Annotated in this window: 49 protein-coding genes and 1 pseudogene (1 of these 50 running past the window's edge); 25 read left to right on the top strand and 25 right to left on the bottom strand. The window is 69.8% G+C overall.

Annotation, left to right across the window (positions count from 1 at the left end; genetic code table 11):
• Positions 1-825, bottom strand: the 5' portion of a protein-coding gene (locus ACPEH2_RS09905; RefSeq protein WP_217531271.1) for an ROK family glucokinase. It extends 111 nt beyond the left edge of the window; only the first 825 of its 936 coding nucleotides appear in the window; it begins with the start codon at positions 823-825; its stop codon lies off the left edge, out of view.
• A 144-nt stretch (positions 826-969) separates the two neighbouring features.
• Between ACPEH2_RS09905 and ACPEH2_RS09900 the strand changes: the two genes are divergently transcribed.
• On the top strand, positions 970-2,805 hold the full coding sequence (locus tag ACPEH2_RS09900; RefSeq protein WP_359919209.1) for an AMP-dependent synthetase/ligase: 1,836 nt from the start codon (positions 970-972) through the stop codon (positions 2,803-2,805).
• A gap of 60 nt (positions 2,806-2,865) precedes the next feature.
• Here ACPEH2_RS09900 and ACPEH2_RS09895 read toward each other — a convergent pair whose 3' ends face one another.
• Genes ACPEH2_RS09895 through ACPEH2_RS09885 form a run of 3 tightly spaced genes read right to left on the bottom strand, consistent with a single transcriptional unit; the run spans position 2,866 to position 8,230 of the window.
• Positions 2,866-3,354, bottom strand: a complete 489-nt coding sequence (locus ACPEH2_RS09895; protein ID WP_217531269.1) for a peptide deformylase — start codon at positions 3,352-3,354, stop codon at positions 2,866-2,868.
• The gene (locus ACPEH2_RS09890) at positions 3,354-4,769 is read right to left on the bottom strand and encodes a MinD/ParA family ATP-binding protein (protein ID WP_217531336.1); all 1,416 of its coding nucleotides are present in this window, start codon (positions 4,767-4,769) and stop codon (positions 3,354-3,356) included. Before ACPEH2_RS09890 ends, ACPEH2_RS09895 begins: the two co-directional genes overlap by 1 nt.
• 53 nt (positions 4,770-4,822) lie before the next feature.
• Positions 4,823-8,230 carry a pyruvate carboxylase gene (locus tag ACPEH2_RS09885; RefSeq protein ID WP_359919207.1) on the bottom strand — a complete coding sequence of 1,136 codons (3,408 nt, stop codon included), beginning with the start codon at positions 8,228-8,230 and terminating at the stop codon, positions 4,823-4,825.
• Between the two features lie 96 nt (positions 8,231-8,326).
• Here ACPEH2_RS09885 and ACPEH2_RS09880 point away from each other — a divergent pair, with 96 nt between their 5' ends.
• A complete protein-coding gene (locus tag ACPEH2_RS09880) occupies positions 8,327-9,139 on the top strand; it encodes a ParA family protein (protein WP_064002359.1) in 813 nt (270 codons plus the stop codon).
• A gap of 58 nt (positions 9,140-9,197) precedes the next feature.
• Here the strand turns inward: ACPEH2_RS09880 and ACPEH2_RS09875 are convergent, their stop codons facing one another.
• The 3 genes from ACPEH2_RS09875 to ACPEH2_RS09865 all read right to left on the bottom strand — a co-directional run bounded on the left by ACPEH2_RS09875 (position 9,198) and on the right by ACPEH2_RS09865 (position 11,006).
• Complete coding sequence (locus ACPEH2_RS09875) at positions 9,198-9,743, bottom strand: MerR family transcriptional regulator (protein WP_064002360.1); 546 nt, start codon at positions 9,741-9,743, stop codon at positions 9,198-9,200.
• Positions 9,744-9,840: 97 nt separating this feature from the next.
• Positions 9,841-10,473, bottom strand: coding sequence for a MerR family transcriptional regulator (locus ACPEH2_RS09870; protein ID WP_064002361.1), 633 nt, complete (start codon positions 10,471-10,473; stop codon positions 9,841-9,843).
• Positions 10,474-10,517: 44 nt separating this feature from the next.
• Positions 10,518-11,006, bottom strand: coding sequence for an FHA domain-containing protein (locus tag ACPEH2_RS09865; protein ID WP_217531335.1), 489 nt, complete (start codon positions 11,004-11,006; stop codon positions 10,518-10,520).
• A gap of 139 nt (positions 11,007-11,145) precedes the next feature.
• Here ACPEH2_RS09865 and ACPEH2_RS09860 point away from each other — a divergent pair, with 139 nt between their 5' ends.
• Both ACPEH2_RS09860 and lpdA read left to right on the top strand, forming a co-directional pair.
• Complete coding sequence (locus tag ACPEH2_RS09860) at positions 11,146-11,721, top strand: copper resistance CopC family protein (protein WP_359919204.1); 576 nt, start codon at positions 11,146-11,148, stop codon at positions 11,719-11,721.
• 29 nt (positions 11,722-11,750) lie between these two features.
• Positions 11,751-13,151, top strand: a complete 1,401-nt coding sequence (lpdA, locus tag ACPEH2_RS09855; RefSeq protein WP_359919202.1) for a dihydrolipoyl dehydrogenase — start codon at positions 11,751-11,753, stop codon at positions 13,149-13,151.
• A 111-nt stretch (positions 13,152-13,262) separates the two neighbouring features.
• Here lpdA and ACPEH2_RS09850 read toward each other — a convergent pair whose 3' ends face one another.
• From ACPEH2_RS09850 to ACPEH2_RS09815, 8 genes are all read right to left on the bottom strand, one after another.
• The gene (locus ACPEH2_RS09850) at positions 13,263-13,892 is read right to left on the bottom strand and encodes a CYTH domain-containing protein (RefSeq protein WP_359919200.1); all 630 of its coding nucleotides are present in this window, start codon (positions 13,890-13,892) and stop codon (positions 13,263-13,265) included.
• Complete coding sequence (locus ACPEH2_RS09845) at positions 13,882-14,124, bottom strand: response regulator (RefSeq protein WP_359919198.1); 243 nt, start codon at positions 14,122-14,124, stop codon at positions 13,882-13,884. Before ACPEH2_RS09845 ends, ACPEH2_RS09850 begins: the two co-directional genes overlap by 11 nt.
• Positions 14,125-14,212: 88 nt before the next feature.
• A complete protein-coding gene (locus tag ACPEH2_RS09840; RefSeq protein WP_359919197.1) occupies positions 14,213-16,696 on the bottom strand; it encodes a glycogen/starch/alpha-glucan phosphorylase in 2,484 nt (827 codons plus the stop codon).
• An 81-nt stretch (positions 16,697-16,777) separates the two neighbouring features.
• The gene (locus ACPEH2_RS09835) at positions 16,778-17,794 is read right to left on the bottom strand and encodes a YihY/virulence factor BrkB family protein (RefSeq protein WP_217531264.1); all 1,017 of its coding nucleotides are present in this window, start codon (positions 17,792-17,794) and stop codon (positions 16,778-16,780) included.
• 82 nt (positions 17,795-17,876) lie between these two features.
• Positions 17,877-18,392 (bottom strand): prepilin peptidase, encoded by a 516-nt coding sequence (locus ACPEH2_RS09830; protein WP_217531333.1) that lies wholly within the window; start codon positions 18,390-18,392, stop codon positions 17,877-17,879.
• Between the two features lie 9 nt (positions 18,393-18,401).
• Positions 18,402-18,698, bottom strand: a complete 297-nt coding sequence (locus ACPEH2_RS09825; RefSeq protein WP_359919195.1) for a DUF1905 domain-containing protein — start codon at positions 18,696-18,698, stop codon at positions 18,402-18,404.
• 54 nt (positions 18,699-18,752) lie between these two features.
• Positions 18,753-19,739 carry an aldo/keto reductase gene (locus tag ACPEH2_RS09820; protein ID WP_359919193.1) on the bottom strand — a complete coding sequence of 329 codons (987 nt, stop codon included), beginning with the start codon at positions 19,737-19,739 and terminating at the stop codon, positions 18,753-18,755.
• A gap of 10 nt (positions 19,740-19,749) precedes the next feature.
• Positions 19,750-20,712, bottom strand: a complete 963-nt coding sequence (locus ACPEH2_RS09815) for a LysR family transcriptional regulator (protein WP_423718659.1) — start codon at positions 20,710-20,712, stop codon at positions 19,750-19,752.
• Positions 20,713-20,792: 80 nt separating this feature from the next.
• On the opposite strand from ACPEH2_RS09815, the gene ACPEH2_RS09810 reads away from it, so the two are divergent.
• A complete protein-coding gene (locus ACPEH2_RS09810) occupies positions 20,793-21,833 on the top strand; it encodes an aminotransferase class V-fold PLP-dependent enzyme (RefSeq protein ID WP_359919190.1) in 1,041 nt (346 codons plus the stop codon).
• 6 nt (positions 21,834-21,839) lie between these two features.
• On the opposite strand, the gene ACPEH2_RS09805 is transcribed toward ACPEH2_RS09810, so the two are convergent.
• Both ACPEH2_RS09805 and ACPEH2_RS09800 read right to left on the bottom strand, forming a co-directional pair.
• Positions 21,840-23,507 (bottom strand): cation:proton antiporter, encoded by a 1,668-nt coding sequence (locus tag ACPEH2_RS09805; protein ID WP_423718637.1) that lies wholly within the window; start codon positions 23,505-23,507, stop codon positions 21,840-21,842.
• 36 nt (positions 23,508-23,543) lie between these two features.
• Positions 23,544-23,876 (bottom strand): hypothetical protein, encoded by a 333-nt coding sequence (locus ACPEH2_RS09800; RefSeq protein WP_231872737.1) that lies wholly within the window; start codon positions 23,874-23,876, stop codon positions 23,544-23,546.
• Positions 23,877-24,070: 194 nt separating this feature from the next.
• On the opposite strand from ACPEH2_RS09800, the gene ACPEH2_RS09795 reads away from it, so the two are divergent.
• Positions 24,071-25,093 (top strand): NADPH:quinone reductase, encoded by a 1,023-nt coding sequence (locus tag ACPEH2_RS09795; protein ID WP_423718636.1) that lies wholly within the window; start codon positions 24,071-24,073, stop codon positions 25,091-25,093.
• 30 nt (positions 25,094-25,123) lie between these two features.
• Here ACPEH2_RS09795 and ACPEH2_RS09790 read toward each other — a convergent pair whose 3' ends face one another.
• The 4 genes from ACPEH2_RS09790 to ACPEH2_RS09775 form a co-directional block, all read right to left on the bottom strand.
• Positions 25,124-26,377, bottom strand: coding sequence for an MFS transporter (locus tag ACPEH2_RS09790; RefSeq protein ID WP_423718635.1), 1,254 nt, complete (start codon positions 26,375-26,377; stop codon positions 25,124-25,126).
• Positions 26,378-26,538: 161 nt separating this feature from the next.
• Entirely contained in the window at positions 26,539-27,186 is a 648-nt protein-coding gene (locus ACPEH2_RS09785) for a TetR/AcrR family transcriptional regulator (RefSeq protein WP_359919182.1), read from the bottom strand.
• Between the two features lie 19 nt (positions 27,187-27,205).
• The gene (locus ACPEH2_RS09780) at positions 27,206-29,392 is read right to left on the bottom strand and encodes a YhgE/Pip domain-containing protein (RefSeq protein ID WP_359919180.1); all 2,187 of its coding nucleotides are present in this window, start codon (positions 29,390-29,392) and stop codon (positions 27,206-27,208) included.
• Positions 29,389-32,289 (bottom strand): YhgE/Pip family protein, encoded by a 2,901-nt coding sequence (locus tag ACPEH2_RS09775; protein ID WP_423718634.1) that lies wholly within the window; start codon positions 32,287-32,289, stop codon positions 29,389-29,391. The genes ACPEH2_RS09780 and ACPEH2_RS09775 overlap by 4 nt, the downstream gene beginning before the upstream one ends.
• 120 nt (positions 32,290-32,409) lie before the next feature.
• On the opposite strand from ACPEH2_RS09775, the gene ACPEH2_RS09770 reads away from it, so the two are divergent.
• A complete protein-coding gene (locus ACPEH2_RS09770; protein WP_359919177.1) occupies positions 32,410-33,114 on the top strand; it encodes a TetR/AcrR family transcriptional regulator in 705 nt (234 codons plus the stop codon).
• On the top strand, positions 33,111-33,968 hold the full coding sequence (locus tag ACPEH2_RS09765; RefSeq protein ID WP_253034354.1) for a 3-hydroxyacyl-CoA dehydrogenase: 858 nt from the start codon (positions 33,111-33,113) through the stop codon (positions 33,966-33,968). Before ACPEH2_RS09770 ends, ACPEH2_RS09765 begins: the two co-directional genes overlap by 4 nt.
• 103 nt (positions 33,969-34,071) lie before the next feature.
• Here the strand turns inward: ACPEH2_RS09765 and ACPEH2_RS09760 are convergent.
• The 3 genes and pseudogenes from ACPEH2_RS09760 to ACPEH2_RS09750 all read right to left on the bottom strand — a co-directional run.
• Positions 34,072-34,277: pseudogene (locus ACPEH2_RS09760) on the bottom strand (transposase); the annotation flags it as partial.
• Positions 34,278-34,793: 516 nt separating this feature from the next.
• Positions 34,794-35,537 (bottom strand): substrate-binding domain-containing protein, encoded by a 744-nt coding sequence (locus ACPEH2_RS09755; protein WP_423718633.1) that lies wholly within the window; start codon positions 35,535-35,537, stop codon positions 34,794-34,796.
• A gap of 90 nt (positions 35,538-35,627) precedes the next feature.
• Entirely contained in the window at positions 35,628-36,149 is a 522-nt protein-coding gene (locus tag ACPEH2_RS09750; protein ID WP_359919173.1) for an ATP-binding protein, read from the bottom strand.
• 95 nt (positions 36,150-36,244) lie between these two features.
• Here ACPEH2_RS09750 and ACPEH2_RS09745 point away from each other — a divergent pair, with 95 nt between their 5' ends.
• The 17 genes from ACPEH2_RS09745 to ACPEH2_RS09665 all read left to right on the top strand — a co-directional run bounded on the left by ACPEH2_RS09745 (position 36,245) and on the right by ACPEH2_RS09665 (position 56,855).
• Positions 36,245-36,529: a metal-sensitive transcriptional regulator gene (locus tag ACPEH2_RS09745; RefSeq protein WP_033107649.1), complete on the top strand. Its 285-nt coding sequence runs from the start codon at positions 36,245-36,247 to the stop codon at positions 36,527-36,529.
• A gap of 46 nt (positions 36,530-36,575) precedes the next feature.
• Positions 36,576-36,929, top strand: coding sequence for a heavy-metal-associated domain-containing protein (locus tag ACPEH2_RS09740; RefSeq protein ID WP_021010665.1), 354 nt, complete (start codon positions 36,576-36,578; stop codon positions 36,927-36,929).
• Positions 36,926-39,205: a heavy metal translocating P-type ATPase gene (locus tag ACPEH2_RS09735; RefSeq protein ID WP_423718632.1), complete on the top strand. Its 2,280-nt coding sequence runs from the start codon at positions 36,926-36,928 to the stop codon at positions 39,203-39,205. The genes ACPEH2_RS09740 and ACPEH2_RS09735 overlap by 4 nt, the downstream gene beginning before the upstream one ends.
• Before the next feature lie 21 nt (positions 39,206-39,226).
• Positions 39,227-39,487: a YHS domain-containing protein gene (locus tag ACPEH2_RS09730; RefSeq protein WP_042378564.1), complete on the top strand. Its 261-nt coding sequence runs from the start codon at positions 39,227-39,229 to the stop codon at positions 39,485-39,487.
• Positions 39,488-39,516: 29 nt separating this feature from the next.
• A complete protein-coding gene (locus ACPEH2_RS09725; RefSeq protein ID WP_042378563.1) occupies positions 39,517-40,098 on the top strand; it encodes a hypothetical protein in 582 nt (193 codons plus the stop codon).
• Between the two features lie 154 nt (positions 40,099-40,252).
• Positions 40,253-40,744 carry a DUF6153 family protein gene (locus ACPEH2_RS09720; RefSeq protein ID WP_359919169.1) on the top strand — a complete coding sequence of 164 codons (492 nt, stop codon included), beginning with the start codon at positions 40,253-40,255 and terminating at the stop codon, positions 40,742-40,744.
• Positions 40,745-40,849: 105 nt separating this feature from the next.
• Positions 40,850-41,476, top strand: coding sequence for a DUF305 domain-containing protein (locus ACPEH2_RS09715; RefSeq protein ID WP_359919167.1), 627 nt, complete (start codon positions 40,850-40,852; stop codon positions 41,474-41,476).
• Positions 41,477-41,684: 208 nt separating this feature from the next.
• Positions 41,685-42,542, top strand: coding sequence for a F510_1955 family glycosylhydrolase (locus tag ACPEH2_RS09710; RefSeq protein WP_359919166.1), 858 nt, complete (start codon positions 41,685-41,687; stop codon positions 42,540-42,542).
• A gap of 58 nt (positions 42,543-42,600) precedes the next feature.
• On the top strand, positions 42,601-45,054 hold the full coding sequence (locus ACPEH2_RS09705; protein ID WP_359919165.1) for a phosphoketolase family protein: 2,454 nt from the start codon (positions 42,601-42,603) through the stop codon (positions 45,052-45,054).
• Complete coding sequence (locus tag ACPEH2_RS09700) at positions 45,051-47,645, top strand: heavy metal translocating P-type ATPase (protein WP_359919163.1); 2,595 nt, start codon at positions 45,051-45,053, stop codon at positions 47,643-47,645. The genes ACPEH2_RS09705 and ACPEH2_RS09700 overlap by 4 nt, the downstream gene beginning before the upstream one ends.
• A gap of 19 nt (positions 47,646-47,664) precedes the next feature.
• Positions 47,665-50,871, top strand: a complete 3,207-nt coding sequence (locus ACPEH2_RS09695; protein WP_359919162.1) for an HAD-IA family hydrolase — start codon at positions 47,665-47,667, stop codon at positions 50,869-50,871.
• Positions 50,871-52,517, top strand: coding sequence for an ABC1 kinase family protein (locus ACPEH2_RS09690; protein WP_359919160.1), 1,647 nt, complete (start codon positions 50,871-50,873; stop codon positions 52,515-52,517). Before ACPEH2_RS09695 ends, ACPEH2_RS09690 begins: the two co-directional genes overlap by 1 nt.
• Positions 52,518-52,555: 38 nt before the next feature.
• Complete coding sequence (locus ACPEH2_RS09685; protein ID WP_359919158.1) at positions 52,556-53,614, top strand: type II glyceraldehyde-3-phosphate dehydrogenase; 1,059 nt, start codon at positions 52,556-52,558, stop codon at positions 53,612-53,614.
• Positions 53,604-53,888, top strand: coding sequence for a DUF2933 domain-containing protein (locus ACPEH2_RS09680; protein WP_359919156.1), 285 nt, complete (start codon positions 53,604-53,606; stop codon positions 53,886-53,888). Before ACPEH2_RS09685 ends, ACPEH2_RS09680 begins: the two co-directional genes overlap by 11 nt.
• Entirely contained in the window at positions 53,885-54,904 is a 1,020-nt protein-coding gene (locus tag ACPEH2_RS09675; RefSeq protein WP_359919154.1) for a DMT family transporter, read from the top strand. Before ACPEH2_RS09680 ends, ACPEH2_RS09675 begins: the two co-directional genes overlap by 4 nt.
• Positions 54,901-56,424 (top strand): multicopper oxidase family protein, encoded by a 1,524-nt coding sequence (locus ACPEH2_RS09670; protein ID WP_052362817.1) that lies wholly within the window; start codon positions 54,901-54,903, stop codon positions 56,422-56,424. Before ACPEH2_RS09675 ends, ACPEH2_RS09670 begins: the two co-directional genes overlap by 4 nt.
• A gap of 167 nt (positions 56,425-56,591) precedes the next feature.
• On the top strand, positions 56,592-56,855 hold the full coding sequence (locus ACPEH2_RS09665) for an AraC family ligand binding domain-containing protein (RefSeq protein ID WP_359919152.1): 264 nt from the start codon (positions 56,592-56,594) through the stop codon (positions 56,853-56,855).
• Between the two features lie 170 nt (positions 56,856-57,025).
• Here ACPEH2_RS09665 and ACPEH2_RS09660 read toward each other — a convergent pair whose 3' ends face one another.
• Entirely contained in the window at positions 57,026-57,340 is a 315-nt protein-coding gene (locus ACPEH2_RS09660; protein WP_359919150.1) for a transposase, read from the bottom strand.
• Positions 57,341-57,671: the final 331 nt, after the last annotated feature.

Raw genomic sequence — 57,671 nt, 5'->3', positions numbered from 1 at the left:
CGCGTATGCCTCGCGCACCGGGTGGAGGAGCCGCTCCCCCAGGTCGGCGACACCGCCGCCGATGACGAACAGGGCCGGGTCGAGGACGGCCTGGAAGCCGCCGCACGCCTCACCGAGGGCCGTCGCGACGCGGTGAACCGCCTCGAGGGCGCCGGCGTCGCCGTCCGCGATGAGTCGCTCCATGGCCGCTGCCGGCACGATCCCGTCGGCGGTCCGCGCGGCGGCGAGGCCCGCGCCGAGAGCGCCGGATGCCGCGATGTCCGCCGCTTCGCGCTGCAGGGCGCGCCCGGAGGCGTACTGCTCGAGGCATCCGTTCTGACCGCAGCCGCAGGGGCGGCCGCCGCGCTCGAAGCGGATGTGGCCGAGCTCGCCGCCGATACCGTTGCCGCCGACGAGCAGCTCGCCGTCGATGATCGCGGCGCCGCCCACGCCCGTGCCCAGGGTGATCATCACCATGTCGCGGACGTCCCGACCGGCACCGAAGCGGAACTCGCCCCACCCGGCCGCGTTGGCATCGTTCTCGAGGGTGACGGGACGTCCGATGCGTCGCTCCAGCTCGTCGCGGAGCGGCTCGTCGGTCCAGTCGATGTTGGGGGCGTGCAGGATGACGGACCGGCTCGCATCGATGAAGCCGGCCGCGGCCACGCCCACGGCGTGCACCACCCGGTCGGTGACGAGGTCGTCCACCATGGCGGCGACGGCGTCCGCCAGCGCGTGGGGATCGGCGGGGGTGGGGACACGGCGCCGGTCGACGATCGTGCCGTCCGGGTCGACGATGCCTCCGGCGATCTTGGTCCCACCGATGTCGATGCCGACGTTAAGCACACCACTCCCCTCCGCGCGTGCGGGCGCACGGCATCCGTGAGTCTAACGGGGCGCGACGGGCCGCCGCGGCCGTGGGATCGAGGATCACGATGGCCTAGACTCGGTCGCACCTGACGCCACCCGGTACCGAAGGAGTTGCCGCCCATGAGCGCCGTACAATTCGACGTCCCCGCCGTTGTGCCCGCCGACCCGACCGCGAACACCTCGGACATCCTCGTCCAGCGGGTGAAAGCGACGCCGTCGCTGGCCCTGTTCGCCGTCCCGGACGGGGACGGATGGCGAGACGTCACCGCAGCGGAGTTCCACCGCGAAGTGATCGCGCTCGCGAAGGGATTCGCGGCCAGCGGCATCCAGCCCGGCGACAAGGTCGCCTTCCTCGCACGGACGACCTACGACTGGACCCTCGTCGACTTCGCGCTCTTCTTCGCAGGAGCCGTCATGGTGCCGGTCTATGAGACCAGCTCCGCGTCGCAGATCAACTGGATCCTCACCGACTCGGGCGCCGTGGCCATGGTGGTCGAGAACGCGACCCACGCCGAGCGTGTCGCCGAGATCCGCTCGGAGGTCCCGCTCGTGCGTGAGGTGTGGACGATGGGCACCGGGGACCTCGACAGCCTGCGCGCACGGGGCACCGAGATCACCGACGACGAGATCGAGCGCCGCCGTTCGCTGGCCAACGCCGACGACATCGCGACCCTCATCTACACGTCGGGGTCGACCGGCCGGCCCAAGGGCTGCGTCCTCACCCACAAGAACTTCGTCGAGCTCTCCCGCAACTCCGCCAAGGCGCTCCACGAGGTCGTCGAGCAGCCCGGGGCCGCGACCCTCCTCTTCCTCCCCCTCGCGCACGTGTTCGCACGGTTCATCTCGATCCTCAACATCCACGCCGGGGTGAAGACGGGCCACGAGCCCGACACGACGAAGCTGCTCGCCGGACTCGGCTCGTTCAAGCCGACGTACCTGCTCGCGGTGCCGCGCGTGTTCGAGAAGGTCTACAACTCGGCCGAGCAGAAGGCGGAGGCCGGCGGCAAGGGCAAGATCTTCCGGGCCGCGGCGGCCGTCGCCGTCGAGCACTCCCGCCGCCTGCAGGACGGCGAGAAGATCCCGCTCGGGATGAAGATCAAGTTCGCGCTCTTCGACCGCCTCGTCTACAGCAAGCTGCGCACCGCGATGGGCGGGCGTGTGACGCACGCCGTCTCGGGATCGGCGCCGCTCGGGCCGCGCCTCGGTCACTTCTTCCACAGCCTCGGCGTGCAGATCCTCGAAGGCTACGGGCTCACCGAGACCACCGCGCCGGCGACCGTGAACCTCGCCACGAAGTCCAAGATCGGCACGGTGGGCCCCGCGCTCCCCGGCGTCGGCGTCCGGCTGGGCGAGGACGGCGAGATCGAGGTCCGCGGCATCAACGTCTTCAAGGAGTACTGGCGCAACCCCGAGGCGACCGCGGAGGCCTTCCACGACGGCTGGTTCCGCACGGGCGACATCGGGACCTTCGACTCCGAGGGCTACCTCACCATCACGGGGCGCAAGAAGGAGATCATCGTGACGGCCGGGGGTAAGAACGTCGCCCCCGCCGTCCTCGAGGACCCCATCCGCGCGAACCCCATCGTCGGGCAGGTGGTCGTCGTGGGCGACCAGAAGCCGTTCATCGGCGCCCTCGTCACGCTCGACCGCGAGATGCTGCCGACCTGGATGTCCAACAACGGACTCGCCGCCGACATGCCCATGTCGCAGGTGATCACGCACCCGAAGGTGCTCGCCGAGGTGCAGTCCGCGGTGGACCGGGCCAACAAGGCGGTCTCGCGCGCGGAGTCGATCCGCAAGTTCGTGATCCTCGACACCGAGTGGACCGAGGCATCCGGTCACCTGACGCCGAAGATGAGCATCAAGCGGAACGTGATCCTCTCGGACTTCGCCGGCGACATCGAGGAGCTGTACCAGGCGAACGTGTCCACCACGAACATCTCCCTCGGGAACTGACCCGCACCCCCTCACACGACGAAGGGCCCCGGCGATCCGGGGCCCTTCGTCATGTGCGCGTCAGAACCAGTCGGACTCGCGCACTTCGCGCATCGCCTGGCGCCGGACGTCCTTCGGCAGGCGGTCGAGGTACAGCATCCCGTCGAGGTGGTCGCATTCGTGCTGCAGCGCCTGTGCGAGCAGCCCCTCCCCCTCGATGACGAGCTCATCACCGTGCAGGTCGATGCCGGTGACTCGCGCCCAGGGGTGACGGAGGGCGTCGTGCCAGAGACCGGGGACCGAGAGGCATCCCTCCCCCGTCGGCACCGGATCGCCCGCGACCTCGAGGGTGGGGTTCAGGATGTACCCGATGACGCCGTCGACGTTGTAGCTGAAGGCGCGGACGCCGACACCGATCTGCGGCGCCGCGACGCCGGCACGACCCGGTTCGGCGACGGAGTCGACCAAGTCCGACACCAGGCTGACGACGCCCTCGTCGATGTCCTCGATGAGGGCGCACACCGACCGCAGGACGGGGTCGCCGAACAGGCGGATGGGACGGACCGCCATCAGCGCACCGTTCCCGCCGCGCGCAGCCCCTCGACGACGACGGCCGCCAGCTCGCGGGCGGCGAGGCGCGTCGCGCCGGCCAGCTCGCGGAACGAGATCGGACCGCCGGTCGCGATGTGCGCGTCGTACGGAATGGTCACGACCGCGCGCACGCGGCTGCGGAAGTGGGATTCGAGCTCGCTCGGCTTGATGAGGCTCGCCCCCGGCCGGGAGGTGTTGAGCACGACCACGGCGTTGCGGGCGAGCTCGCCGTACCCATTCGTCTCGAGCCACGACAGCGTCTCGGAGGCCAGCTTGGCCTCGTCGACGCTGCGTCCGGCGACGATGAGGATCTGGTCGGCGAGCTCGAGGGTCGCGTCCATGACGGAGTGCACGATGCCGGTGCCGCTGTCGGTGAGGACGATCGAGTAGTAGTGGGCGGCGATGGCGGCGACGTCGTGGTAATCGCGGTCGCTGAACGCCTCGGACAGGTGCGGGTCGGCATCGGAGGCCAGGATGTCGAGGCGCGTCTCGTCCCGCGCGACGATCCCGGAGAGGTCGTTGAACCCGGTCACGTCGGCGCGCGCACGGACGAGGTCGCGCACAGTCTTGCCGCTCGTGCGCTCGATCCGCTCGGCGAGGGTGCCGCGGTCGGGGTTCGCGTCGACGGCGATGATGCGGTCCTCGCGCGCGTCGGCGAGGGCCATCCCGAGCAGAGTGGTGACACTCGTCTTCCCGACGCCGCCCTTGCGCGAGAGCACGGGCACGAACTTCGCTCCGCCGGTGAGCGGCGCGGTGATGCGGCGGTCGAGCTCCTTGCGTGCGCGGACCTTCGGGCTCTCCGCGAGGAGGACCCGACGGAAGCTCGCGGTGTAGACGAGACGCTGCCAGGCGCCTTCGGGCTCGGGCGCGGCGACGCGGGACCGGTCGATGAGCCGATCGGCGGTGAGCAGGTCCGGGCTCTCGCGGTCGGCCGAGAGCTGGTCGAGGCGGCGGGACTGCAGGGGTTCCTCGTCGACGCGGACCCCGCGCACACGCTCGAGGGCGTGCTTGTCGGCTCCCGCGGGATGGTGGATCGCACGCCGGGTCACCCCCGTCACCGGAGGGACCGTCGCCGGGACGACCTCCGCGTCGACGATGTCGCCCTGGGTGTCGGCTGTCGGCGCAGGAGTCTCGTCCTCGCTCCGGGATGCGGAGACGACGGATGCCTCGTCGTGGCCGTCGTCCGAGGTCCGCTCGGCCTCGTCATTCCCGACCGGGGCGATGTCGTCGTCGTCGACGTAGTCGTCGTCATCGTCCGCGAGCGCCGGGAGCGTCAGGTCGATCTGGGCCGTCGTCCCGTCGACGATGCCGATGCCGGTCGTCTCGAGGTTGTCGGTGCGCTCGAGCACACCGTTGTCGACGTCCTCGGACATCTCGTTGTCGCGCTCACGCATCACGGGGGTCACTCCTGGTGGATCTGGGGCCTCGGAAAGCCCGACGAACCAGGTTAGTCCGCGGGACGGACGACGAGCAAAAGGTCACCCGCCTCCACCTGCGCGGTGGGGGCGATCACGATGCGCTCGACGACCCCGTCGATGGGGGCGGTGATGGCCGCCTCCATCTTCATCGCCTCGATGGATGCCACGGGCTCCCCCGCGCGCACCTTCGCGCCCTCGTCGGCCTTCACGGTGACGACACCCGAGAACGGTGCGGCGACCTGACCCGGCTTCGACGTGTCGGCCTTCTCGGCCTGGCGGGCCTCGACGGCGACCGCGCGATCGCGGACGGTGACCGGGCGCAGCTGACCGTTCAGGGTCGCCATGACCGTCCGCATCCCCTTGTCGTCGACTTCGCCGATCGCCTCGAGACCGACGTAGAGCTGCACGCCCCGCTCGATCTCGACCACGTGCTCCTGGCCCGGCTTCATCCCGTACAGGTAGTCGATGGTGTCGAGGACGCTGAGGTCGCCGAACGTGTCACGGACCTCGTGGAACGCCTTCGTCGGAGCGGGGAAGAGCAGCCGGTTGAGCTTCTCGCGTCGCGTCGCCGAGTCCGCGTCGAGAGCCGCGGCATCCTCTGCGGAGATGTCGGTCACGCCCACCTTCACGGAGCGTCCCGCGAGCACCTTCGACCGGAAGGGCTCCGGCCAGCCGCCGGGCAGGTCGCCGAGCTCGCCGGCCATGAAGCCGACGACCGAGTCCGGCACGTCGTACTTCTCCGGGTTCGCTTCGAAGTCAGCCGGGTCGGCCTTCACGGCCGCGAGGTGCAGGGCGAGGTCGCCCACGACCTTCGACGACGGCGTGACCTTCGGGACACGGCCGAGGATCCGGTTGGCCGCGGCGTACATGTCCTCGATGAGCTCGAAGTCCTCCGACAGCCCGAGGGCGATCGCCTGCTGACGCAGGTTCGAGAGCTGGCCGCCGGGGATCTCGTGGTGGTAGACGCGCCCGGTGGGGCCGGGCAGCCCCGACTCGAACGGTGCGTAGAGGTTGCGGACCGCCTCCCAGTACGGCTCCAGGTCCGAGACCGCCTGCAGGTCGAGTCCGGTGTCGCGCTCCGTGTCCGCCAGGGCGGCGACCAGCGCCGACAGCGAGGGCTGGCTCGTCGTGCCCGACATCGGCGCGGCGGCGGCGTCGACGGCATCCGCTCCGGCCGCACTGGCCGCGAGGAGGGTCGCCAGCTGACCGCCGGCCGTGTCGTGGGTGTGCACATGGACCGGCAGGTCGAAGCGCTCCCGCAGGGCCGACACGAGCCGCGCCGCGGCAGCCGGACGCAGCAGCCCCGCCATGTCTTTGATCGCGAGGATGTGGGCGCCGGCGTCCACGACCTGCTCCGCGAGCCGCAGGTAGTAGTCGAGCGTGTACAGGTCCTCGGCGGGGTCGAGGAGGTTGCCGGTGTAGCAGATCGCCGCCTCGGCGACGGCGGTGTCGGTGGCGAGGACCGCCTCGATCGCGGGCCGCATCTGACTGACGTCGTTGAGCGCGTCGAAGATGCGGAAGATGTCGACACCGGATGCCGCGGCCTCCGCGACGAACGCATCCGTGACCTTCGTCGGGTACGGCGTGTAGCCGACAGTGTTGCGACCGCGCAGGAGCATCTGGATCGCGACGTTCGGCAGGGCGGAGCGGAGGGCGTCGAGACGCTCCCACGGGTCCTCGCCGAGGAAGCGGAGGGCGACGTCGTAGGTCGCACCTCCCCACGCCTCGACCGACAGCAGCTGCGGAGTGAGCCGGGCGACGTGCGGGGCGACGCGGACGAGGTCCTTCGTGCGCACCCGGGTCGCGAGCAGGGACTGGTGCGCGTCGCGGAAGGTCGTCTCCGTGACGGCGAGTCCGTCCTGCGCGCGGAGCGCCTCGGCGAAGCCCTTCGGGCCGAGCTCGAGCAGACGCTGCCGCGACCCGGGGGCAGGGGCTGCATTCAGGTCGACGACCGGCAGCTTCGCGGCGGGGTCGGTGTGGACCGGGCTGTCGCCGTTCGGGCGGTTGACCGTCACGTCCGCGAGCCAGGACACGATCTTGGAGCCACGGTCCTTCGACTCACGACCCTGCACGAGCTCGGGCCGCTCGTCGATGAACGCCGTGCTCAGGTCGCCGGCGGCGAAGGCCGGGTCGTCGAGCACCCGCTGCAGGAACGGGATGTTCGTCGACACACCGCGGATGCGGAACTCCGCCAGCGCGCGACGGGAGCGGACGACCGCGGCCTCGAAGTCGCGCCCCCGGCACGTCAGCTTGGCCAGCATGGAGTCGAAGTGCGGGCTGATCTGCGAGCCGGCCGCGGTCGTCCCGCCGTCCAGACGGATGCCGGCACCGCCCGGCGAGCGGTAGGTCGTGATCTTGCCGGTGTCGGGGCGGAAGCCGTGCGCGGGATCCTCCGTCGTGATGCGGCACTGCAGGGCGGCGCCGCGCAGGTGGATCTGCTCCTGGCGCAGGCCCAGGTCCTCGAGGGTCGCGCCCGCGGCGATGCGCATCTGCGACTGCACGAGGTCGACGTCGGTGACCTCTTCGGTGACGGTGTGCTCGACCTGGATGCGGGGGTTCATCTCGATGAAGACGACCTCGCCCGCGCGGGGACCGGCGGTCTCGAGGAGGAACTCGACGGTTCCCGCGTTCACGTACGAGATGGACTTCGCGAACGCGACGGCGTACGCGTAGAGGTCGCGGCGGATCTCGTCCGAGAGGCCCGGCGCGGGTGCGATCTCGACCACCTTCTGGTGGCGACGCTGCACCGAGCAGTCGCGCTCGAACAGGTGGACCGTGTTCCCCGCCGCATCCGCGAGGATCTGCACCTCGACGTGACGCGGCCGCTGCACGGCCTGCTCGAGGAAGACACGCGGATCCCCGAATGCGCTGCCCGCCTCGCGCATCGCCTCCGACAGCGCGGGCGGGAGGGCGTCGGGGTGCTCGACCCGCCGCATCCCGCGACCGCCGCCGCCGGCGACGGCCTTCACGAAGATCGGGAAACCGATGTCGGATGCCTGCGCGACCAGGGCGTCGATGTCGTCCGACGCCTCCGTCGAACGCAGCACCGGCACACCCGCGGCGATCGCGTGCTGCTTGGCGGTGACCTTGTTGCCGGCCATCTCGAGCACCGTCGACGACGGACCGATGAAGGCGATCCCATGGGCGGCGGCCTTCGCGGAGAGCTCGGGATTCTCGGACAGGAATCCGTAGCCCGGGTAGATCGCATCGGCGCCGCTCTCGAGCGCGACGCGGATGATCTCGTCGACGTCGAGGTACGCGCGGACGGGGTGGCCCACCTCGCCGATCTGGTACGCCTCGTCGGCTTTCAGCCGGTGCAGCGAGTAGCGGTCTTCATACGGGAAGACGGCGACCGTCCGCGCCCCGAGCTCATACGCGGCGCGGAATGCGCGGATGGCGATCTCTCCGCGATTGGCGACCAGAATCTTGCGAAACATGCTCTTCACCTCACTGGGTGCGGGGCCACTCCGTCGGGGCCGCCGAGGTACGGGCTGAGTACCCTCACAGCCTAGGGGACGGTAACGTAGTCGCTTGTGCACGTACTCTCCGTCAGCTCCCTCAAAGGTGGCGTCGGCAAGACGACCGTGACCCTGGGCCTCGCCTCCGCGGCGTTCGCGCGCGGGGTGCGGACCCTTGTCGTCGACCTGGACCCGCAGTCCGACGTGTCGACGGGCATGGACATCCAGGTGGCGGGTCGGCTCAACGTCGCCGACGTCCTCGCCAACCCCAAAGAGAAGGTGGTCCGTCAGGCCATCACCTCGAGCGGCTGGGCGAAGGTGCACCCCGGCACGATCGACGTCATGATCGGCAGCCCCTCTGCGATCAACTTCGACGGTCCGCACCCGAGCGTCCGCGACGTGTGGAAGCTCGAGGAGGCCCTCGCCACCATCGAGGCCGACTACGACCTGGTGCTCATCGACTGCGCGCCATCGCTGAACGCCCTCACGCGCACCGCGTGGGCGGCATCCGACCGCGTCGTCGTCGTGACCGAGCCGGGCCTCTTCTCCGTCGCGGCAGCGGACCGTGCGCTCCGTGCGATCGAGGAGATCCGCCGCGGCCTGTCCCCCCGCCTGCAGCCCCTCGGCATCGTCGTCAACCGCGTCCGCCCGCAGTCCATCGAGCACCAGTTCCGCATCAAGGAACTGCGCGACATGTTCGGGCCGCTCGTGCTGACCCCCCAGCTCCCCGAGCGCACTTCCCTGCAGCAGGCGCAGGGTGCGGCTAAGCCGCTGCACATCTGGCCCGGCGACTCCGCGCAGGAGCTCGCCGCCGACTTCGATTCGCTGCTCGACCGGATCGTCCGCACGGGTCGCATCCCCGTCTCGGGCGCCGCCTCCCCCGCCTGACCGTCCGGCACCCGGGCGCGCGAGAGCATCCTCCGCGCGTACGGGGATGCGGCGTGCGTCAGGCGGAGCGCGCGGCCCGACGGGCGGCCAGCTCGTCGACCTGTTCCGGCTGCTGGGCCTCGAAGTCGACCAGGGTGGTCTCGACCTCGCGGAGGACCTTGCCGACGGCGATGCCGAAGACACCCTGCCCGCGGCTGACGAGGTCGATGACCTCGTCGTTGGAGGTGCAGAGGTACACCGATGCGCCGTCGCTCATGAGGGTCGTCCCCGCAAGATCGCGGATACCCGCCGCGCGCAGCTGATCGACGGCGATGCGGATCTGCTGGAGCGAGATCCCCGTGTCGAGGAGCCGCTTCACGAGCTTCAGAACGAGGATGTCGCGGAACCCGTAGAGCCGCTGCGATCCCGAACCGCTCGCGCCGCGGACCGTGGGCTCGACGAGCTCGGTACGGGCCCAGTAGTCGAGCTGCCGGTAGGTGATGCCGGCAGCGCGTGCCGCCTGGGCTCCGCGGTAACCGACTTCATCGTCCATCTCGGGGAGGCCGTCGGTGAACAGGAGTTCGGTCGAGAACTTCTGCTCGCCCAGCGCATCGTGCGCGGTCATCGGGGCCTCCTGCGGGTGATCGGTGATTCCACGCTAGAGGACCGAGGTGCCTCCGGCAACGACATCCGACTCGTCGCGTCCGGCGTGTCGCGGACGGTCACGGGGTCAGACGATCGAGCGCTGCGGCGACGAACACCTGTCGGATCTCTTCGAGTCGACGGGCCAGTTCGGGCGCGATCTCGTTGGCCTTCGCTCGGGAACCGGCATCCGCGCGGCGCAGCAGCGGGGCGATGGCGCTCTCGATGAGCGACACCTCGCGCTCGGCGCTCTGCCGGATGGTGCGGATGTGGCGGGGCTGGATCCCGTGCGCGTCGAGCGCGACGAGGGAACGGAGCACGCCGAGCGCACGCTCGTCGAACGAGTCGGAGGGCGCGATGAGACCAGCGGACACCGCTTCGTTCAGCAGCGTCGCCGAGGCGCCGGCTGTGCTGAGGAGCTCGTCACGACGGTAGCGACGCGAGGTCTGGACGATGGATGCCGGCGGGACGGGCGCCACGTCGTCGCCGTGTTCCTCGAGGTACTCCCGGATCCGCGCCAACGGGATGCCGAAATCACGCTGCATGCTGAGGGCCGTGCGCAGCCGCTCCACGTCGGCGGCGGAGAACTTGCGGTACCCGGACTCGGTGCGGACGGGCGTGACGATCCCCTGCACCTCGAGGAAGCGGAGCTTGCTCGCGGTGAGGGCGGGGAACTCCGGGCTCAAACGGGCGAGGACCTGGCCGATGCTCAAGGACCCCGAGGACGCAGCTCGTCCCCGGGTGGCGGCGGCCGGGCTCACGCGCCGATCGCCCGCTCTGCCGGAGCGACGAAGAAGTTGAGGCGGAATTTGCCGACGCGCACCTCGGCCCCGTCGGTGAGGGTCGCGCGGTCGACACGCTCGCCGTTGACGTAGGTGCCGTTGAGCGAGCGCTGGTCGATCAACTCGAACGTGGCGCCCGTGCGCGTGATCTCCGCGTGACGCCGGGAGACGGTCACATCGTCGAAGAAGATGTCGGCCTCGGGGTGGCGACCCACGGTCGTCACGTCGGTGTCGAGCAGGTACCGCGCACCCGCGGTCGGCCCTGACCGGACGATGAGGAGCGCGGCACGCGCCGGGAGGGCGTTGATCGCCTCGACCTCGGCGGCCGTCAACTCGGCGCCGAAGGGCACGAAGGAGAGGTCCGAGTCGTGCCCGAACGTCTGCGTCGAATCCACAAGACGCGGGTGCGCCGACGTCTCGGCACCCCGATGGATGTCGCCGTCCGGTCGCTGATTCTCGTCCACGATGTCCTCCTTCTCCCACAGTAACCGATCGCTCCCGCTCACGGTGGCCGGGTCCACGCCGAGGCGACATGGTATCGGGCCCGTGGCGTGGACGACAGGGCCGCGGAGCGGCGGCGTGCGTTCGGTTAGCGTCGCCACCATGTCGACGTCCACGAACCCCCGCATGCGCCGTCGCGGTGGCGCGATCGCCGCCGCAGCGGTCGCTGCCGCGCTGCTGCTCGCTCCCGCCTCCCCCGCCGCGGCCCACGACGAGTTGCTCAGCTCCGATCCGGCCGCCGACGCCGTCCTCGGAACCACCCCGGAGGAGATCTCGCTGACGTTCAGTGCGACACCCTCGACGGAGCCTGGTGCGACGGTCGTGGCGGTCTACGACGAATCGTGCCGTTCGCTCGCCGCCGGGGACCCCGAGGTCGCGGACAACGTCGTCACCCAGGCGGTCGACGGACCGGTCGAGGGGGCGGTCCTCGTCCAGTGGCGGATCGTCTCGAGCGACGGGCATCCTCTCTCGGATCAGTTCACGTTCTCGGTGGGTGAGGACGGGAAGGTCGCGGCGGTCGAGGAGTGCGGCGAATCGGCCGGCGAGCAGGCGGAAGGGTCGTCGGACGGGTTCAACGCGGTCCCCTACGCGGTGGGCGGAGGCATCATCTTCCTCGCCGTCGGCGTCGTGATCGCGGTCGCGATCGTCCGCGGTCGACGGGGCGAGACGAAGGAGTGAGGCCACCGGCAGCGGACTAGGCTGGACGCATGCCTCACTACGACGTCGTCATCCTCGGTGCCGGCCCCGGCGGCTATGTCGCGGCCGTCCGCTCCGCACAGCTCGGACTGTCCACCGCCATCATCGAAGAGAAGTACTGGGGCGGTGTCTGCCTCAACGTCGGGTGCATCCCCTCCAAGGCGCTCCTGAAGAACGCGGACCTCGCGCACACCTTCACCCACAAGGCCGACCTCTTCGGCATCAGCGGTGACGTGAACTTCGACTTCGGCACCGCATGGGACCGCAGCCGCAAGGTCGCCGAGACCCACGTCAAGGGCATCCACTTCCTCATGAAGAAGAACAAGGTGACCGAGTACCAGGGTCGCGGCTCGTTCATCGACGCGAAGTCCATCGAGGTCACGAAGGAGGACGGCTCGAAGGAGACCGTCACGGCCGACAACGTGATCATCTCGACCGGCTCGACCGTGCGTCTGCTGCCGGGTGTCACCCTCAGCGAGAACGTCGTCACCTACGAAGAGCAGATCCTCACGCGCGACCTGCCGAACTCGATCGTCATCGTCGGTGCCGGCGCGATCGGCATGGAGTTCGCCTTCGTGATGAGCAACTACGGCGTCAAGGTCACGATCATCGAGTTCCTCGACCGCGCTCTCCCCAACGAGGACGTCGAGGTCTCGAAGGAGATCCAGCGGCAGTACAAGAAGTACGGCATCGAGATCCTCACCTCGACCAAGGTCGAGTCCGTCGTCGACTCGGGCGACAAGGTCACCGTGTCCTACTCGGCCAACGCCGACGGCGCGAAGGGGCAGATCGAGGCGGACAAGGTCCTCATGTCGATCGGATTCGCCCCGCGCGTCGAGGGCTTCGGACTCGAGAACACCGGTGTCAAGCTCACCGACCGCGGTGCCATCGAGATCGACGACTACATGCGCACGAACGTCGACGGCGTCTACGCCATCGGCGACGTGACCGCCAAGCTGCAGCTCGCGCACGTCGCCGAGGCGCAGGGCGTCGTCGCCGCCGAGACGATCGGCAAGGCGGAGACGCAGACGCTCGGGGACTACCGCAACATGCCGCGTGCGACGTTCTGCTCACCGCAGGTGGCCTCGTTCGGCCTCACGGAGCAGCAGGCGCGCGACGCCGGCTACGACGTCAAGGTCGCGAAGTTCCCCTTCTCGGCCAACGGCAAGGCCAACGGCCTGGGCGAGCCGGTCGGGTTCGTGAAGCTGATCGCGGATGCCGAGCACCTCGAACTGCTCGGTGGCCACCTCATCGGCCCCGACGTGTCGGAGCTCCTGCCCGAGCTGACGCTCGCGCAGAAGTGGGACCTCACCGCCCTCGAGGCCGCGCGGAACGTGCACACGCACCCGACGCTGTCGGAGGGCCTGCAGGAGGCCTTCCACGGCCTCGCCGGCCACATGATCAACCTCTGATCAGGCAGGGAAGACCTATCGGAACGAATGGGTCTTCAGTAACCTGACGATCACGACTGACGCCGCCCCGAACGAAGCCGGGGGCGGCGTCAGCGCGTTGTGGCCTGGGGGTCAGAGACCGAGGGCGCGCTCGAGCTTGGAGCCCGACCCCGACACCTCTCCCCCGACGGCGCGGACGAGCTCGTCCGCCGCGGCGAAGAGCGCATCGCGGGCCGCGGCATCCGTCGGTGCGGCCGGACCGAGCTCGAGCTCCCACTCGCGCCAGGACGTCTCGACACCCCGGCGGACGTCGGTGGCGGTGACCCTGTCGTCGACGAACTCCGCGAGCAGATTGCCCTCCGCATCGAGGAGCGCATACGCGGTGCGGGCGTTGCGGATGCGCGCGAGCGGCGCGAACGGGGGCGACGCGACGGGGGCGAGGACATCCTCGATCGCCGCGGGCACCACGATGGCATCGGAGCCCCCGGCATCCAGCGGCCAGCGCGACTCCGCCTTGCCTTCCGGCGTCACGCGCTTGATGTGCCAGCCCTCGTCGGGTCCGCCGCTGCGGCGCCGGAGCGCGACGCGCGCCCGTCCCAGCGCGCCGTCGGCGGTGTCGAGGTAGTGCGCGTCGAGCTCTCGCGGTTCGGGTGCGCCGACAGCGGCGACGCCGGGAAGCCGAGCCCAATCGGGCAGCGGCGTCCCGGCGTCGACGTCGTACGTGCGCTCGATCTCGAGCGAGTGCTCCGGCTCAGTCGTCAAGGGTCGAACGGTCGTCGCGCTCGTCGGCGGACGGATCGATGTCGTCCTGCGCGGCGACGAAGTGGAAGTCGGCGGACGTGGGTCCGTCTCCCTCCCCGGTGTTCTCGTCGGCACCCGCGCGCTCGTAGGTGATCTGCGTCTCGCTGTAGGGCAGGATCAGCCGATCCGTGTCATCCTCGAGCGGGATGACCTGGCCGTCGAGCGGGCCGCCGTGAAGTCGTGCGATTGCCATGATGTACCTCCGACACCGACTCTAACCCGGCGCCCCGCCAGCTCCGCCGCGACTTGTCAGCCGGTCGCCGCGGTGCTATCCGCGGCCGTCAGACGAGGGGCGGCGTGTGCCAGATGCGGTCGATGTAGTCGCGCATGGACCGGTCGGAGGAGAAGAACCCGCAGCGCGCCACGTTGAGGATCGCGGCGCGGGTCCAGGCATCCTGATCGGCGTAGAGCGCATCGACGCGCTTCTGCGCCGCGATGTAGTCCGTGTAGTCCGCGAGCGCCATGAACGGGTCGTGGTGGATCAGGTTCGACACCACCGGCTCGAACACCGATCCGTCTCCGCCCGAGAACGCGCCCGAGGAGACGAGGTCCAGCGCCCGCGAGAGGTTCTCGTCGGCGCGCACGAAGTCGATGGGGTGGTACCCGCGCGTCTGCAGGTCGGCGACCTCGGGCTCGGACATCCCGAACAGGAAGAAGTTCTCGTCGCCCACGAGCTCGCGGATCTCGACGTTCGCGCCGTCGTCGGTGCCGATGGTCAGCGCACCGTTGAGGGCGAACTTCATGTTGCCCGTGCCGGAGGCCTCCTTGCCGGCGAGCGAGATCTGCTCGGAGAGGTCCGCCGCCGGGACGACCCGCTCGGCGAGGGTGACGTTGTAGTTGGGCGGGAACAGGACCGCGAGGCGCCCCTCGACCCGCGGGTCGGAGTTGACGACGCTGCCGACGGCGTTGATGAGGTGGATGATGCGCTTGGCCATCGCGTAGCCGGGCGCGGCCTTGGCGCCGAACACGAAGGTGCGGGGGGTGACCTGGTCGGGTGTGACGCGGCCCGAGGCAATGGCGTCGTACTCCGTGATGATGTGGAGGAGCTTGAGCGTCTGGCGCTTGTACTCGTGCAGGCGCTTCACCATGACGTCGAGCAGATGGTCGTCGGCCACGGTGAACCCGTCGCGGTCGGCGAGGGTGCGGGCGAGCACGCGCTTGTTGGACGCCTTCACCGCGCGGAACGCGGCGTGGAAGGCGGTGTCGTCGGCGTAGTCCTCGAGCTCGCGCAGCCGGTCGAGGTCGGTGAGCCAGCCCGGTCCGATCGTGTCGGTGATGAGGCGCGACAGTCCGGGGTTGGCGAGACGGATGAACCGGCGCGGCGTGACCCCGTTCGTGACGTTCGTGAACTTGCCGGGGAAGAAGTCGTCGAAGTCCGGCAGCACCTTCTCGCGCAGCAGCTGCGAGTGCAGCTCGGCGACACCGTTGACCTTGGAGCCGGCGACCGTGGCGAGGTAGGCCATCCGCACCGCACCGTCGGGCGAGATGATCGACATCCGCCGGATCCGCTCCCCGTCGTCGCCGAAGCGCTCGCGGACCTCGTCGAGGAACTCGTCGTTGATCCGGTAGATGATCTCGAGGTGGCGCGGCAGGAGCCTGCCGAGCAGGTCTGCGGGCCACACCTCGAGCGCCTCGGGCAGCAGGGTGTGGCACGTGTAGGCGAAGCACTGCCGGGTGATCTGCCAGGCGGCATCCCATTCAAGCTTCTTCTCGTCGACGAGGACGCGCATCAACTCGGGGACACCGATGACGGGGTGGGTGTCGTTGAGCTGGAAGATGACCCGATCGGGCAGCTTCGCGAGGTCGAAGTCGCTCGGCAGGATGAGGTTCACGAAATCGCTGATGGATGCCGCGACGAAGAAGTACTGCTGCTGCAGGCGCAGCTCCTTGCCCTGCGGGGTGGAGTCCTCGGGGTAGAGCACCTTCGAGATGTTCTCGGCGTAGGTCTGCGCGCGCACGGCCTCCTGGTAGTCGCCCGCGTTGAAGACGCGCAGGTCGAAACCCTGGGTGGCCTGTGCGCTCCACAGACGCAGCGTGTTGACGCGGCCGTTGTGGTAGCCCGGGACCATGTAGTTGTACGGCACGGCGAGGACGTTCCACGACGGCACCCAACGCGTGCGCGTGACGCCCTCGTCGTCGTACTGCTCGGTGTGGCCGCCGAAGGAGATGGTCTGCGCGGCTTCGGGGTGGGGGAACTCCCACGGCGAGCCGAGCGCGAGCCACGAGTCGGCCTGCTCGACCTGCTGTCCGTCGACGAACGTCTGACGGAAGATGCCGTACTCGTACCGGATGCCGTAACCGATGCTCGGCACGCCGAGCGTCGCGAGCGAGTCGATGAAGCAGGCCGCGAGGCGGCCGAGGCCGCCGTTGCCGAGACCCGGCTCGACCTCGAGCGCGCAGACGTCCTCCAGGTCGAGGCCGCAGGCGACGAGGGCCTCGGCCGCGATGTCGGTGAGTCCCGTCGCCAGGAGGTTGTTGTCGAGCTGCCGACCGAGCAGGTATTCCGCCGAGAGGTAGGCGACGCCCTTGGCTTGGGTCGACCGCTGCCGACGCACGTCCTCGAGCCACCGCGCCATGAGGTAGTCGCGCACGGTGGCGGCGAGCGCGAAGTAGCGATCGTTGGCCGTCGAGGTCGACAGGGCCACGCCGCGGCCGTTGTTGAGATTGCGCAGGTACTGCGTCACGAACCCGTCGACGGTGGGCTCGGGCGACTGCACGGGCGCGAGGGCGATCGGGTGGGTCGGCTGAAGTCGCGGGTTCTTCACGGTACGACGGTACACACCCGGACGGTGCGCATCGAGTGGATGCGCCAGAGTTCACACACCGGTGACGAAGGAGCGGGGGTGTCAGTCCTTCGCCCGTTCGGCGGCGAGGGCGTCCCGGGCCGCCTGCAGCTCGTCAGCGGCCGCCTTCACCTGGTCCTCGGCGGTCTGCACGCGGCGCTCGATCAGCGTCGTCGCGCCGTGCACGCGGCGGACGCGGTCCCCGCTCTCGAGCGTGGCCGCCACGATGTACGCCGAGGCGATGAGGATGACCTGGCACGACAGGTTGATCCACAGCAGCAGCGCGATGAGCGAGGCGAAGGTGGCGAGCAGCGGGTTGGAGCCGGCGCCCCCGACGAACAGGCTCGACAGTTGCTGCAGCACGGTCAGGCCGAAGCCGCCCAGCAGAGCCCCGGTCCACAGCGCCCGCGCCGGGGCGCGGACGCCCGAGAGCGTGCGGAACAGGAGCGCGACGACCGCCGTGTCGAGGACGAAGGTGACGAGGATGCCGACCGCGGCGCTGACACCGACCGTCACCGGACTGTCGGCGGAGACCCCGACGACGTCGGCAACCAGACCGACGCCCGCCGTCCCGAGGACGGTCGCGACCGCCGCGGCGGCGAGCCCGACCCCGATGACGACGGCCAGGACGAGGTTGCGGCCGAGGACGATGATGAACAGGGTGTCGTCGTGGACCTTGTCGGCGATCACCCGCAGCGAGGTGCGCAGCGACCCGATCGCACCGATCGCCGCGAGGACGAGACCCACGAGGGAGAACACGCCGGTGAGCGAGAACGCGATCGGTTGACCGAGGTCCTTCGTGTCGATGACGCCGCCCTCGCCCACGAGACCGGGGATCACGCCGTCGACCGCGTCGATGAGACTCTGCCAGGCCTGCGGGTTGCCCGACAGCCAGAGCGCTGCGACGGAGAAGCCGAGCAGGACGCCGGCGAACACGCTAAAGAGCGTGCGATAGGTCACGCTGTCGGCCAGGAGGGGACCGCGCCGCTCGCTGTAGCGGAGGTAAGCCCGCACGATCCGCCATGACAGCGCGCGGGCGATGAGGCGCGGGACGAGCGGGGTCTTCGTGCGATCGGCCATGTCCTCACGGTAGCGAGGCGGACGCACCGGCCCCGCTCCCCTTGCATCGTCGAGGCGGATCTGGCACGCACCACCCGCGACGTCACAGGCCGAGACGGTCCGCCACGTCGGCGCCGAGGAGGATGCCGGTCCAGGCGCCCAGCAGCATCCACGGTCCGAAGGCGACGGCGGTGCGCCGGGAGGCGCGTCGGGTCGCGAGCAGCAGCGCGCCGTACACGCCGCCGAAGACGAACCCGGCCACGGCCCCGACGGCGAGGGCGGACCACCCCACCCACCCGAGCGCCATACCGAGGACGCCGGCGAGTTTCACGTCTCCCCCGCCCATCCCGCCCCCTGCCGCGCGCAGCAGGAGGTAGAAGACGAACAGCGCGGCGCCTCCGACGGCGGCGCGCAGGAGGGACGACCACGGGGCTCCGGCGAGGCACGCGACGAGCAGCAGCCCGCCGAGCACCGGGTAGCCGGGGAGCACCCACGCGTTCGGCAACCGGTGCGTGCGGACGTCGATGACCGCGAGGACGACCGAGGCGACGACTAGCCAGACGTAGGCGAGGACGACCGCGACGATCGCGACGGGATCCGAGAGTGCGGCCCAGGGCACGGACACGGCTCAGCCGTCCTGGACGTCGAGACGGACGGAGACCGTGTCGCCCTCGGAGATCCCCTCGCGCTCGCGGACCGAGCGCTTCAGCGGCAGGACGTACACCCCGCGCGCCGCGTCGGGGAAGATCGAGGTCCGCCAGGACGACGACCCGACCGTCACCCCCACCGGGATGGATCCGAATCCCCGCCCGGGTCGCGGCACCTCACGGATGTCCGCACTCACCTCCGCCGGGAGGGGGACGAAGTACCAGTCGTCCCTCCGCGACTCCCAGCGGAACAGCACCCCGGAGGCCTCGACGATCATGCCCTCACGGTAGCGATGTCGCACGCACGGCGGCGCGCGGCATCCCCACCCCGATCACCACTGCGGGTGGATGTCCGCGCGGAGCCGGCGGTCGTACACGTCGACGACGGCGGCCGCGAACGTGTCGAGGACGGCGGGGTCGATCGCGCCGGCGTCGGCGTTGCTCCTCGCCTGCGCCGTCGTGCGCGCGCCCGGGATGACGGAGGTGACACCCGGACGGGACGCGATCCAGGCGAGGGATGCCGCCGGCAGCGACACGCCGTCGGGCAGCGCCGCGCTGAGCTCATCCACCGCGACGAGACCCGTCTCGAAGTCGACGCCCGAGAACGTCTCACCGCGGTCGAACGCCTCGCCGTGCCGGTTGAAGGTGCGGTGGTCGTTCGCCGCGAACGAGGTCGATGCGGTGTAGCGCCCGCTGAGGAGGCCGGAGGCGAGCGGCACCCGGGCGAAGATCGCGACGCCGGCGGCCTCGGCGGCCGGCAGCACCTCGTCGAGCGGCTTCAGCCGGAACGGGTTGAAGATGATCTGCACGTTGGTCACCCCGGGCCGCGAGATCGCGGACAGGGCCTGCGCGCAGGTCTCGACCGAGACGCCGTACGCGGCGATCGCACCGCTGTCGACGAGGGCGTCGAGGGCGTCGTAGGTCTCGTCGGCGTCGATCACCGCCGACGGCGGGCAGTGCAGCTGCACGAGATCGAGCGTGTCGACGCCGAGGTTGCGCCGTGACCGGTCGGTCCACGCGCGGAAGTTCTCGGGGGTGTAGTTCTCGGGCTCCTGCGCGAGGCGCCGCCCCATCTTGGTCGCCACGGTCACACCGTGGCCCGGGTGCAACGCCAGGAAACGGCCGATGAGGGTCTCGCTGCGACCGTCGCCGTAGACGTCGGCGGTGTCGAACAGGGTGACGCCGGCCTCGACGGAGACGGCGAGGACGTCGAGCGCGTCGGATTCGGAGACGTCCCCCCAGTCGGCACCGAGCTGCCACGTGCCGAGGCCGATGGCGGAGACGGAACGGCCCGTGGAGGCGAGAGGTCGCTGCTGCATGGGGCTCACCCTACTTCGCCGCGGCGACCTCCGGACCCGGCGCCGTCATGTCGCCGACCGCGGCGGCGAGGTGCGACAGCACGGTCGCGACCGCCGGCACCCCGGCGGCCCCGCGGGCCGAGACCGCGTGCAGGTCGCGCCGGTCCCCCGACGCCAGCGGGCGGGTGATCACCCCGGCGACGAGGGGGAAGGACGCCACCGCGAGCCGCGGCAGCGTCGCGACGCCCACACCCTGCGCGACCAGCTGCTCGACGGCGGCGACGTTGTCGGTCTCGAAGCGGATGCGGGGCGCGAATCCCGCGCGTTCGCAGGAGTCCAGCAGGTGGCTGCGGCACCGCGGGCATCCCGCGATCCAATCGTCGTCGGCGAGCGCCCTCAGGTCGACGACGTCCTCGGTGCTGCGGGCGTGCCCGTCGGGCAGCACGAGGAGGAGGTCCTCGGCGCCGATGCGGCGGGCGTCGAGCCCCCGGATGCTGTCGCCGTGCGCGTCGGTGCCGTCGCCCGGGTGGCTGAAGGTCAACGCGATGTCGGCCCGGTCGGCGCGGACGGCGGCGACCGCCTCGGGCGGTTCCGCCTCGACGTACGTCAGCGAGAGACCCGGGTCGGATGCGGCGAGCCGGCGCATGAGGCGCGGGAGGATCGTCGGCGAAGCGGAGGGGAACCCGACGAGCCGCACCGTGCCGATCCGGCCGCCGCCGAGGTCGGCGAGCTCCCCGGCCACCGCGCCGAGCGCGGTCGTGATCGACGTGGCGTGGCGGGCGAGGATGCGCCCGGCCTCGGTGAGCCGCATCCGCCGTCCCACCCGCTCCACGACCGCCATCCCCAACCGCGTCTCGAGGCGGCGGATCTGCTGACTCACGGCGGGCTGGCTGTACCCGAGCGCGGTCGCGGCGGCCGTCACGGACCCCGTGTCGCCCACCGCCTTAACGATCCGGAGCTCGGCGACGGAGAGGTCGGGGACGGGTTGCGGCATCCAGACATATAACGCCATGTCATGCAGTCGATGCAATACCTGCCATGGTGCACTCAATCGTGGATCGCGACGATGGAGTTATGTCCCTCTCCCCCGCCGACGTCCGCGACGCGTTTCCCGACGCGCGAGGATACGTCGCGGCCTGCACCGCCGGCATCCCGCCCCTGGCCAGCCGCGACGCGATGCGCGCTGACCTCGACGCGTGGCCCGACCCGATCCGGTACGCCGCGAGCGCCGAGCGGTGCCGCGCATCGTTCGCGCGACTGGTCGGGGTGGACCCGGCCGCCGTCGCGCTCGGCGCGCAGACCTCGGCGATGGTGAGCCTCCTCGCGGCCTCGCTGCCCGACGGTGCCGTCGTCCTGTGCCCCGAGGGCGAGTTCTCGTCGCTCGTCCTCCCGTTCGTCCACGCCGGTCGGGGCATCACCGTGCGGACGGCGCCGCTCGACGCGCTCGCCGACGCGGTCGACGCGGCGACGACCCTCGTGACCTTCTCGATCGTGCAGTCCGCGACGGGTGCCGTCGTCGACGCCGACGCGATCGTCGCGGCGGCGCGGCGCCACGGTGCGCGCACGCTCTGCGACGCGACGCAGGCCGTCGGCTGGATGCCGGTGGGCGCCGGGGCCTTCGATGCGCTGGTCTGCCACGCCTACAAGTGGCTGTGCGCGCCCCGCGGCGTCGCGTTCCTCGCGCTCCGCGAGGACTTCGCCGCGACGATCGGTCCGCGCCAGGCGGGCTGGTACGCGGGCGCGGACCCGTGGGCGTCGTGCTACGGCACGGACGCGACCCTGGCGGCATCCGCTCGACGGTTCGACGTCTCGCCCGCGTGGCAGGCGTTCACGGGGGCCGAGCCGGCACTCGCCCTCTTCGCAGGAGCGGACCCGCGGGCGCTGAGCGAGGAGGTGACGGGCCTCGCGGCCGCGCTGCGGGAGCGGCTCGACCTGCCGACTCCGGCGCGGGCGACGCCGATCGTGACCTGGCGGGACGAGAGCGGTGCGGACATCGGCCGGCTGCGCGCCGCGGGGATCGTCGCGTCGAGCCGCGCCGGCAACGCGCGCGTCGCGCTGCACGTCTTCAACGACGAGCGCGACGTCGAGGACATCGCCCGCGCGCTGGGTCGCTGACGGACCTCACTCGCGGCCGGTGCGCAACTCGATCGCGATCTGGGCGGCGTCGATCACCGCGAGTTCGTGCGCGAGCACGTCGGCATCGAAGGTGCCGGTGTCGCGGGCGTCGAGCAGCGCGCGGCGCTGGACGTCGATCACGGCGAGGCGGTAGTCGCTCTCGACCTGGAACGCCCGGGCACGGTCGAGGTCGGCCGAGCGATCCGGAGCGGGGACGTCGGCCGCGCGCTCGCGGAGGAGCTCGAGGATGTGCCGCCGCTCCTCCTTCTCGCGCTCGCGCGACTCGTCCGCCGAACCAGCGGGGGTGAGCGCGTCGACGAGCGGCGCGACCGAGGCGCCCTGCCCGACGAGGGAGACGACGGCGACGGCGAAGGCGATGAGGACGAGCACGGAGCGCAGCGGGGTGTCCTCGGGGAGCGTCTGCGCGGCAGCAAGCGTGATGGCGCCCCGCATCCCCGCCCAGACGACCAGGGTGCCCTCGCGCCACCCGAGCGGCGCCTCCTGGAAGTAGCGGATGTCGGCGAGTCCGCGCGTCACGCGCGGACCGAAGCGGCGCACGGTTCCCCGCGAGACGCGCCGGCCGCGGCGGGCGAACGCATCGACGAGCTGCGCCTCGCCCTCCTCGGTCTCGAGGCGCTGCGCGATCGTCTCGAGGCGGGGCTGAAGGCGGCGGACGCGACGCGCGCTCATCGACAGCAGTGCGAGCAACGGTGCCACGTACGCGGCCCGCACGATCACCGTCAGGAGCCACGCGCCGGCGGCGATGAGGAGAGCGGGCGCGATGCCCTCGTGCGCCTTCTCCACGTCGCTGAGGATCGAGGTCAGCTGCAGTCCCATGAAGAGGAACACGAACCCCTCGAGGATCAGCTCGACCGTGCGCCAGTTCTGCGCGTCGGACAGCCGGTTGCGTGCGGAGAAGACGCGCGGACCGCCCACCCCGGTGATGATGCCGGCGACGACGGCGGCGACGAGGCCCGAGGCGCCGAGCAGTTCCGCGGGGACGGCCGCGAGGAACGGCACCGTGAACGAGAGGACCGTGTTGACGGTCGGGTCGGTCGCACGCTTGCGCACCGTCAGGTTGAGCCAGCCGAGCACCGCACCGATCAGGACCGCGACGACGACGGCGTAGGCGAAGGTGCCGACGGCACCCCAGAAGGAGAAGGATGCGGCGGCCGCGGCGACCGCGGTGCGCAGCAGCACGAGCGCCGTCGCGTCGTTGAGCAGGCTCTCTCCTTCGAGGATCGCGACGACCCGCTTCGACACGGGCGTGCGTTTGATGATCGAGGTCGCGACGGCGTCGGTGGGGCTCACGATGGCGCCGAGGGCGCCTCCCCACGCGAAACCGAGATCGGGGATCGCGACCATGAAGAAGAGGCCCAGGGCGAGGGCGGTGCCGATGACGAGGAAGACCGACAGCCCGGCGATGGCGCCGAACTCACGTCGGAAGTGCATCGCCGGCATCGAGACCGCTGCCGAGTACAGCAGCGGGGGCAGGATGCCGAGCAGGATCCACTCCGGGTCGAGGACGAAGTCGTCGAACATCGGGAGGAAGCTGCCGCCGACGCCCACGGCGACCATCAGGATCGGCGCGGCGATACCCGCCCACCGGCCGATCACCGTCGTCGACGCGACGACCAGGAGCGCGACCACCAGGCCGAGAAGAGTCTCGATCACAGGGAAAGCCTGTCAGAGGACCTCAGCGGACGGCGATCAGTACGCCGTGGGTCCGCCCACCGGAGCGAAGGAGCGCATCGCTTCCGCCGTCGGGAGGTCGACCCGCAGCCGTGTCGTCCCCGGACGGGGGCCGGCGCCGTTCACGATCGCGGCACCGCCGAGGCGCAGCAGCGGCTCGGCGAGCTTCGCCGCGGAGGCGTCGGGGAGGAAGCCGACGACGCGCCCGTTCGAGTGGACGGCGACGTCGACGCCGCGACGGCCGCGCTGCCCGATGCGGAGAATGTAGAGGCGGTCGTCGCGGGTGCGCCGCTCGGGGTCGTCGACGAGGTAGTGGGTGCGGGCGAGGTCCACGCGGGACGTGGGGAGCACGCGGAGATCCGGGAGATCGTCGTGCGATCGCGTCCGGCCGATGAGAGCGTGACAGAGGTGTTCGAGCCAGGTGGGCACGAGGCCCCCTTCCTGCAGGCGACACGAAACTCGTGCCGCCCCTCGAGCCTCGCACACGGCGCCTGGCAAACGGCCGGTGTCGGAATGCGCGCGGGTCACGAGGGGTTGCGCCCGCTATGAAGGCGATCGTCTACAGCTCCCCGGGCGCATCCGACGTCCTGTCCCTCGTCGACCGCGAGGTCGCGGATCCCGGTCCCGGTGAGGTGCGGGTCCGCATCGCCGTCTCGGGGGTGAACCCGACCGACTGGAAGTCCCGCTCCGGAGGCACCCAGCGAGCCTCCTTCGCCGAGACCGTCCCGAATCAGGACGGTGCCGGCGTCGTCGACGCCCTCGGCGAGGGAGTCGACGACCTCGCGGTCGGCGACCGCGTGTGGGTGCACCTCGCCCAGCACCAGCGCCCCACGGGCACCGCGCAGGAATACACGGTCGTCCCGGCATCCCGCGCCGTCCACCTTCCGGAGGGGATCGACTTCGCCACCGCGGCCAGTCTCGGCGTGCCGGCCGTGACGGCCCATCGTGCTCTGACGGTGCACGAGGACGGGCCCGCCCGTCTGGCGCCCGGCGCGCTCGCCGGACGCACCGTTCTCGTGCAGGGCGGCGCCGGCGCCGTCGGCCACGCCGCGATCCAGCTCGCCCGGTGGGCGGGTGCGACCGTCCTCACGACGGTGAGCTCCGACGCGAAGGCGCAACTCGCGCGCGCCGCCGGCGCGCACCACGTCATCGACTACACACAGGAGGACGTGGCGGCGCGGGTGCGGGAGATCGCCCCCGAGGGCGTCGACCAGATCGTCGAGGTGTCGCTGGCGACGAATGCCGCCCTCGACGCCGAGGTCGCCGCGGGGCACGCCGTCATCGCCTTCTACGCCGACGACAACGGCGACACGTTCAGCATGCCGATCCGGCCCACCTTCGCGAAGAACATCCGGGTCCAGGGCGTCCTGCTCTACACGGTCGGCGAACCCGCGCTCGATGCCGCCGTCGCCGACATCACGCGCGCCCTCGAGGACGGCGCTCTGCCCGTCGGCGAGGAGGCGGGCCTGCCGCTCACGTGGTTCCCCCTGGCGGAGACCGCAGCCGCCCACGACGCGGTCGAGGCCGCGACCGTCGGCAAGGTGCTCATCCGGGTCGCCGACCTGTGATCGACCGGATGCCGCGGGTCGCCCAGCGCCTCAGCCCGCGGCATCCGTCCCGTCATCGACACGCGCCGCAGCGATGTGGCTGATGGGGCGCCAGACGAGCACCAGGGTCACCGCCGCGCCCGCGAAGGCGAACCACCACGGCGCCGTCAGCCCCCAGAACTGGGCGATCACCCCGCCGATCGCCTGACCGATGACGAGCCCGCCGAAGACGCCGACCATGTTCACCGATGCGATCCGACCCTGCAGCTCGTGCGGGACGAGTCGCTGGCGGACCGTCGTCGAGATCGTTCCCCAGACGAAGGCGTAGGCACCGAAGGCGATCATGATGACGAAGGCGACGGCGCCTGAGGTCGTGAGCGCGAAGGCAAGGTGCATCAGCACCTCTACGGTCAGGCAGACGCGCATGAGCGCGGTGAAGGTGAACCGGCGCTCGAGCCAGCCGAAGCTGACGGTGGACAGCAGGCCCCCGATGGCCGACGCGGTCGTGAGCGCACCGTATCCGACCGGCCCCATCTGAAGATGCTCGGTCGCGTACAGCACGAGCACGCCCCAGGGGGCTGCCCACGTGATGTTGAACGTGAGGATGATGATGACGAGGGTGCGCACCGGAGGGTTCCGCCACAGCCACCGGATCCCCTCGACGATGTCGGTGTGGACGGCGGTGCGCCCTCCGTCGCTCTCACGGGCGGGGACTCGGGTGCGGGCGATGCGCGAGATGAGCACGACGGCGAGCGCAACGCAGATCGCCTGCACGGCGAACGGCCAGAACGAGCCGAGCGCGAAGAGGAAGGCGCCCAGCGGCGGTCCGCCGAACTGGTTCGCGACCAGGAAGCCGGCCTGGAGCCGTGCGTTGCCGATGCCCAGATCCTTCTTCTTGACCATCATCGGCAGGAGCGTGCTGCTCGTGGTGTCGACGAACACCTCGGCGCACCCGTAGACGAAGGCCACCGCGAGCACGATCCAGATGCTCGCCGTGCCCGTGATCAAGAACGCGCACAACGCCACGAGGACCAGAGCCCGGATGCCGTTGGCGCACATGATCAGCACGCGCCGGTCGACCCGGTCGGCGATCGCTCCCGCGTGGAGGCCGAAGAGCAGCCACGGAAGGAACCGCATGACGGCGCCGGATGCCACGAGCACCGGCGAATCCGTCATCGAGGCGATCAGCAGAGGGGATGCCGCGAGCGCGATCCCATCGCCGATGTTGCTCGTCCACGACGACGCCAGGAGCCAGCGGAAGTCACGTCCCAGGCGCCGGGGCGCGACCCACTCCCCGATTCCCACCGAAAGAGCTTACGTGGGGCGACGCGCGGCGGATGATGCGACATCTCCTCGATGGAGCGGACCGACCCGATGACGATGGCAGAGTCATCGCGCGCTTGACACTTCTCGAAGCCGTCGGCTGTCCGGCTCGCCTTCACAACGATCACGTCGGTCGGTTCCGATCATGCTTGGGCCACGATGTCGGGGTTCGACTCGATGAGCTCGGCCTGCTCGGTCCACGACAGGCCCACGATGCTGAGCACGACTCGCGCGATGGCTGACGGACCACTCTCCGCGTCCAGGCGAGTCTGGCGCAGAGTGGCTCGGGCTGTCTCTTCGATGAGGATGGCGAGGACTTCGGGCGAGACGTCTCTTCGGAAGGCCCCCGCTGCCGTGCCGGTATCTGTGAGCTCGCGGATACGTCGTCGAAGGGGCGCGAGCGAACGGACTGTCTCTGCGACATGGGCTTCACTGAGGGCGATATTGGCGGCGGCGCGCACTGCTGAAGCTTCGCGCCAAAGGCGCACGGCGAGGCGGGCCAGAGCGACGCGCGGGTCGGTGTCTTCGATGACGTCGGCGATCGCATTGAACCGCTCAGCGCCGAGCGCGATGACCTCTTTCAGCAGGGTCTCCCGGTCGGGGAAGTGGCCGTAGAGAGCCCGTCGCGACAGGCCGGCTGCGTGCGCGATGGTGTCGAGGGATGCCTGTGGATTTTCGGCGAGCACGGCCTGCGCAGCGTGCAGAAGTGCTTTGTGGTTGGTTGTGGCGTCACTTCTGCGCTCGCGCATAGGAACCGAGTCCGGCCGGGCGGGGGACTCTTGCGTGGACATGATCACCTCTCGCGGACGCTCACATGAGCTTGGTTGATTCAAGCGCCTCCGACATGCCCCGGTTGTATGCGATCAGGGGCCGCCGCAGCACCAGGCCGAGCAGCAAGGCCGGAACGATGAAGAGGGCGAGGAGGAGAAGCGAGATCCAGAAGTCCGCCGCGTAGACGCCGGCAATCGCCGAGCGCATGGCCTGGATCGCATAGGTGGCTGGCAAGAACGGGCTGATGTTCTGGAACCAATCCGGCAGCAGCTGGAGAGGGTACGCGCCGCCGGATCCGGAGATCTGGATGACGAGGAGGAGCACGCACAGCGCCTTTCCGGCATTGCCGAACGTGACGACCGCGGTGTAGACGATGAGGGTGAAGACGAGGGAAGTCAGCCATCCGGCGAGGACCATGAGCAGTGGGTGTGCAGGCTCGATGCGGACGAACAGGATGAGCCCGAGGGTGAGGAGTGTGCTCTGGGCGAGGCCGACGAGTCCGAAGATGCCATATCGTCCGAGGTACTTCTGGGTCGTCGTGAGTGCTGGGGCGCCAGGAAGCGTGTTGTGGTTGACGTCGACCCGGATGGTGACTGTCATCAGCAACGCTCCGACCCAGAGCGCGAGGATGGTGTACAGGGGCGCCATGGCAGCGCCGAAGCCGGCGACGGGGAATACCGCCGTGCGGTCGACCCGGACGGGTTCTGCCAGTGAGGCGGCGAGAACGCCGGGGTCGCCTCCGATGATGTCGCGGAGTTCGCTGAGATCACCGGTGTCAGCTGCGGTTCCGAGCGCCCGATCGAGGTCGCCGAATCGGTCGGCCAGTTCGTCCAGTGAGGTGGATATCCCGCTGGCGACGGTCTTGCCGCGATCGATGGCCGTCAGCACGGAGTCCGCTGAACCGGACAAGCTGGCGGATACGCCGGCGAGGTCACTACGCACGACTGAGACGTCCGAGTCGAGGCGCGAGAGCGTCGACGACAGGAGATCTAGTTGCGGCTTCAGATCGTCGGTGTACGCGCTCTGCGCTTTCTGTACAGCAGTCTTCGCTTCGGCGATCGCGACGAGGATCTCCTGGTGGGAGTCCTGAGCGGAAGCGTTGTCCCCCTGAACGTCCGTTGCAGCTTCCGCGAGGCGATCGTGGACGGCCTGCTGTCGGGCGATCGCGTCATCGAGAACGGCGATGACGGTGTCGAGGGCGCCTTCCGCGGCTGCGGGGAGCGTGGGCCGGACCTCAGTGTCGAGGGTGTCGCGGATGGTGTTGTATCGGTCGATCTGATCTTGGACTCGTGCCGCGATGTCGGTGAGCACCGTCACGCGGTCGCCATTGAGACGATCGATGTCCGCGTAGAGGTCGTCGATGCGATCGCCCACCGCGTTGTAGCTCTTGGTGGTCGCGGACAGTGCGTCGGAGACTCCCCCCGTGGCGTTACGCAGGGCGGAGGCGACGGAGTCGACCGCATCGCGCCCGCTACCGGCAGCGCCGGCGGCGTCGTTGAACGCACCTCCTGCGGCGTCGACGAGTTGGGAGGCGCTGTTCACCAGGGGGATGCTGGAGTCGAAGAGGGCGGAGAACATGTCGGCGGTCTGCGCACCGGCACGCAGTTGCGTCGACAGACCGGACACACGCGCCTGGAGCCGGGCGAGCGCAGCCTGGGTGTCGTCGTCGGTGAGGTAGTCGGAGAGGGAGGAGAGCAGCCCGAGCGCGATCTCGCTGAGGGTTTGGGTGAACGTCTCGGAGATCTGCGCAGACACACCGTCGGCGCCCTGGCCGGTGATCTTCGGAGCGAGGGCGTTCTTCTTCTCGTTGGTATAGAGCGCGATGTCGGTGTGCTCCGCACCGTCGACGTAGAAGGTCATCATGTCGCTACTGAAGGACGGCGGAAGCACGATCGCGGCGTAGTAGGCACCCGACTTGGTGCCGTCGATCGCGTCGTCCTCCGTCGTGACGACCCAGTCGAGGTCATCGTTGGCGCGCAGCGCGGACAAGACCTGTTCGCCGACGTCGATCCGGAGGGGAACCAGATCGCTTTCGTAGCCGGTGTCGGTGCTGGCGACGGCGACCTTCAAGTTGCTGGTGTTCGCGAAAGGATCCCAGCTGGCGATCACGTTGAACCAGGTGAACAGTGACGGGATGACGACGAGGCCGAAGATGACGATGCACGCCATCACATTCCGTGTCGCGTGACGCACGTCCCGCGCGACCAGCCGCAGGATGACCCTCACGACTGCTCCCCCTTCCCCGCAGCGCGGTCGTCCTCCTGCTGAGCTATGCCTTCGCTCTCCTCCGCTTCGGCGGGCTCAACCCGGCTCGCCGCCTTCTTCGTCGTCTCGGGCGTGTCGACGTCCCGCTGGGCGGAGTCGTCAGCCTCGAGCGACGCGTCGGCTTCGGGCGCATCCTGGAACCACTTCGCCACGACATCATCCGCGTCGTCACTGATGTGCTCATCCGCATCACCAGTGGCAGCGACGTCAGCGGAGTGACTCTCGTCGAGAGAATCACCGGAGCTGAGGTCCTCCGCGAGCAAATGCTGTGCGCCGGGAACGGACTGGCGTGCCGTGCGCGACTCCGTGGAGGCGACGGCGGCGTGCGCATCCGCGCCCCCGGCGAGGACCGCCTGACGCAGGTCGGCGTCATCAAGCCCGGCGATCTCTCCGGCTTGCGCGAAGCTCCATCTGATGTACTCGATGGCGACAAGGAATCCGATGATCAGAAGGCACCAGAGGGTTCCGATACCCAGCAGCAGCGCCTTGGCGTCCGCGAATGTCAGAGCTACCGCGGAGACCAGTGCAAGTCCCGCCAGTCCGACGATCAGCGTCGCCCGCAGCAGCACGGGGTAACGGTGAGTGAACGGGTGCGCTCGGCGGGTGAGCTCGACCCGGTATGCACGGCGATTCGAGAGCGCGCGGATGATCTCTCTCAGCCGGTAGCCCGAACCGGCGACCTGGACGTTCTCACCGATCAGCAGGTCGGTCGCGGCCACCTCGCGGTTGAACAGGATGTGGAAGCTAGCGAGCCTGCGCCGCAGGACCAGTCCGAAGAGGAATGCGATGGCGACGAAGACGGCGAGTGTCCCGAGGAACCGCCAGTAGTGGCCGCCGTAGAACCCCGCGATCGTCTCCCGCATTGCGTCGATGCCGTAAGAGAACGGCAGCAGCGGATAGATCGCGCGGAAGAAGTCGGGCATCAGCTCGATCGGGTACAACCCCGACGCGCCCGGGATCTGCATGACTACGAGCAGGATGCACAGACCTCTCCCGACGTGCCCGAAACCGACACAGAGCGCGTAGATGATGCTCACGTACGCCAAGGCGATCAGCACAGCGGTCCCCACGAAGGCGACGGCGCTCACGGTCTGCACGCCGATGATGAGGTTGCCGATCGACACCACCAGCGCCTGCCCGACGGCGAGCAGCGCGAACAGGCCGAAGCGTCCCAGGTAGGCCTCTCGGACCGTGACTCCCTCGACGCCTTCCGTATCGACCTCGATCTTGAAGATCACCATCAGCACGAACGCGCCGATCCAGAGGGACAGGTTCGTGAACAGCGCCGCCATCGCAGACCCGTAGGAGGACACCGGGAACATCGTCTGCTCCTCGACAGCGACCGGCGAGGCGATGAAACGGGCGATGTCGTCCGGGTTCAGTCCGGTGATCGTGCCGAGGGCACCCCACTCCGCCGCGGCGGCGACCGCTTCGATATCGGTACGAGCCGCCTGCAGATTCGACTCGATGCTCGTGATGTCGGCGTCGAAACTGTCGAGCGCCGTCGAGGTGGATGCCAGCTGCGAATCCGCGCTGCGCAGCACATCCCCGACCTGAGTGAGGACCTGTCTCTGCGAGGCAACCGCGGCCGAAAATTCTCCCGCACTCGAGGACAGCCGCGCCATCGCACTGTTCAGCGCCGGAAGGTTCTCGGTCAGCACCGTCCGCAGATCAGATGCCGCAGTCTGTGTACCCTGGGCCGCCTCGTCGAGGGCATCCGAAGCCGCCTGCAGCCCCTCGACGGCGTCTGAAGTGCCGGTGCTCAACTGCGACAGGTCCGCGACGAGTTGCTGATCTGCAGCGTTCCGCTCCTGCAGTGCCTCGATCACCCCGGACAGACGCTGCGCCGTGTCAGGATCCAGGTCGGCGTCATCGAGCAAAGCCTGCACCTGTGCGATCGCGGCCTCGTTCGCCTCGAGGACGGTCTCGACGTCGCCGATCGCCGTGTCCACCCGTAGCCGTGCAGAAGTCAGAGCTTCCGTCACCTGACTGACCGAGGAGTTCGCGGAGGCAGAGGCCTCCGCGAACAGCGACGTGCCTGTGAGGTACGCGGCCGTCGCGGCATCGGCGAACTCGATCACCTGGTCCTGTGCTTCGGCGATGATCGACCGTGCTTCCCCGGCGGCCTTCTGAACGTCCGCCAGCGTCGAATCGACATCCGTGAGCGTGTCGCGGGCATCGGACAGCGTCACTCGGGAAGCGGCGATTCGATTCTGGAGGTCGGTGATGCTGTCCCGCGCCGATGCCAGCGACTGCGAAGTGCTGTCGAAGGCGTTCAGCGCGTTGTCTTTCGCCGTCAGCAACCGCGACTCCACGTCGTCCCCCGCGTCCCGCACCGCGTCTGTCGCGGCCTCGGCGACTTGCTCGGTGAAGGCAGCCGTGATCTGCCGATCGAGCTGGGACGCGCCGACGTCAGTGATCTTCGGCGCGATCGCGCTGGCCTTCTCGTTGACGTAGTACTGCAGCGCCGGCTGGGTGAACTCTCCGCTGGTGATGCTGAGGAGATCCTCACTGAAGTCTGCAGGGATGACGATGGCCGCGTACACGTCGCCGCGCTTGACCTCCTCCATGGCCTCCTGCTCGCCCATGAAGACCCAGCCGAGCTGATCATTCTCCTCAAGCTGCTTGCGGACCTGATCACCCACGTTCAGCGAGCCGGTGAGGTCCGAGGATGCACCCTCATCGAGATTGGCCACCGCGACGTCGATGTTCTCGGTGTTCGCGTACGGGTCCCAGAACGCGCTGATGTTGAACCACGCGTACAACGCCGGAGTGATCAGCACGCCGATCACGATGATCCATGTCTTCCGGACACGGATCAGTCGGGTGACGTCCCTCCTGAAAATCCGCCAGCTCATCCGCACCTCGCAAGCATACACAATTTGCACAGCTCTGTGCACGTTAACGTCGAAACGTCTCGCCGACCATCCGCGCCGGGCCTCCTTGCCGTCTGCAAAAAACTGAGTACGCTCATTCATGTGAACGGGTTGTGCCAGCCGTCAGAGCTTGGACGAGCTTCGGGCGTCGCCGAGATGGAACCCCGCCGCGAGCAGAACATGCGAATCAAGCGGGAGCGGATCTTTCGCGTCGCGTCTGATTTCTTGCGCGCGCGGGGATTCTCCGCGGTGACGACGCAGGAGGTGTCCGCGGCGGCCGGAGTCGCGGCGGGCACACTCTTCCGCTACGCCGCGACGAAGAGTGAGTTGCTGCTCATGGTCTACAACGAGGCACTCCGGTCGTCGATAGCTGACGGTGCCGCGCGTGCGGCGTTGATGGCGGATCCTGCCGATGCGGTATTCACTCGCCTGCGCCCGCTCGTCGCCGCCGCTGCCCGAGAGCCGGAGAACAGTGCTGCGTACCAGCGCGAGCTGCTGTTCGGCCCTCATGAGACGAAGTTCCGGGCCGAGGGCATGGCTTTGATCCTCGCGCTCGAGGCATCGCTGTCTGACACGTTGCGCCGTGCCGCGCCGGCCCTCAGCGACGGGGAGGCACGGGTCGCAGGGTCGGCGCTGTTCGCAGTCACTCACCTCGCGATCGCCCGGATGACGGCTTCCGGCATCCCCGAGGCTGACGCGATCGACGACCTCAGACGTCAGGTCACCCACATCGTGACCGGCGCGCTGCAACACACCCCGGCGGCCCAATCGGCCGCGCGAGAAGAAATGAAGGAGACAGAACAATGAGCAACATCACACACGTGACCGTCCTGGGGACAGGGGTCCTCGGTAGCCAGATCGCATTTCAGACCGCCTTCAGCGGCTTCCAGGTCGTCGCGTATGACATCAGCGACGACGTGATCGCGGCAGCCAAGGCGCGTTTCGATGCTCTCGTCACCGCCTACAAGGAGGACGGAGTCGCAGGAGCGTCCGAGGGAAAGGCCGACGAGGCGCTGAGCCGCGTCCGCTTCTCCTCCGACCTCGCCGAGGCGGTCGCGGACGCGGATCTGGTCATCGAGGCGATCCCCGAGGTGCTGTCCATCAAGCAGGACACCTACCGCAAGCTCGGCGAGCTCGCACCTGAGAAGACCATCTTCGCGACCAACTCGTCGACACTCCTGCCCAGCGACCTCAAAGACTCCACCGGACGCCCCGCCAAGTTCCTCGCGCTGCACTTCGCGAACCGGATCTGGAAGTTCAATACCGCCGAGGTGATGGGCACCGCCGACACCGATCCGGCCGTCTTCGACGAGGTCGTGGCCTTCGCAGGCGACATCGGCATGGTTCCGATTCCCGTGCACAAGGAGAAGTCCGGCTATGTGCTCAACTCGCTGCTGGTGCCGTTCCTCAACGCCGGGTTCACACTCGCCGCGGGCGGATACGCCGAACCAAAGGACATCGACAACGTGTGGCGGATCGGCACGGGAGCGCCGATGGGCCCCTTCCAGATCACCGACATCATCGGCCTGACTACGCCGTACAACATCCTCGCCCACGGCGGAGAGAAGGATCAGACGCTCGCGGCCTGGCTCAAGAGCGAGTACATCGACCACGGCAAGCTCGGCGTCGCCACCGGCGAGGGCTTCTATACCTACAACTGACCCCCCCAGCCGCAGCAGAACGAGCACTCCACGAGAGGACGTCGGAGCCCGACCCATCACCTCACCCTTGGTGTCCGGCACACCGGGTCAGACTCCGGTCGATGTCGTCACCTTCGTGGCGGTACCCGTGCACTGCGCGAGCCGGTCGGGTGAGGGTTTGCCCCATTCCGCACCGACGACCGCGTCCGCATCCGCGGACAGCAACGCGTTGATCATCGTCTGCAACAGGGAGCGCATCAAATCAGGCGACGCGTCGGTCAAGGCTTCAGCGAGCACGCTCGCAGGGTCGACAATATGAGGAGCGGTCATCGTGATGATGCCTTTCGAGTGGAGGTAGGAGACTTCTCGAAGGATCACACGGTGACCGCGCCTACGTCGCGAACGACGAGCCGGCCACGCCACGCCACGCCACGCCACGCCACGCCACGCCACGCCACGCCACGCCACGCCACGCCACGCCACGCCACGCCACGCCACGCCACGAGGCACTATTACCTCATCGCGGTGGGGTAACTTCGCACGATCGAGAGAATCCTGACCTATCGCAACGATGCGGCGCACGGGTGGTTCGAACGAGTGTCGCGTGAGGACGCCACCTGGACTCTGCACGAGGCGCGGAGGTTGGCTCGAGACCTCGTGAGAGCAACGTAGTATCCGCTACGGCCGCTTCGGCCCGCACCCACGGCCCCCACTTGCCGGCACTGCGCGTCTAGGGATCCAGGTTCACGACGAGGCACCGCTGCCGGGCAGTACCCGGAACGGGATGCACAGTCGAACGCCGCGCGGGGGCGAGGCCGATAGTCCTGCTATCCCTCTTGAGTATCTCTAGGTGGTCTCGCGTACGACGAGGTGCGCGTCGGTCTCTGGGCCGGCGTGCGGCGGAGCGGATCCGGTCGCGGCGCTCAGAGCAAGTTCGGCGAGGAATCGGCCGAGGCCCGCATTGTCGACGCGCACTGTCGATAGTGCGGGGACGAGGAGACGCGCGAGCGGGGTGTCGTCGTGGACGACGATCGCCAGCTGTTCGGGAACGGCGATGTCTGACCGGAGCGCGGCGCCCAGGAGGAGTGCGGCGATGTCGTCGTTGTAGGCCACCACGCCGTCGACGCCTTGGTCTATCCATTCGCGCAACAGTTCCAGCGCGTTCATCTCGCTGAAGGTGGCATCAGCAACGAACCCGGAGCCGGCCTGGTTCGACAGTATCTTCCGCGCGAGTTCGCGCCGCTGTGCGACGAGGTCCGCGACGCGGGGATCAGGGGACGCTGCGAAGGCGAGCTGTCGACATCCTCGCTCGAGGAGGTGGTTGACCTGCAGGCGTGGCCCGTCCGCGAATCCGAGATCCCCGACGGCGCCATCCTCGCCTGCGGGTACTGGCGGAATGATCTGCTGCACACCGCTGCCACGGATCTCGGCGAGCTGTTCTCGAGTGAACGGCGCCATGCCCATCACAACGTCCGGACGGAGGGCCTCCCACAGCGGCCGGGCCTGCCCGCCCGGGCGCGGCGTCGTGGTGACGAGCGAGTAGCCGGCCTCATCCAGCGCGAGAGACGCCTCGTCGAGGTGAGAGCGCATGCTGTAGTCCGTTCTCGCCTGGACCTGTGCCGGTGAGATGTGCCCTGGGCCCCAAGCGTTGCACAGGACATCCCGATCGGGCGAGAGCGGTCAGAGCCGGTCCAGGATGAACTGCACCCGCTCGTCGGCGCTGAGGACCGGAACCCGCACGACCGGCGAGGGCAGCGCTTCGTACACCTGGGTCAGCAGTTCGTGGATGCGCTGCTGGGCGGCGGTGTCCTCGGTGCGGGCGTAGTCCGCGGCCAGGGGCAGCAGGTCGAGGATGAACGTCGTGCGGTAGTCGACGTGCTCGAGCGCGGTGAGCAGGGCGGGGTCGGGCTCGAGATCGAGGAAGCGGTAGTAGGCGAGGGAGTCGGGGACGGCCCGGTCGAGGAACACGGTGGCGTCCGGGTCGAGGGCAGCTTCCTCCGCGAGCTGCATGTCCAGGACGCCGCGCTGGAACTGCCGCTGCTTCGCCCGGACCTCCTCGACGGTGCGGCCGGCGATGCGCTGCAGGTCGAGATAGTGCCGGGCATGCTCGATGGTGGTGGTGTAGCCGCGGTCCCGCAGCAGGTTCACGGTGGTGGTCTTGCCCGAGCTGGGCCCGCCGGTGATGACGTACCAGTTGGTCACGTTCGCCCTTTCGCTCTGCCCGCTCCGGGAATATCCTCTTCACGAAGTACCTTATACCGCTAGAGGGTATACGATCGACGTCGGAGGTGGCTGAGATGGCACACGGATACGTGGATGACAAGCAGGCGCTGCTGGCGCGGTTGCGTCGGGCGGAGGGGCAGGTGCGCGGGATCGCGCGGATGGTCGACGAGGACGTGTACTGCATCGACATCCTGACCCAGGTCTCGGCGGCGACGAAGGCGCTGGAGTCGGTCGCGCTGACGCTGCTGGAGGACCATCTCGGGCATTGCGTCGCGCAGGCGACCGCGCAGGGCGGCCCGGTCGCGGAGGAGAAGCTCCGCGAGGCGAACGCCGCGATCGCGCGGCTGGTCCGCTCCTAGAACGTTCACACCACACGCATCGACACGCTCACGAGAGGAGCACAACATGACCGGACAAGGATTCCAGGACCTCGGCCTGCAGGCGACGAACGGCGGTGGCTGCGCCTGTTGCGCCCCCACCTCCCACGCCGCCACGGCCAACACCACCGCCTCCGCGACGGCGCAACCGGCATCGGGCGAGGTGTCGGCGCAGTTCCTGGTGGAGGGGATGACGTGCTCGCACTGCGTGCGCAGCGTCACCGAGGAGGTCTCCGCGATCGACGGGGTCTCCGGCGTCGAGGTCGACCTGCACGCCGGCGGCGTGTCCACGGTGACCGTGTCCAGCACCGCCCCGGTGGACGCGGAGCGGGTGCGGGAGGCGGTCGAGGAGGCCGGGTACAGCCTCGCCGCAGCCTCATGAGCACGCTGGACGTCGATCTCGACATCACCGGGATGACCTGCGCGTCGTGCGCGACGCGGGTCGAGCGGAAGCTGAACAAGCTGCCCGGGGTGGAGGCGACGGTCAACTTCGCCACCGAGAAGGCCCGCGTGCACTCGGAGGCCCCGGTGCCGGTGGAGGAGCTGATCGCGGCGGTCGAGCAGGCGGGGTACGGAGCGAGCCTCCCAGCCCCGCCTGTGCCCGACACGGCTGAGCAGACCATCCCGCGGGACGATGAGCTGGCGTCGCTGCGGCAGCGGCTGATCGTCTCGGCGGTGCTGGCGGTGCCGGTCGCGGTGCTGTCGATGATCCCCGCCCTGCAGTTCACCTACTGGCAGTGGCTCACGCTCACCCTGGCCGCGCCGGTGGCGGTGTGGGGGGCGTGGCCGTTCCACCGCGCCGCGGCGATCAATGCCCGGCACGGGGCGGCGACGATGGACACCCTGATCAGCGTCGGGGTGCTGGCCGCGTTCGGCTGGTCGCTGTACGCGCTGTTCTTCGGCGGTGCGGGGATGCCGGGAATGCGGATGAGCGTCACCTTCGTCGGCACCCCGCAGGCCGGTGGCCACGAGGTGTACCTGGAGGTCGCCGCGCTGGTGACCGTGTTCATCCTCCTCGGCCGCTACCTCGAGGTTCGTGCCAAGCGGCAGTCCGGAGAGGCCCTGCGCGCCCTGCTGGAGCTCGGCGCCAAGGACGCAGTGATCCTCCGCGAAGGCACTGAGCAGCGCGTCCCCGTCGCACAGCTCGTTCCGGGTGATGTCGTGGTGGTGCGGCCGGGTGAGAAGATCCCCGCCGACGGCCTCGTCACCGAGGGAATGTCCGCGGTGGACGAGTCGATGCTGACCGGCGAGTCCGTGCCGGTCGAAGTCGCCCCCGGCTCCCGCGTGATCGGCGCGACTGTGAACACCGGCGGGCGCCTGCTCGTGCAGATCACCCGCGTCGGCGCCGACACCGAGCTGGCCCGGATGGCGCGGCTGGTCGAGGAGGCGCAGACCGGCAAGGCCCAGGTGCAGCGCCTCGCCGACCGGGTGTCGGCCGTCTTCGTCCCCATCGTCATTGTCCTCGCCCTGGCCGCGTTCGCCGGGTGGCTGATCGCGGGGGCGCCCTTGGAGGTCGCCTTCACCGCCGCGGTGACCACCCTGATCATCGCCTGCCCGTGCGCGCTGGGGCTGGCGACGCCGACCGCTCTGCTGGTCGGCACCGGCCGCGGCGCCCAGCTGGGCATCCTCATCCGCGGACCCCAGGTGCTGGAGCAGACCCGCCGCATCGACACCGTCGTCCTCGACAAGACCGGCACCATCACGGCCGGCACCATGACCGTCACCGGCGTCCACCCCGCACCCGGCGCCGACCGAGCCGAGCTGATCCGGGTCGCCGCGGCGCTCGAGCACGGCTCTGAGCACCCCATCGGCCGCGCGATCACCGCCGCCGCGGATGGCCCGGTGGATGCGGTGGAGTCGTTCGCCGCCGAGTCAGGGCAGGGCGTGCAGGGCATCGTCGACGGCCGCATGGTCGCCGCCGGCCGCGCCACCTGGATCACCGGGCAATGGGCGATCGCGATCCCCGACGATCTCGCCGGGACGATCGCGGCCGACGAGGCCGCGGGCGCGACCGTGACCGTGGTGGCGTGGGACGGGCAGGCGCGCGGCGCGATCAGCGTCGCCGACACCATCAAGCCCACCAGCAGTGAGGCGATCGCCCGGCTGCGGCAGCTCGGGCTGACCCCGATCCTGCTCACCGGCGACAACCCCGGCGCCGCCCGCACCATCGCCGACGACGCCGGCATCGACGACGTCCGCGCCGGAGTCACCCCGCAGGGCAAGCTCGACACAATCCGGGAGCTGCAGGCATCCGGCCGGGTGGTCGCGATGGTGGGCGACGGCGTGAACGACGCCGCCGCCCTCGCCCAAGCGGACCTCGGCATCGCGATGGGCACCGGCACTGACGCGGCCATCACCGCCGCGGACCTGACCATCGTCTCCGGCGACCTGCTCCTGGTCCCGGACGCGATCCGGCTCGCCCGCCGCACCCTGGGCACCATCAAGGGCAACCTGTTCTGGGCGTTCGCGTACAACGTCGCCGCGATCCCGGTCGCGATGCTCGCCCTGCTCAACCCTATCCTTGCCGCCGCCGCGATGGCGTTCAGCAGCGTGTTCGTGGTCACCAATAGCCTCCGACTGCGCCGCTTCCGCCACCTGCCCGCCCCGACGCCCACCGTCCCGACGCCCCGCCGCGACACCACCCCCGTCCACGCCTGACACCCACGCAAGGAGACCGCCATGACGCACGACCGCGACCACACCGGCCACGACGCCGCCGCGCACGATCACGGGTCCCACGAGCATCATCACCACGAGCCCCCGGCCGGAGCCACCAACCTCGTCACCTGCCCGGTCATGCCCGGCAACCAGGTCGACCCGGCATGGGCCGAGAAGCGCGGCCTGTTCCGCGACTACGAAGGCACCCGGTACTGGTTCTGCTGCCCCGAGTGCGGGCCGCTGTTTGACGCCGACCCCGCCCGCTACGCCAACGCCGCCTGACCCACGACGGCGGGGAAAGGGGGCGCGGGATGGATACAGCGGTCGGGCTGGTGCAGGCCTACCTGCGGGTGAACGGGTACTTCACCGTCGCCGAGTACCCGGTGCTGGACGCGACCGGTCCGGACGGGCCGCGCACCGTCACCGACCTGGACATCCTCGCGATCCGACTGCACCACATCCGCGGCGACGACCCCGACCCGGCCCTCGGCGCCCGCCCCGGGGCGCCGGACATGATCGTCGGCGAGGTCAAGGAGGGCGCCCCGAAGCTGAACCCCGCGATGCGCGACCCCGCGGTGCTGGAGGCCGCGTTCGCCCGGTTCGGCTGCTGCACCCCCGCCGACGCGCCCGCGCTCGTCCAGGAGCTGCTGACGGCCGGGCAGGTCCTCGCCCCGGAGGGCCACCTGATCCGCACGGTCGCGTTCGGGAACACCGCCCGCCCCAATCTGTCCCGCTCCTGGCACACCGTCCCCCTCGAGCACATCCTCGACTACCTCCGCGATCACCTCGCCCGCAACTGGGCCGTCGTCGGTCGCACCCAGATCAAGGACGACACCCTCGGGCTGCTGGCTCTGATGGAGAAGGCCCACCGCGCCGGAACGGGCCGCCGATGAGCCGGCTGCCGCGCACCGGTCCCCATCCGGGACCATCGCCCCTGGCCAGGCATCGGTCGGGCGACCAGCCTGGGCAGGACCGCCGTGCGCCCGATCGGCGCCGGTGGGGATCCAGGCACACCAGGGTACGCTGGACGCGGGAAGGAGGTCGGCGGTGAACCACATCCGAACCCTGGTGCACGCCCCATCCGGGCTGCACCGGCTGCTGCTGACCTTCGCGACCGCGCTCCTGCTGATCGCCGGCCTGCTGGCCATGCACACCCTCACCGGCAGGCTCACCAGCGGGCACGCCGACACCCCCGCAGCGGCCTCCGAAGCCGCCCATGCCGCGCCTGCCTCTGACCTGGGCGGCACCGTCGCGACCGGGAGCATGCTCGAGGACACCATCGGGACAGGCCCCGAGGCTTCGGGCGGGCACTGTGAGGGCGACTGCGACGGCTCGGGCGGAATGCCGGACCATTCGATGCTGATGATGGCGTGCGTGCTGGCGCTGTTGGCCGCCACCATCGTGCTGCTCGCCCCGGCGCTGCTGGCCCGCCTGCGCACCGCCCTCGCCCTGCTGCGCCTGCACGGGCGGAATGTGCTCACCGCGTTACCGCACCCCCGACCACCTTCCCTCATCGTCCTGTCGATCAGTCGAACCTGATTCCCCGCCCTCCCGTCACCGCTGTGCCGAGAGATGCTGCGCCGTGCCCGCATATGGCACGGGAATCGACTCACCATTCGACCGACTAGACAAGGACACCCACCCGTGCGCATCCGCATTCTCGCGCTGAGCACCGGCGCGCTCGCCGCTGCGCTCGTGCTCGCCGGCTGCGCCCCCACCGACGGATCCATGCCCGGGATGGACCACGGCCCCGGCGGCATGACCAGCAGCACCCCCGCCCCCTCCGGGCAGGCATCGTTCAACTCCGCTGACGAGATGTTCGTCACGATGATGATCCCGCACCACGAACAGGCCATCGAGATGGCCGATCAGATTCTGGCCGAGGACGGCATCGACGAGCGGGTCGTGACCCTCGCCGAGCAGATCAAAGCCGCCCAAGGCCCCGAGATCCAGACCATGAAGGGCTGGCTCGAGGACTGGGGAATCCCCTACGACGACTCCATGTCCGACATGGGCGGGATGGGCGGCATGGACCACGGCGACGGGATGATGTCCGACGACGACATGGCCGCCCTGGACGCCGCCACCGGGGTCGAGGCGACCCGGCTGTTCCTCGATGGCATGATCGGCCACCACCAGGGCGCCGTCACGATGGCCCAGATGGTGCTGGACAACGGGGAGAACCCGGACGTGGCCGCGCTCGCCCAGCAGATCATCGACGGACAGACCGCCGAGATCACCACCATGCAGGACATCCTCGCCACCCTCTGACCCGAACCCCTCGGGCGGGGCCGACCACCCCGGACCTGGCCCCGCCCGAGGCCCGGCGATCCGCCCGGCGCATCCGTCCTGACCGACAGCGTCGACCCGTCGAAAGGCCCGTCATGACTTCCCGGACTCTGGCCGCGTGCTTCGTGGGCATCATCCTCGCCCTGATCATCCTGTCCGCGGCGACCATTCTCTTCATCCAGGCGATCGCATGAGCAGCAACGCCACCACGATCACGGCCGCTGCCGTCGCCGCTGCTGCGGGCCTGCTGCTGACCGGCTGCACCTCCACGCCGACCGCCACCTCGGCACCCGCCCCGGATACCGGTCTCGGTCATGTGCACGGCATCGTCGACCTCGGCGGGAGCACCGTGCTGCTGGGCGCCCACGCAGGCCTCTACACCCTCACCGACACCGGCGACCTCTCCGGCCCCCTGGGAGGCGCGGACTTCGACGCGATGGGCCTGACCGCCGACGGCGACGTCCTCTACGCCTCCGGGCACCCGGGACCGAACACCCCGGCGGAGCTCGGCGAGCACAACCTGGGACTCATCCGAAGCACCGACGCCGGGACCACCTGGGAGCCGGTCGCGTTCACCGGGCAGGAGGACTTCCACGTCCTCACCGCCGGAGACGGTGCGATCCACGGGATCGGGTCCGGCTCGATCACCATCCGCACCAGCACCGACGGCGGGACCACCTGGATCGACGGCGCCGAGCTCCCCGCCGCCGACCTGACCGTCACCACCGACGGCACCCTCTACGCCGCGACGCGGCAGGGCCTGCAGGAGAGCCGGGATGCGGGCGCCACTTTCGACCTCGTCGCGGATGCGCCGCCGCTCTACCTGGTGGAGGCGGCCTCCACGGGCGGGCTGGTCGGCGTCGACACCGACGGCACCCTCTGGCGACTCACCGGCACCGGATCCTGGGACAGCGTCGGTGCCGCCACGGGCACCGTCCAGGCGCTCGGGAACGCAGATGGGGCGGTCGTGATCGTCGACGACCGCGGCATCGTCTGGATCCACGGCACCGAGACCACCGTCGTCCTCCCGGCGGGGACCGCACAATGACCACTAGCATCATGACCACATTCGACGGCCTCGGCCGCGAACCTCGAGGAGACCGACCATGAGCACCGCACCGGCCCGCTGGGCATACCGCACCACCGCCGTCACCCCGGAACGACTGGAGGAGGTGGATGCGTGGTGGCGGGCGGCGAACTACCTGAGCATCGGGCAGATCTACCTGCTCGACAACCCGCTGCTGCGCGACCCGCTCACCGCGGAGCACATCAAGCCTCGACTACTGGGGCACTGGGGCACCACCCCGGGCCTGAACTTCCTGTACGCCCACCTCAACCGGGCGATCACCGACCGGGATCTGAACACCCTGTACGTGACCGGGCCGGGGCACGGCGGGCCGGGCATGGTCGCCAACGCCTACCTGGACGGCACCTACACGGAGCTGTACCCGCGGATCGACCGCACCGAGGAGGGGCTCAAGGCGCTGTTCCGGCAGTTCTCCTTCCCCGGCGGCATCCCCTCGCACGCGTCCCCGGACACGCCCGGGTCGATCAACGAGGGCGGCGAGCTCGGCTATTCCCTCGTCCACGCCTACGGCGCCGCGTTCGACAACCCGGACCTGCTGGTCGCGTGCGTGATCGGCGACGGGGAGGCCGAGACCGGGCCGCTGGCGACCGCGTGGCACGGCAACAAGTTCCTCAACCCAGCCGCGGACGGGGTGGTGCTACCGATCCTGCACCTGAACGGGTACAAGATCGCCAACCCGACGGTGCTGTCCCGCATCCCCGAGGACGAGCTGGTCGCGCTGCTGCGCGGCTACGGCCACGAGCCGTTCGTGGTCACCGTCGGCTTCGACGGCGAGGACCCGCGGGAGTCCCACGCCCGGTTCGCCGGCGTGCTGGACGAGGTGCTGGACCGGATCGCGGACATCAAGACCGCCGCGGCGGCCGGCACCCTGGAAGGCCGGCCGGCGTGGCCAGCGATCGTGCTGCGCAGCCCGAAAGGCTGGACCTGCCCGCCGGTGATCGACGGGCTCCCCGTGGAGGGCACCTGGCGGTCCCACCAGGTGCCGCTCGCCGAGGTCCGCGACACCCCCGAGCACCTGCAGCTCCTCCAGGACTGGCTGGCCTCCTACCGGCCCGACGAGCTCTTCGACGCCGACGGCGCCCCGTTCCCCGCCACGGTCGCCGCCGCCCCGGCCGGAGCGCGGCGGATGAGCGCTAACCCGGTCGCGAACGGCGGGCAGCTGACCGTCCCGCTGCGCCTGGGCGACTTCCGCGACCACGCCCACCCGGTCGACCCCGAGGCGCGAGGCACGGGAACGGCGGAGGCGACCCGGATGCTCGGCGAATGGCTCGCCGACGTGATCCGGCACAACCCGGACAACTTCCGCATCTTCGGCCCCGACGAGACCGCCTCCAACCGGCTCGCCCCGCCCGTGTTCGAGGCCACCGGCAAGCAGTGGAACGCGACCGTGCTGCCGGTGGACGAGCATCTGGCGCCGACCGGGCGGGTGATGGAGGTGCTCAGCGAGCACCAGTGCCAGGGCTGGCTCGAAGGGTACGTCCTCACCGGCCGGCACGGCCTGTTCAACTGCTACGAGGCGTTCACGCACATCGTCGACTCGATGTTCAACCAGCACGCCAAATGGCTCGAAGCCGCCAGCGAGGTGCCCTGGCGGGAACCGGTGCCGAGCTTCAACTACCTGCTCTCCAGCCACGTCTGGCGGCAGGACCACAACGGGTTCAGCCACCAGGACCCCGGGTTCATCGACCTCGCCCTGAACAAGAGCCCCGACATCGTCCGCGTCTACCTCCCGTTCGACGCGAACACGCTGCTGTCCACCTACGACCACTGCCTGCGCTCCACCGGCTACATCAACGTCGTCGTCGCCGGAAAGCAGCCCGCCCCGCAGTGGCTCACCATGGACGAGGCGATCGAGCACTGCACCCGGGGCCTGGGCATCCTGCCCTGGGCCGGCACCGAGACCGAGGGCGCCGAGCCGGACGTGGTGCTCGCCGCCGCCGGCGACGTGCCCACCCTCGAGGTGCTCGCCGCGGCCGCGTTGCTGCGCGAGCACATCCCTGACCTGTCCGTGCGGGTCGTGAACGTGGTCGACCTGACCCGTCTGCAATCCGAGGACCAGCACCCGCACGGCCTGCCGGACCGGGAGTTCGACGCGATCTTCACCTCCGACAAGCCGGTGATCTTCGCCTACCACGGCTACCCGTGGCTGATCCACCGTCTCACCTACAAGCGCGCCGGGCACCAGAACCTGCACGTCCGCGGCTTCGTGGAGAAGGGCACCACCACGACCCCGTTCGACATGGTCATGCTCAACGACCTCGACCGATACCGGCTCGCGATCGACGTCCTCGACCACGTCCCGGGCCTTGCCGCGACCCACGCGCAGCTGCGGCAGGAACTCGTCGACGCCCGCCTGCGCGCCCGCGCCCACACCCGCGAGCACGGCACCGACATCCCCGCCGTCGCCGACTGGCGCTGGCCCCACCCCGACACCGACCCGAACCGCCCCTCCACCGCGAAGGAAATCCGATGACCGACACCAAGACCGTGACCCTGCAGGTCAGCGGCATGATCCGCGCGACCTCCAAGAACGTCACCGAAGCCCACCTCGCCCGCCAGCCGGGCGTCCTGTCCGCCGACGCGAACCCGGTCTCCCAGACCGCGACCGTCACCTACGACCCGCAGACCACCTCGGTCGCGCACCTGCAGCAGTGGGTGATCGAATGCGGCTACCACTGCGCCGGGCAGTCCGTCCCGGACCACATCTGCGACCCCGCCCACGAACCCCACGAGCACGCCGACCACCACGACCACGCCGAGCACGATGCCCACGCCGAGCATGACGCGCACGACGGCTATCAGGAGCACGCCGCGCACGATGGACGCGCGGTCTCCACCGGTCATGACACCCCGGCGGGGCACGAGCACCCGCACCCGGCAGCGGACCACGCGGACCACTCCGCCATGGACGCCGGCGCGCATGCCGGTCACGCTCCGGCCACCGAGGGCGGACACGATCACGGGGCTCAGCCGGCCGGCCGCAGCGCTCAGGATGTGATGGGCCACGGCGGACACGGCGGCGGGATGTCAATGGAGGCGATGATCCGTGACATGCGCAACCGGTTCCTGGTCGCGCTGATCCTGTCGATCCCGATCACGCTGTGGTCCCCGATCGGGCGGGAGGTGATCGGGTTCGAGGTGCCGGCCCCGTTCGGGCTGCCGGATGACGTGTTCATGCTGATCCTGTCGCTGCCGGTGATCTTCTACTCGGCGTGGATCTTCTTCGACGGGGCCTACCGTGCCCTGCGTGCCCGCACACTGGACATGATGGTGCTGGTCGCGGTCGGTGTCGGCGCCGGCTGGATCTACAGCCTGTTCATCACCCTCACCGGCGGCGGCGAGGTGTTCTACGAGGCGGCGACCGTGCTGGCCACCTTCGTGCTCCTCGGCCACTGGGTCGAGATGCGCGCCAGGGGCGGCGCGAACGACGCCATCCGACGGCTGCTGGAGCTCGCTCCCGCCCGCGCGGTCGTCCTCCGCGACGGCGAGGAGGTCGAAATCCCCACCTCCGAGGTCGTCCCCGGGGACCTCATGCTCATCCGCCCCGGCGCGAAGGTCCCCACCGACGGCGTCGTCGAGGACGGCGAGTCCGAGATCGACGAGTCGATGGTCACTGGCGAGTCCATGCCGGTCGAGAAGGCGCCCGGCTCGGAGGTGATCGGCGCGACCGTGAATACCGTCGGCACCCTCCGGGTGCGCGCCACGAAGGTTGGCGCCGACACGGCGCTGGCGCAGATCGTGAAGCTGGTGCAGGAGGCGCAGAACTCCAAGGCCCCTGGGCAGCGTCTCGCCGACCGGGCCGCGTTCTGGCTCGTCCTGCTCGCCCTCGTCGGAGGCACTCTGACCTTCCTGGTGTGGTTCCTCGCCGGGGCGGATGTGCCGATGGCGATCCTGTTCGCGATCACCGTCGTCGTCATCACCTGCCCCGACGCCCTCGGGCTCGCCACCCCGACCGCGATCATGGTCGGCACCGGCCTGGGCGCCAAGCGTGGTGTCCTGTTCAAGAACGCCACCGGCATCGAGACCGCCGCGCACATCGACACCGTCGTGCTGGACAAGACCGGCACTCTCACCAAGGGCGAGCCCGAGGTCACCGACTACATCCCCATCGGCATGGACGACCTCGAGCTACTCGCCCTCGCCGCCGCGCTCGAGCGGGAGTCGGAGCACCCGCTGGCCAAGGCGATCGTCACCTACGCCGAGAGCCGGAACATCCCGCGTCGCACCGCGTCCGCGTTCCGCAACGTCACCGGGCAGGGCGCGATCGCCACCGTCGACGGAAGGCAGGTGGTGCTCGGCAACGCCCGGCTGATGGCAGCGCAGGGCATCGACACCGGCCCGGTCGTCTCGCAGCAGCAGGCCCTCGCAGACGGCGGCCGCACCGCGATCATGTTCGCCGTCGACGGGCAGATCGCCGGCGTGATCGCCCTCGCCGACGCCCCCCGCGACACCGCGAAAGCCGCGATCGACGCACTCCACGAGCAGGGCATCGAGGTGGCGATGCTCACCGGCGACAACAAGCCCACCGCCGAGCGCATCGCCTCGCTGCTGGGCATCGACACCGTGATCGCCGACGTGCTCCCCGAGGACAAGTCCGCCAAGATCGCCGAGCTCCAGGCATCCGGCAAGAAGGTCGCGATGGTCGGCGACGGCGTCAACGACGCCCCCGCCCTCGCCCAGGCGGACCTCGGCATCGCGATCGGCGCCGGCACCGACGTCGCCATCGAGACCGCAGACGTCGTCCTGATGCGCTCCGACCCGCTCGATGTCGCGATCGCGCTGAAGATCGGGAAGGGCACGCTGCGGAAGATGCGGCAGAACCTCGGCTGGGCCATCGGCTACAACGCCGCCGCCCTCCCCATCGCCGCCGGCGTGTTCTACCCCGCGTTCGGGATCATGCTCTCCCCGGAGATCGCCGCCATCAGCATGTCCGGCTCCAGCGTGATCGTCGCCGTCAACGCGCTCCTGCTCAAGCGGCTCCGGCTGCCCGCCCAGCAGGCCCCCGCGGCCCCGGCAGAGGCGAGCAGCCTCGCCCCGGCGTCGACGCCCGGCGGCGCCTCATGACCGGACGCGAGGCGCCGCGATGACTCCGCGGTCGGCAGAGCGCGGGACTCACCACCTCGATGCCGTCTACGACGCGGTGCTGTTCGACATGGACGGCGTGGTCACGAACACCGCCGCGATCCATGCCGCCGCGTGGAAGCAGCTGTTCGACGAGGTGCTGCGAGACCCGCGTGTGCAGGTGGACGACCCCGAGACGACCTTCGACCCGGTCGCCGACTACCGCCGCTATGTGGATGGGCGAACCCGCGAGGACGGGGTATCGGCGTACCTGACGACCCGTGGGATCGCCCTGGACGCCGGAGATCCCGGAGACCCACCAACGGCGTGGACGATCGCGGGGCTCGCGGCGCGCAAGAACGAGCTGTTCCTGGCGGAGCTGGGCACCCGTGGGCTGCGCGTCTATCCGGGCACCGTGGCGCTGCTGCATCGCCTGCGGGACGCGGCCGTTCCGGTCGGGCTGGTCACCGCGAGCCGGAACGCGCAGCAGGTGCTCGCCGCCGCAGGACTGGCCGGCTGCTTCGACACCGTGGTGGACGGCCGGATCGCGCTCTCGCATCACCTGAAAGGCAAGCCGGATCCCGCCATGTTCGTCGAGGCGGCCCGGCGACTGGGTGTCGCTGCGGCCCGCACCGCGGTCGTCGAGGACTCGGTCGCCGGCGTGGCGGCCGGGAGGCGCGGAGGGTTCGGCTTCGTCGTCGGCATCGACCGCGCCGGAGCGCGGGAGCAGCTCGAGGCCGCGGGCGCCGACCTCGTCCTGGCCGATGTCGCCGAGCTCGACCTGGGCGTCTCCACCACGGATCCGTGGCGGCTGGTCTACGAGGGCTTCGACCCCGCGCACGAAGGGCACCGGGAGGCGCTCACCGCGCTGGGGAACGGCTACCTGGCCACCCGGGGCGCCCGGCCCGAGCACCACGACGACGGCATCCACTATCCCGGCACCTACCTCGCGGGGGTGTACAACCGGCTGGCGAGCACCATCCACGGGCGCGAGCTCGAGGAGGAGCATCTCGTCAACACTCCCAACTGGCTTCCGGTGGACCTCCGCCTCGGAGACGGGCCGTGGCTGTCCACCGGCCAGGTCGTGACGCACAGCGAACGACGCGAGCTCGACCTGCGCCGCGGCCTGGTCGTCCGCCGCGCGGTCCTCACCGCTCCGAATGGGGATCGACTCGACTTCGTGCAGACGACGTTCACCTCCCTGGACGAGCCTCACCTGGCCGTGCTGGAAACCACGCTCACCGCCCCCGACTGGAGCGGCACGGTCACCCTCCGCGCCGGGATCGACGCCGGGGTGCGCAACAGCAACGTGGCCGCGTATCTCGGATCGGACGCCACCCACCTCACGCAGCCGACGTTCCGCCAGGTCGGCGACACCACCCTCTGCGAGGTGCGGACCCGACAGAGCCGGGTCCACATCGCCACCGCCGTCCGCTCGACCCTCACCGGAACCGACGGCGCGACCGATCACCGCATCGACACGCCATCGCAGCACACCCGGGAGCTGCGCATCCCTCTGGAGCAGGGTCGACCGGTCACCCTCACCAAGACGGCCGCGATCTACACCTCCCACGATCGGGCCATCAGCGAGCCGGGTGGTGCCGCCCTGACCCTGCTCACCGAACGCGGTGGCGACGTCGAGGCGCTGCGGGAACGCCACGCGGGTGCGTGGCGGCGACTCTGGGAACGCTTCGCGGTCACCCTGGACGCCGACACGCACAGCCGACTCATCCTGAACCTGCACGTCTTCCACCTGCTCCAGACCCTCTCACCGCACACCGTCGAGCTCGACGCCGGGGTGCCCGCCCGCGGCCTGCACGGCGAGGGGTATCGGGGGCACGTCTTCTGGGACGAGGTGTTCGTCCTGCCCGTGATCGCTCTGCGCACGCCCGAGATCAGCCGGGCGCTGATCGACTACCGCTGGCGGCGACTGGACGCCGCCCGCGCCGCGGCGACCGCCGCCGGACTCCGCGGAGCCCTCTTCCCCTGGCAGAGCGGCAGCGACGGTCGCGAGGAGACGCCCGAGGCGCTCTACAACCCGCGTTCCGGTCGGTGGATGCCGGACAACTCCTACCGTCAACGCCACGTCGGCCTCGCCATCGCCTACAACGCCTGGCAGCACTACCAGGCCACCGGCGACCTCGAGTGGCTCGCCGAACGCGGCGGCGAGCTCATCATCGAGGTCACCCGCCTGTTCGCCTCGCTCGCCGAGCACGACAGCGCCACCGACCGCTTCCACATCGCCGGGGTGATGGGACCCGACGAGTTCCATGACGGCGCCGCGGACTCTCCCGGCAGCGGCCTGCGCGACAACACGTACACCAACGTCCTCGTCTCGTGGGTCGCCACGCGAGCGGCCCGGACACTCGCCCTGCTCCACGGGCACAGCGGCGAGATCCTCCGCGAGCGGCTCCGCGTCACCGACGAGGAGGTCGAGGGATGGGCCCGGCTCAGCACACGACTGGCGGTGGGGTTCCACCGCGACGGCATCCTCACCCAGTTCGACGGCTACGAGAGCCTGCAGGAGCTGGACTGGGACCACTACCGCGAGGAGTACGGGAACATCGGCCGGCTCGATCTCATCCTCGAGTCCGAGAACGACAGCACCAACCGGTACAAGCTCGCCAAGCAGCCCGACGTCGTCATGCTGGTCTACCTGCTCGGTCACGACGGGCTCCGGGCGCAACTCGCCACGCTCGGCTACCCGTTCTCCGAGCAGGACCTGACCCGCACGGTCGAGTACTACCTCGCCCGCACCGCCAACGGGTCGACGCTCAGCCGAGTCGTGAACGCCTCCGTCCTGGCCGGCATCGACCCGTCCCGCTCCTGGATCGCGTTCCGCGAGGCGCTGATCGCCGATCTCGACGACTCCCAGGGCGGCACCACCCGCGAAGGGATCCACCTCGGCGCGATGGCCGGCACCATCGACCTGCCCGTCCGCTCCTTCGCCGGCATGGCCCTCGGTGACGACGAGCTCGTCTTCGCCCCCCGACTGCCGCCGAACCTCACCCGGGTCGGGTTCCAGATCCGATACCGCGGCCACCTCGTCGACGTGATGCTCCGTGACCGCAGCCTGGAGCTTCGCGTGCACGCCGGCTCAGCACCCGCGATCCACGTGCGCGTCGGCGCGGTCGCCGTGCCGCTCTCGGCCGGACAGACCGAGACGTTCGCGATCGGCCCGGGTACCTCGGCCCGCGAGGCGACCAACCGCGAAGGAGGCCTCGACTGATGAGCACGGATCGGAGCCGGTATCGGCGCATCGCCACCATCCTCGAGCACCACGGACTCGGGCTCGGCCTCGGGCTGCTCGGACTGGAGAAGTGGATTCCCTTCAACAAAGGCGTTCTCGGGCATGCGCGTCGGGACGAGCCTTACACCAGTCCGGAACACCTCCGACTCGCCCTCGAGGAGCTCGGACCGACCTTCATCAAACTCGGCCAGCTGCTGTCCACCCGCAACGACCTGCTGCCCGCCGCTTACCTCGCCGAGTTGGTCAAGCTTCAGGACGCCGCGCCGCCCGAGGCCTGGGAGCCGATGAAGGCGGTGATCCGCGAGGAGCTCGGCGCGGACCCCGAACAGCTCTTCGCACAGTTCGACCCGCAACCGCTGGCCGCCGCGTCGATCGGGCAGGCATACGCCGCGACCCTTCACGACGGCACCCAGGTCGTCGTGAAGGTCCGCCGACCCGGCGCGGTCGCCCAGATCCACGAAGACCTGGAGATCCTGCAGAACCTCGCCGAGCGCGCCGACAAGCGGTGGGATGCCGCCCGCCAGTACAACCTGCCGGGCATCGTCGAGGAGTTCTCCCGCACGCTGCGCGCCGAGCTCGACTATCTGCAGGAGGGCCGGAACGCGGAGCGGTTCGCCGCCGACTTCGCCGACTCACCCGACGTCGCCGTCCCTCAGGTGTTCTGGGAGACGACCACGTCACGCGTGCTGACCCTGGAACGGATGCACGGCATCCGAGTCGACGACCTGCCCGCCCTGGACGCGGCCGGCATCGACCGGAACCAGCTGGCCAGGCGAGGCGCAGACCTCATCCTCACCATGGTGTTCGAGAACCGCTTCTTCCACGCCGACCCGCACCCGGGCAACCTGTTCATCCAAACCGACGGATCCATCGCCCTCATCGACTTCGGCATGGTCGGCCAACTCGACGAAGAGGTCACCGAGCAGCTCTCCGACGTGCTGCTCGCCGTCACCCGCGGAGACTCCAACGCGCTCGCCACCGCCCTGCTCGCGCTCTCGATCACCAAGAACACCTCCGACCGCGGCGAGCTCGGCCGCTCCCTGGACGTCTTCGTGTCGCGGTATCTCGGACGCCCCCTGTCCGACATCAACCTCAGCCACCTGCTCGGAGAGCTGCTCGCCCTGCTGCGACACCACCACCTCCAGCTGCCGCAGCAGATCGCTCTGCTGTTCAAGGTCCTGATGATGGGCGAGGCACTGGCGGCACGGCTCGACCCCGAGTTCGAGATGCTGCAGGCGCTCACCCCCTTCTCGGAGCGGATCGTGCAGCGACAGTTCTCCCTCCCCGCCCTGGCGAAACGCTGGGCACAGGCATCCGCGGATGCCGGAGCACTGCTGCTCGAGCTGCCCGGAACACTCAAGCAGCTCCGGCGGGTGCTGGAGAACGGCGGCCTCGAGGTGCACCTGCGCGCGGCCGAACTGGAACCGCTCGTGGGACGGGCTGAACGGATCGGCAATCGCCTGATCGCCGGCATGATCACCGCCGCCCTGATCAACGGCATCGGCGAACTCGTCAGCGGGAACACGAGATGGCGCTCGCGGGAAGGCGTCATGATCGGCGCCGGCGCGAGCGTGGTCACCGCACTCGGCGGCTACCTGCTCTGGACCACGCGGCGACGGCGATGACCGCCGCGGCTCCCATCCCTCATCAGAAAGGCACACACATGAACACCATTCGAGTCGGCGTCAACGGCTACGGCGTCATCGGCAAGCGCGTCGCCGACGCGGTCCTGCTGCAGTCGGACATGGACCTGGTCGGCGTCGCGGACATCGCCACCGACTGGCGGATCAAGTCCGCAGCGAACCGCCTGCCCGTGTTCGCCTCCACCATCGAGGCGCAGCAGGCCATGCGGGGCGCCGACGTGCCCGCACAGGGAGTGCTCGACGACCTTCTCGCGCAGTGCGACGTCGTCGTCGACACCACCCCCAAGCATGTGGCAGCGGGAAACCTGGAGCGCTACCGCGCCCTCGGCGTCAAGGCAGTGCTCCAAGGCGGCGAGTCCCACTCCACCACCGGCCACTCCTTCGTCGCCCAAGCCAACTACGCCAGCGCCATCGGCAGGGACAGCACCCGGGTGGTCTCCTGCAACACCACCAGCATCGTGCGGATCCTCGGCGCGCTGGATGCGGCCGGACTCCTGCTGCGCGCCCGCGGGGTGCTCATCCGCCGCGCCACCGACCCCTGGGAATCGCACCTCGGCGGGATCATGAACACGATGGTCCCAGAACCGACCATCCCCTCTCATCAGGGCCCCGACGCACAGACCGTGCTCCCCGGACTCGATGTCGTCACGATCGCCGCCAAAGGCGCCCACACGCAGACCCACAGCCACTACTGGACGCTGCAACTGACCCGGGAGGCGACCCGCGACGAGGTGCTGGACGCCCTGCGCGCCGCGCCCCGCATCGCGTTCGTCCGGATGTCCGACGGCCTGGTCGCCCTCAACTCCACCGTCGAGCTGATGCGCGATCTCGGCCGCCCCCGGGGAGACATGTGGGAGGTCGCCGTGTGGGAGGACCTGGTCACCGTGAACGGCAGCGAGGCCTACCTCGCCTACCAGGTCTACAACGAGGCCATCGTCGTGCCCGAGACGATCGACGCGATCCGCGCGCTGACGGGCACCGTCCCCGACGCCGCGACCTCGATCCGCCTCACCGACGAGAGCCTCGGCATGCGCCAGGACTTCCTCACACCGGCGGAGGAGCCCGACCATGACCGGTGACCACCAACCGCCCGCCGACCATCCCGGCGAAGGCGACCCGCGGCGACGGATGCCTGTGACGGCGTGGCTGATCATCGGGATCTCCGTGCTCGGGATCGCGATCTACCTGTTCATCGACCACCTTCCCCACGTCGTCGCAGTGCTGCCCTACGTCGCGATCATCGGCATGGCCGCCGTGCACCTGTTCGGCCACCGCCACCACACCGGCGCCCACGACTCGAATCATCGACGCCACGGGGGCGACAGCGGGACCGACACCCTAGAGTCGTCGTGAACACCGTCGTCCGCCCCCTCTCGGACGCCAGCCGGCACGGGCACCCCCGACCGCTGCGGATGCTGTGGGTCACGCTCGCCTGGGGGTCGTGCTTCGTCGCGATCACCGTCGGCCTGCAAGACGCCCCGCCGCTGTGGCTCGCGGCACTGAGAGCCCTCATCGCCGGGGTCGCGCTCGCAACCGTCGCCGGCATCCAGCGGGCACCTCTTCCCCGCGACCCGAAGACATGGGCACTGATCGTCTGCCTCGGACTGGTGAACATCGCCCTGGCATTCGCGACGATGTTCGTCGCCGCGACCGGACTGTCGACCGGGATCGCCTCGGTGCTCGCCAACGCGCAGCCAATCCTGATCCTGCTGCCCGCGTGGTGGCTCTACCGCGAGCGTCCCTCCCCCGCCGCGATCGCCGCGATCGGCCTGGGCTTCACCGGCCTACTCATCATCGTCCTTCCCTCCGGGCTCGGCACCGGAGCGTGGCTCTCACTGACCTCCGCCGCCGCGATCACCGCCGGCACCCTTATCGGCCGGATCGTGCACGCAGACGTCCGAGTCGTGGCGGCAGCTCAGCTGCTCATCGGAGGTGCGATCCTCGCCGACACCGCAGCCGTCACAGAAGGGCCGCCCACGATCGACTGGAACATCCGGTTCATCCTCACCCTGCTGTTCCTATCACTGGTCGGCACCGCCGCCACCACGGTCGCCTGGTTCACCGAGATCGGACGTGCCCGGCTCGACCTCCTCGCCGCGTGGACGCTGCTCGTGCCGGTCTTCGGGATCCTGCTGTCGCTGCTGATCCTGCGCGAGGACCCGGGCCTGTGGGGCTGGATCGGGACCGTGATCGTGCTGATCGCAATGGCGTTGCTCGCCATCGGATCCAGGCGCTCAGAGCCCTCGGCCGTCACGGCAACCGGCAATCGTGCCCCACCAGCCTCCGCCGATCATGCGACGTCCGACGCGGACGGCCTCCCTGACGAAAACCACGGCCCGCGCTCCCGGCCGGAAAGGAAACAACGATGAACCCGTCGCCCGCCCCACGCCCCCGCTTCCTCCTAACTCGGCGAGGGTTCCTCGGCGTCAGCATTGGCGCCGTCGCGACGGTCGCGCTGGCATCCTGCGCGCCGGCGGCGAACTGGGTGCAGCCCGACGGCGCCCAGGTCCAAGGCGCCGAGCGGCGCCGCGGCGGCACCGGGAAGGTCACCACCGCGACCCTCACCGCCGCCCCGACCGTGCTGGACCTAGCCGGGGCGACCGCGCCGACCTGGGCGTTCGGGTCTGTTCCGGCGCCCGTGATCCGTCTCGGCGCCGGAGACACTCTGAAGGCCACCGTCCGGAACCAGCTCGAGGCGGACACCTCCGTGCACTGGCACGGGCTCGCGCTGCGCAACGACATGGACGGCGTCCCGCCGGTCACCCAGCAGCCCATCAAGGCCGGGGCCAGTTTCGACTACGAGTTCATCGCGCCCGATCCCGGCACCTACTGGTTCCACCCCCACGTCGGGGTGCAGCTGGACCGTGGCCTGTACGGGGCGCTGATCGTCGAGGACCCCGCCGAGCCCGGCGGGTACGAGGACGAGTGGGTCATCATCCTCGACGACTGGCTCGACGGCGTCACCGCCACCCCCGACGACGTCCTTGACGAACTGTCCGCCGGGATGGGCGACATGGGCGGGATGGGCGACATGTTCATGCGGATGGGCAACACCCTCATGGGCGCCACCTCCGACCTGCTCGGCGGCGACGCCGGCGACGTCTACTATCCCCTCTACCTCGTCAACGGGAAGCCCCCCGCCGACCCGACCCAGTTCACCGGGCGGGCCGGCGAGAAGGTGCGGCTGCGGATCATCAACGCCGGCAGCGACACCGCGTTCCGCCTCGCCATCGGCGGTCACACGCTCACCATCACCCATACCGACGGATTCCCCGTGGAACCGGTCGAAGTCGACAGCATCCTCATCGGCATGGGCGAACGCTACGACGCGATCATTACCCTGGATGACGGCGCGTTCCCCCTCATCGCTCAGGCCGAGGGCAAACGCGATCGCGGTTTCGCCGTCATCCGCACCGGCAGCGCCGCGGCAGCACCGACGGCCGATGTGAGCATCCCGGAGCTCACTAGCAGCCGGATCGGGACCGCGCAGCTGCTGACGTCAGATAGCAGCGTTGCGCTGTCCTCACGGCAGCCTGATCGGACCGTGGCGATCACTCTCACCGGAGGTATGGCCGAATACGACTGGGGCATCGACGGGCGACGGTTCGATATGAATCAGCCCCTCGACGGCGCGCACGAGATCCGCGAAGGCGAACGAGTCCGGTTCACGATCACTAATGACACCGAGATGTGGCACCCATTCCATCTACACGGTCACACCTACCAGCATGAAGGTGGCGGCCCGCGGAAAGACACGTCGATCATCCTGCCCAAGCAGACCCTCACCGTCGACTTCGACGCTGACAACCCAGGTCTCTGGGTCGCCCACTGCCACAACATCTACCACGCCGAAACCGGCATGACCACTGTCATCGGCTATCGGGCGTGACCACGGCGCAACCTTCCGGAGGCCACGGAACTGGTCGTGTCGATGAACGCGTGACGGCGCCATTGATCGGACGGGATGCGGTCCCACCCCTGCGGGATCGTGACGATACCGGCCGCGGCTACGTTATTGGCCGGCCGGCCGGTCCGCCGTCGTCGGCGGTGGAGAGCGTGCGCGCCGAACGCATCCACCGCGCCGTGTTTGGGCACGCCAAGATCGTCCACGTCCTCGAGGGCGCCGCACACATTGAGACAGCCACAGGCATCCACGAGTTGACACCGGGCTACGCGATGGCTCTCGGGGCCGGCATGTGGTGCTCAGTGCGCCCAGACCCGACTGTGCGGCTATGGACGCTCTACTTCGACGAGTCCTTCCTCCGCTCCCACATGCGATGGGTGCTCGCCGACACCACGCGCGCGGCGCGGGGGTGGTGAAGTTCCGTATCTCCGGGACGAGCAGGTCGTCCTTCAGCTGCCGCGCCGAGGCGGGCGGGTCTTCGCGGTCCGATAGCCGCGGGAGGTAAGGAACCCTCGCACCACGTCCCTGAGGACACGGCAGATGAGCTCGACCCCGAACTGAGCCCGGTGCATGTCGATGAACCGGATCATCTCCTCGAGGGGCGGTCGAGCTCCTTCGCGAAAAACACGCTCGCAGCCCGCAGGATCTCGTTCGCCTTCCGCCGCTCCGCGTTCTCACGCTTGAGTCGCGCGTTCTCCTCCGCGACATCGGTCGGGACGCCGGGACGCTTCCCCGCGTCGACTTCGCGCCGGCGATGCCACACTCTGAGCGTCTCCGGGCTCATGCCGAGCATCCCGGCCACGTGCCGCACGGCGGCCATCAGGTTTGGATGCGAGGGCACTGCCTCCTCCACCATCCGCAACGCCTTCTCCCGCATCTCGGGCGAGTATCTCTGATTCATCGGTTCCATCCTTGCTTGGAGAACGGAACGAAACCCAGGGCGATTCACACCTCCGGAAACGGGGACCTCACCATCCCTCGCCCAGGCAGAACGCACCCGCCTCAAGTGACCACGTCAGATTCCTCAGTCTCCGAAGTCGCGTCAACGCGCATGCGAACCTGAAACCGAGCCTGCTCGCATCACCCGCCGAAGAGATACCGGCACCCTCAAGCTCAACGAACGATGTGGCGAAACGCGGTGTCGGCGGCGGGTGAATCCTGGTCACTTTCGGCGCTCGAAAAGTGAACGGTTGCGGGCAGTCTAGCCAGGGGTCTCGTCGGTGGTGGTGCGA

The sequence above is a fragment of the Microbacterium sp. NPDC064942 genome, from assembly GCF_049545525.1.
GTDB lineage: Bacteria > Actinomycetota > Actinomycetes > Actinomycetales > Microbacteriaceae > Microbacterium > Microbacterium gawkjiense.
The sequence above is the reverse complement of the archived record's forward strand: the minus strand, read 5'-3'. Positions and strand labels throughout refer to the sequence as shown.

Coding starts and splice junctions, on each gene's coding strand:
- ACPEH2_RS09825 (WP_359919195.1), bottom strand. CDS start 18,698: ATGATCGTCGAGGCCTCCGGGGTGCTGTTCCGCTGGGAGTCGCGGAGG.
- ACPEH2_RS09700 (WP_359919163.1), top strand. CDS start 45,051: ATGACCGACACCAAGACCGTGACCCTGCAGGTCAGCGGCATGATCCGC.
- ACPEH2_RS09725 (WP_042378563.1), top strand. CDS start 39,517: ATGGATACAGCGGTCGGGCTGGTGCAGGCCTACCTGCGGGTGAACGGG.
- ACPEH2_RS09685 (WP_359919158.1), top strand. CDS start 52,556: ATGAACACCATTCGAGTCGGCGTCAACGGCTACGGCGTCATCGGCAAG.
- lpdA (WP_359919202.1), top strand. CDS start 11,751: ATGCCTCACTACGACGTCGTCATCCTCGGTGCCGGCCCCGGCGGCTAT.
- ACPEH2_RS09730 (WP_042378564.1), top strand. CDS start 39,227: ATGACGCACGACCGCGACCACACCGGCCACGACGCCGCCGCGCACGAT.
- ACPEH2_RS09815 (WP_423718659.1), bottom strand. CDS start 20,712: ATGCCGCAACCCGTCCCCGACCTCTCCGTCGCCGAGCTCCGGATCGTT.
- ACPEH2_RS09845 (WP_359919198.1), bottom strand. CDS start 14,124: ATGGCAATCGCACGACTTCACGGCGGCCCGCTCGACGGCCAGGTCATC.
- ACPEH2_RS09740 (WP_021010665.1), top strand. CDS start 36,576: ATGACCGGACAAGGATTCCAGGACCTCGGCCTGCAGGCGACGAACGGC.
- ACPEH2_RS09835 (WP_217531264.1), bottom strand. CDS start 17,794: ATGGCCGATCGCACGAAGACCCCGCTCGTCCCGCGCCTCATCGCCCGC.
- ACPEH2_RS09710 (WP_359919166.1), top strand. CDS start 41,685: ATGAGCAGCAACGCCACCACGATCACGGCCGCTGCCGTCGCCGCTGCT.
- ACPEH2_RS09660 (WP_359919150.1), bottom strand. CDS start 57,340: ATGAATCAGAGATACTCGCCCGAGATGCGGGAGAAGGCGTTGCGGATG.
- ACPEH2_RS09755 (WP_423718633.1), bottom strand. CDS start 35,537: ATGCGCTCTCACCTCGACGAGGCGTCTCTCGCGCTGGATGAGGCCGGC.
- ACPEH2_RS09680 (WP_359919156.1), top strand. CDS start 53,604: ATGACCGGTGACCACCAACCGCCCGCCGACCATCCCGGCGAAGGCGAC.
- ACPEH2_RS09670 (WP_052362817.1), top strand. CDS start 54,901: ATGAACCCGTCGCCCGCCCCACGCCCCCGCTTCCTCCTAACTCGGCGA.
- ACPEH2_RS09875 (WP_064002360.1), bottom strand. CDS start 9,743: ATGACCGCGCACGATGCGCTGGGCGAGCAGAAGTTCTCGACCGAACTC.
- ACPEH2_RS09735 (WP_423718632.1), top strand. CDS start 36,926: ATGAGCACGCTGGACGTCGATCTCGACATCACCGGGATGACCTGCGCG.
- ACPEH2_RS09795 (WP_423718636.1), top strand. CDS start 24,071: ATGAAGGCGATCGTCTACAGCTCCCCGGGCGCATCCGACGTCCTGTCC.
- ACPEH2_RS09810 (WP_359919190.1), top strand. CDS start 20,793: ATGTCCCTCTCCCCCGCCGACGTCCGCGACGCGTTTCCCGACGCGCGA.
- ACPEH2_RS09695 (WP_359919162.1), top strand. CDS start 47,665: ATGACTCCGCGGTCGGCAGAGCGCGGGACTCACCACCTCGATGCCGTC.
- ACPEH2_RS09900 (WP_359919209.1), top strand. CDS start 970: ATGAGCGCCGTACAATTCGACGTCCCCGCCGTTGTGCCCGCCGACCCG.
- ACPEH2_RS09785 (WP_359919182.1), bottom strand. CDS start 27,186: ATGTCCACGCAAGAGTCCCCCGCCCGGCCGGACTCGGTTCCTATGCGC.
- ACPEH2_RS09765 (WP_253034354.1), top strand. CDS start 33,111: ATGAGCAACATCACACACGTGACCGTCCTGGGGACAGGGGTCCTCGGT.
- ACPEH2_RS09775 (WP_423718634.1), bottom strand. CDS start 32,289: ATGAGCTGGCGGATTTTCAGGAGGGACGTCACCCGACTGATCCGTGTC.
- ACPEH2_RS09745 (WP_033107649.1), top strand. CDS start 36,245: ATGGCACACGGATACGTGGATGACAAGCAGGCGCTGCTGGCGCGGTTG.
- ACPEH2_RS09890 (WP_217531336.1), bottom strand. CDS start 4,769: ATGCGTGAGCGCGACAACGAGATGTCCGAGGACGTCGACAACGGTGTG.
- ACPEH2_RS09860 (WP_359919204.1), top strand. CDS start 11,146: ATGTCGACGTCCACGAACCCCCGCATGCGCCGTCGCGGTGGCGCGATC.
- ACPEH2_RS09690 (WP_359919160.1), top strand. CDS start 50,871: ATGAGCACGGATCGGAGCCGGTATCGGCGCATCGCCACCATCCTCGAG.
- ACPEH2_RS09705 (WP_359919165.1), top strand. CDS start 42,601: ATGAGCACCGCACCGGCCCGCTGGGCATACCGCACCACCGCCGTCACC.
- ACPEH2_RS09885 (WP_359919207.1), bottom strand. CDS start 8,230: ATGTTTCGCAAGATTCTGGTCGCCAATCGCGGAGAGATCGCCATCCGC.
- ACPEH2_RS09820 (WP_359919193.1), bottom strand. CDS start 19,739: ATGCAGCAGCGACCTCTCGCCTCCACGGGCCGTTCCGTCTCCGCCATC.
- ACPEH2_RS09895 (WP_217531269.1), bottom strand. CDS start 3,354: ATGGCGGTCCGTCCCATCCGCCTGTTCGGCGACCCCGTCCTGCGGTCG.